55 protein-coding genes and 1 pseudogene (1 of these 56 only partly in view) are annotated in these 57267 nt (G+C 60.1%); 27 read left to right on the top strand and 29 right to left on the bottom strand.

The features are described 5' to 3' along the window. The first annotated feature begins 336 nt into the window (after positions 1 to 336). From QD461_RS25530 to QD461_RS25540, 3 genes are all read left to right on the top strand, one after another. Positions 337 to 1023 carry a TetR/AcrR family transcriptional regulator gene (locus QD461_RS25530; protein WP_184702395.1) on the top strand — a complete coding sequence of 229 codons (687 nt, stop codon included), beginning with the start codon at positions 337 to 339 and terminating at the stop codon, positions 1021 to 1023. A gap of 109 nt (positions 1024 to 1132) precedes the next feature. Then, positions 1133 to 1972 carry an AraC family transcriptional regulator gene (locus QD461_RS25535; RefSeq protein ID WP_414090152.1) on the top strand — a complete coding sequence of 280 codons (840 nt, stop codon included), beginning with the start codon at positions 1133 to 1135 and terminating at the stop codon, positions 1970 to 1972. A gap of 140 nt (positions 1973 to 2112) precedes the next feature. Continuing rightward, complete coding sequence (locus QD461_RS25540; RefSeq protein WP_414090154.1) at positions 2113 to 2856, top strand: TerC family protein; 744 nt, start codon at positions 2113 to 2115, stop codon at positions 2854 to 2856. Positions 2857 to 2957: 101 nt separating this feature from the next. On the opposite strand, the gene QD461_RS25545 is transcribed toward QD461_RS25540, so the two are convergent. Then, entirely contained in the window at positions 2958 to 3368 is a 411-nt protein-coding gene (locus QD461_RS25545; RefSeq protein WP_414090155.1) for a hypothetical protein, read from the bottom strand. Between the two features lie 361 nt (positions 3369 to 3729). On the opposite strand from QD461_RS25545, the gene gltX reads away from it, so the two are divergent. From gltX to QD461_RS25560, 3 genes are read left to right on the top strand one after another with little or no spacing between them, the layout of a single operon-like run. Then, a complete protein-coding gene (gltX, locus tag QD461_RS25550) occupies positions 3730 to 5187 on the top strand; it encodes a glutamate--tRNA ligase (RefSeq protein WP_414090156.1) in 1458 nt (485 codons plus the stop codon). A 14-nt stretch (positions 5188 to 5201) separates the two neighbouring features. Further along, positions 5202 to 6698 carry a lysine--tRNA ligase gene (gene lysS / locus QD461_RS25555; protein ID WP_414090157.1) on the top strand — a complete coding sequence of 499 codons (1497 nt, stop codon included), beginning with the start codon at positions 5202 to 5204 and terminating at the stop codon, positions 6696 to 6698. Between the two features lie 35 nt (positions 6699 to 6733). After that, positions 6734 to 7018 (top strand): hypothetical protein, encoded by a 285-nt coding sequence (locus QD461_RS25560; protein WP_414090158.1) that lies wholly within the window; start codon positions 6734 to 6736, stop codon positions 7016 to 7018. A gap of 41 nt (positions 7019 to 7059) precedes the next feature. On the opposite strand, the gene QD461_RS25565 is transcribed toward QD461_RS25560, so the two are convergent. After that, entirely contained in the window at positions 7060 to 7872 is an 813-nt protein-coding gene (locus tag QD461_RS25565; RefSeq protein WP_414090159.1) for a hypothetical protein, read from the bottom strand. 222 nt (positions 7873 to 8094) lie between these two features. Here QD461_RS25565 and QD461_RS25570 point away from each other — a divergent pair, with 222 nt between their 5' ends. From QD461_RS25570 to QD461_RS25605, 8 genes and pseudogenes are all read left to right on the top strand, one after another. Continuing rightward, entirely contained in the window at positions 8095 to 9003 is a 909-nt protein-coding gene (locus QD461_RS25570) for a LysR family transcriptional regulator (protein WP_184702379.1), read from the top strand. A 68-nt stretch (positions 9004 to 9071) separates the two neighbouring features. Next, positions 9072 to 9698 (top strand): 3'-5' exonuclease, encoded by a 627-nt coding sequence (locus tag QD461_RS25575; protein ID WP_414090160.1) that lies wholly within the window; start codon positions 9072 to 9074, stop codon positions 9696 to 9698. Between the two features lie 135 nt (positions 9699 to 9833). Continuing rightward, positions 9834 to 10994, top strand: coding sequence for an ABC transporter substrate-binding protein (locus tag QD461_RS25580; RefSeq protein ID WP_414090161.1), 1161 nt, complete (start codon positions 9834 to 9836; stop codon positions 10992 to 10994). Between the two features lie 144 nt (positions 10995 to 11138). After that, a pseudogene (locus QD461_RS25585) lies at positions 11139 to 12070 on the top strand (ABC transporter ATP-binding protein). Next, positions 12067 to 13041 (top strand): ABC transporter permease, encoded by a 975-nt coding sequence (locus tag QD461_RS25590; protein ID WP_414090163.1) that lies wholly within the window; start codon positions 12067 to 12069, stop codon positions 13039 to 13041. Before QD461_RS25585 ends, QD461_RS25590 begins: the two are co-directional and overlap by 4 nt. Further along, entirely contained in the window at positions 13031 to 13846 is an 816-nt protein-coding gene (locus tag QD461_RS25595) for an ABC transporter permease (protein ID WP_414090164.1), read from the top strand. The genes QD461_RS25590 and QD461_RS25595 overlap by 11 nt, the downstream gene beginning before the upstream one ends. A gap of 13 nt (positions 13847 to 13859) precedes the next feature. Next, positions 13860 to 15287, top strand: coding sequence for a gamma-aminobutyraldehyde dehydrogenase (locus QD461_RS25600; protein ID WP_414090166.1), 1428 nt, complete (start codon positions 13860 to 13862; stop codon positions 15285 to 15287). A 207-nt stretch (positions 15288 to 15494) separates the two neighbouring features. Further along, a complete protein-coding gene (locus tag QD461_RS25605) occupies positions 15495 to 15668 on the top strand; it encodes a DUF1328 domain-containing protein (protein ID WP_184702365.1) in 174 nt (57 codons plus the stop codon). Between the two features lie 33 nt (positions 15669 to 15701). On the opposite strand, the gene QD461_RS25610 is transcribed toward QD461_RS25605, so the two are convergent. The 11 genes from QD461_RS25610 to QD461_RS25660 all read right to left on the bottom strand — a co-directional run bounded on the left by QD461_RS25610 (position 15702) and on the right by QD461_RS25660 (position 26101). Beyond that, positions 15702 to 16376: a DUF1345 domain-containing protein gene (locus QD461_RS25610; protein WP_414090168.1), complete on the bottom strand. Its 675-nt coding sequence runs from the start codon at positions 16374 to 16376 to the stop codon at positions 15702 to 15704. A 108-nt stretch (positions 16377 to 16484) separates the two neighbouring features. Then, entirely contained in the window at positions 16485 to 17216 is a 732-nt protein-coding gene (locus QD461_RS25615) for an SDR family oxidoreductase (protein ID WP_414090169.1), read from the bottom strand. A gap of 105 nt (positions 17217 to 17321) precedes the next feature. Then, positions 17322 to 18452 carry an extracellular solute-binding protein gene (locus tag QD461_RS25620; RefSeq protein WP_414090170.1) on the bottom strand — a complete coding sequence of 377 codons (1131 nt, stop codon included), beginning with the start codon at positions 18450 to 18452 and terminating at the stop codon, positions 17322 to 17324. A gap of 14 nt (positions 18453 to 18466) precedes the next feature. After that, entirely contained in the window at positions 18467 to 18928 is a 462-nt protein-coding gene (locus QD461_RS25625) for a MaoC/PaaZ C-terminal domain-containing protein (RefSeq protein WP_414090171.1), read from the bottom strand. Between the two features lie 3 nt (positions 18929 to 18931). Further along, positions 18932 to 20005: a Gfo/Idh/MocA family protein gene (locus QD461_RS25630; RefSeq protein ID WP_414090172.1), complete on the bottom strand. Its 1074-nt coding sequence runs from the start codon at positions 20003 to 20005 to the stop codon at positions 18932 to 18934. A 294-nt stretch (positions 20006 to 20299) separates the two neighbouring features. Continuing rightward, complete coding sequence (locus QD461_RS25635) at positions 20300 to 20629, bottom strand: L-rhamnose mutarotase (RefSeq protein ID WP_414090173.1); 330 nt, start codon at positions 20627 to 20629, stop codon at positions 20300 to 20302. Positions 20630 to 20642: 13 nt separating this feature from the next. Continuing rightward, the gene (locus QD461_RS25640) at positions 20643 to 21755 is read right to left on the bottom strand and encodes a mandelate racemase/muconate lactonizing enzyme family protein (RefSeq protein WP_414090174.1); all 1113 of its coding nucleotides are present in this window, start codon (positions 21753 to 21755) and stop codon (positions 20643 to 20645) included. 10 nt (positions 21756 to 21765) lie between these two features. Beyond that, complete coding sequence (locus QD461_RS25645; RefSeq protein ID WP_414090175.1) at positions 21766 to 22863, bottom strand: ABC transporter ATP-binding protein; 1098 nt, start codon at positions 22861 to 22863, stop codon at positions 21766 to 21768. Between the two features lie 5 nt (positions 22864 to 22868). Continuing rightward, complete coding sequence (locus QD461_RS25650; protein WP_414090176.1) at positions 22869 to 23735, bottom strand: carbohydrate ABC transporter permease; 867 nt, start codon at positions 23733 to 23735, stop codon at positions 22869 to 22871. A gap of 2 nt (positions 23736 to 23737) precedes the next feature. Further along, positions 23738 to 24631 carry a carbohydrate ABC transporter permease gene (locus QD461_RS25655; protein ID WP_414090177.1) on the bottom strand — a complete coding sequence of 298 codons (894 nt, stop codon included), beginning with the start codon at positions 24629 to 24631 and terminating at the stop codon, positions 23738 to 23740. A 186-nt stretch (positions 24632 to 24817) separates the two neighbouring features. After that, positions 24818 to 26101: a sugar ABC transporter substrate-binding protein gene (locus QD461_RS25660; protein WP_414090236.1), complete on the bottom strand. Its 1284-nt coding sequence runs from the start codon at positions 26099 to 26101 to the stop codon at positions 24818 to 24820. A gap of 212 nt (positions 26102 to 26313) precedes the next feature. Here QD461_RS25660 and QD461_RS25665 point away from each other — a divergent pair, with 212 nt between their 5' ends. From QD461_RS25665 to QD461_RS25680, 4 genes are all read left to right on the top strand, one after another. After that, positions 26314 to 27105 carry an IclR family transcriptional regulator gene (locus QD461_RS25665; protein ID WP_184702341.1) on the top strand — a complete coding sequence of 264 codons (792 nt, stop codon included), beginning with the start codon at positions 26314 to 26316 and terminating at the stop codon, positions 27103 to 27105. Positions 27106 to 27170: 65 nt separating this feature from the next. Continuing rightward, positions 27171 to 28007 (top strand): amidohydrolase family protein, encoded by an 837-nt coding sequence (locus QD461_RS25670; RefSeq protein ID WP_414090178.1) that lies wholly within the window; start codon positions 27171 to 27173, stop codon positions 28005 to 28007. Positions 28008 to 28038: 31 nt separating this feature from the next. Beyond that, positions 28039 to 28584 (top strand): MaoC family dehydratase, encoded by a 546-nt coding sequence (locus tag QD461_RS25675; protein WP_414090180.1) that lies wholly within the window; start codon positions 28039 to 28041, stop codon positions 28582 to 28584. A gap of 1 nt (position 28585) precedes the next feature. Continuing rightward, a complete protein-coding gene (locus QD461_RS25680; RefSeq protein ID WP_414090181.1) occupies positions 28586 to 29743 on the top strand; it encodes a CaiB/BaiF CoA transferase family protein in 1158 nt (385 codons plus the stop codon). A gap of 100 nt (positions 29744 to 29843) precedes the next feature. On the opposite strand, the gene tal is transcribed toward QD461_RS25680, so the two are convergent. Beyond that, positions 29844 to 30809: a transaldolase gene (gene tal / locus QD461_RS25685; protein WP_184702333.1), complete on the bottom strand. Its 966-nt coding sequence runs from the start codon at positions 30807 to 30809 to the stop codon at positions 29844 to 29846. A 504-nt stretch (positions 30810 to 31313) separates the two neighbouring features. Here tal and QD461_RS25690 point away from each other — a divergent pair. Further along, entirely contained in the window at positions 31314 to 32303 is a 990-nt protein-coding gene (locus QD461_RS25690; protein ID WP_184702331.1) for a sugar-binding transcriptional regulator, read from the top strand. A gap of 101 nt (positions 32304 to 32404) precedes the next feature. Here the strand turns inward: QD461_RS25690 and QD461_RS25695 are convergent, their stop codons facing one another. Beyond that, the gene (locus tag QD461_RS25695; RefSeq protein ID WP_414090182.1) at positions 32405 to 33277 is read right to left on the bottom strand and encodes a methylated-DNA--[protein]-cysteine S-methyltransferase; all 873 of its coding nucleotides are present in this window, start codon (positions 33275 to 33277) and stop codon (positions 32405 to 32407) included. 112 nt (positions 33278 to 33389) lie between these two features. Further along, positions 33390 to 33893, bottom strand: a complete 504-nt coding sequence (locus QD461_RS25700; protein WP_414090237.1) for a DUF2244 domain-containing protein — start codon at positions 33891 to 33893, stop codon at positions 33390 to 33392. Between the two features lie 22 nt (positions 33894 to 33915). Between QD461_RS25700 and nth the strand changes: the two genes are divergently transcribed. Next, positions 33916 to 34695: an endonuclease III gene (gene nth / locus QD461_RS25705; protein WP_414090183.1), complete on the top strand. Its 780-nt coding sequence runs from the start codon at positions 33916 to 33918 to the stop codon at positions 34693 to 34695. On the opposite strand, the gene QD461_RS25710 is transcribed toward nth, so the two are convergent. Further along, positions 34692 to 35414, bottom strand: a complete 723-nt coding sequence (locus QD461_RS25710; RefSeq protein ID WP_414090184.1) for a sulfate transporter family protein — start codon at positions 35412 to 35414, stop codon at positions 34692 to 34694. The genes nth and QD461_RS25710 overlap by 4 nt on opposite strands. Before the next feature lie 254 nt (positions 35415 to 35668). Here QD461_RS25710 and QD461_RS25715 point away from each other — a divergent pair, with 254 nt between their 5' ends. Next, on the top strand, positions 35669 to 36520 hold the full coding sequence (locus tag QD461_RS25715) for a MurR/RpiR family transcriptional regulator (protein ID WP_414090238.1): 852 nt from the start codon (positions 35669 to 35671) through the stop codon (positions 36518 to 36520). An 18-nt stretch (positions 36521 to 36538) separates the two neighbouring features. Here the strand turns inward: QD461_RS25715 and QD461_RS25720 are convergent, their stop codons facing one another. The 9 genes from QD461_RS25720 to QD461_RS25760 form a co-directional block, all read right to left on the bottom strand. Continuing rightward, complete coding sequence (locus tag QD461_RS25720) at positions 36539 to 38122, bottom strand: FGGY-family carbohydrate kinase (protein WP_414090185.1); 1584 nt, start codon at positions 38120 to 38122, stop codon at positions 36539 to 36541. 20 nt (positions 38123 to 38142) lie between these two features. Then, positions 38143 to 38817, bottom strand: coding sequence for an HAD family hydrolase (locus QD461_RS25725; protein WP_184702322.1), 675 nt, complete (start codon positions 38815 to 38817; stop codon positions 38143 to 38145). 99 nt (positions 38818 to 38916) lie between these two features. After that, entirely contained in the window at positions 38917 to 40398 is a 1482-nt protein-coding gene (locus tag QD461_RS25730; RefSeq protein ID WP_414090186.1) for a mannitol dehydrogenase family protein, read from the bottom strand. 151 nt (positions 40399 to 40549) lie between these two features. Then, positions 40550 to 41548 (bottom strand): ABC transporter ATP-binding protein, encoded by a 999-nt coding sequence (locus tag QD461_RS25735; protein WP_414090187.1) that lies wholly within the window; start codon positions 41546 to 41548, stop codon positions 40550 to 40552. A gap of 11 nt (positions 41549 to 41559) precedes the next feature. Then, the gene (locus QD461_RS25740) at positions 41560 to 42402 is read right to left on the bottom strand and encodes a carbohydrate ABC transporter permease (RefSeq protein WP_184702316.1); all 843 of its coding nucleotides are present in this window, start codon (positions 42400 to 42402) and stop codon (positions 41560 to 41562) included. Between the two features lies 1 nt (position 42403). Then, positions 42404 to 43276, bottom strand: a complete 873-nt coding sequence (locus QD461_RS25745; protein ID WP_414090188.1) for a carbohydrate ABC transporter permease — start codon at positions 43274 to 43276, stop codon at positions 42404 to 42406. 147 nt (positions 43277 to 43423) lie between these two features. Beyond that, positions 43424 to 44740, bottom strand: coding sequence for an ABC transporter substrate-binding protein (locus QD461_RS25750; RefSeq protein ID WP_414090189.1), 1317 nt, complete (start codon positions 44738 to 44740; stop codon positions 43424 to 43426). A 145-nt stretch (positions 44741 to 44885) separates the two neighbouring features. Beyond that, entirely contained in the window at positions 44886 to 45839 is a 954-nt protein-coding gene (locus QD461_RS25755) for a sugar-binding transcriptional regulator (protein ID WP_184702310.1), read from the bottom strand. 42 nt (positions 45840 to 45881) lie between these two features. Then, positions 45882 to 46337: an RbsD/FucU family protein gene (locus QD461_RS25760; protein WP_184702308.1), complete on the bottom strand. Its 456-nt coding sequence runs from the start codon at positions 46335 to 46337 to the stop codon at positions 45882 to 45884. Between the two features lie 226 nt (positions 46338 to 46563). On the opposite strand from QD461_RS25760, the gene QD461_RS25765 reads away from it, so the two are divergent. The 6 genes from QD461_RS25765 (at position 46564) to QD461_RS25790 (ending at position 53010) form a co-directional block, all read left to right on the top strand. Continuing rightward, complete coding sequence (locus QD461_RS25765) at positions 46564 to 47223, top strand: response regulator transcription factor (RefSeq protein ID WP_414090190.1); 660 nt, start codon at positions 46564 to 46566, stop codon at positions 47221 to 47223. Further along, a complete protein-coding gene (locus QD461_RS25770; RefSeq protein ID WP_414090191.1) occupies positions 47220 to 48572 on the top strand; it encodes an ATP-binding protein in 1353 nt (450 codons plus the stop codon). Before QD461_RS25765 ends, QD461_RS25770 begins: the two co-directional genes overlap by 4 nt. Before the next feature lie 77 nt (positions 48573 to 48649). Then, positions 48650 to 49576, top strand: a complete 927-nt coding sequence (locus tag QD461_RS25775) for an ROK family protein (RefSeq protein ID WP_414090192.1) — start codon at positions 48650 to 48652, stop codon at positions 49574 to 49576. Beyond that, entirely contained in the window at positions 49566 to 50276 is a 711-nt protein-coding gene (locus QD461_RS25780) for a copper homeostasis protein CutC (RefSeq protein ID WP_414090239.1), read from the top strand. The genes QD461_RS25775 and QD461_RS25780 overlap by 11 nt, the downstream gene beginning before the upstream one ends. Before the next feature lie 238 nt (positions 50277 to 50514). Next, positions 50515 to 51432: a DUF6030 family protein gene (locus tag QD461_RS25785; protein ID WP_414090193.1), complete on the top strand. Its 918-nt coding sequence runs from the start codon at positions 50515 to 50517 to the stop codon at positions 51430 to 51432. 126 nt (positions 51433 to 51558) lie between these two features. Beyond that, positions 51559 to 53010, top strand: coding sequence for a DHA2 family efflux MFS transporter permease subunit (locus QD461_RS25790; RefSeq protein ID WP_414090194.1), 1452 nt, complete (start codon positions 51559 to 51561; stop codon positions 53008 to 53010). Between the two features lie 27 nt (positions 53011 to 53037). On the opposite strand, the gene QD461_RS25795 is transcribed toward QD461_RS25790, so the two are convergent. The 3 genes in view from QD461_RS25795 to QD461_RS25805 are tightly spaced (at most 18 nt apart) and all read right to left on the bottom strand, a layout consistent with a single transcriptional unit that may run on beyond the window. Beyond that, the gene (locus tag QD461_RS25795) at positions 53038 to 54585 is read right to left on the bottom strand and encodes a SpoVR family protein (protein WP_414090195.1); all 1548 of its coding nucleotides are present in this window, start codon (positions 54583 to 54585) and stop codon (positions 53038 to 53040) included. Further along, positions 54585 to 55856, bottom strand: a complete 1272-nt coding sequence (locus QD461_RS25800; RefSeq protein ID WP_184702294.1) for a YeaH/YhbH family protein — start codon at positions 55854 to 55856, stop codon at positions 54585 to 54587. The genes QD461_RS25795 and QD461_RS25800 overlap by 1 nt, the downstream gene beginning before the upstream one ends. Before the next feature lie 18 nt (positions 55857 to 55874). Further along, a protein-coding gene (locus tag QD461_RS25805) for a PrkA family serine protein kinase (protein ID WP_184702292.1) crosses the window boundary here: on the bottom strand, positions 55875 to 57267 show its 3' portion. Its footprint extends 554 nt past the window's final position; the window shows 1393 of its 1947 coding nt (coding positions 555-1947); the start codon falls outside the window, past its right edge; its stop codon occupies positions 55875 to 55877.

Raw genomic sequence — 57267 nt, forward strand, 5'->3', positions numbered from 1 at the left:
GGCCGGAGATGCCGGCGGCCGGAGATGCCGGCGCAGCCTGGGCGGGGGCGGGGTTGCCGCGCGTTTCGGCGACAGGAGCATCTGCGGATGCACCGGCCTCCCGAGCGTCCGCTTCGGCTTCAGCGGGCTCATTCACGATGCGCGCTACATTGTTTCCATGACTTGACGACATTGCCCTACCACCGAAAATCTTGGTAAAAATAATCGAACCGAACGGTTCAGTTCAATTGACATAGAGCGTTTTAGATTCCATATCAAGAGATATCGAACCGCGTGGTTCGATTTATTTGGCGAATCTGTTTAAGATTCAGAAAAAATGGATCGAAGAAGGAGACGATGAAACACGAATCGCAAAATGCCGTCGTATTGAACGCGCCCGCACCTGCATCCGGTGGACGGTGGGCCGCCGGCGAGGACCCAGCCAAACGCCATCAAATTCTCGAGGGCGCCAAACGCGTCTTTATGAAAATGGGCTTCGATGCGGCGAGTATGAACGACGTCACTCGTGAGGCCGGCGTTTCCAAGGGCACCTTGTACGTCTATTTCGCCAATAAGGAAGACCTGTTCGCCGCCATCGTAAATAGCGAACGCGCGCATTTCGTCGAAATCGTGCGTGCCGCTCTTGTCGATAACGCCGATATTTCGTCCAGCCTTCTTGAATTCGGCAAGGTTTTCGCGACGCACGTCACGTCCGACAAGACCATCAGCGCCATGCGGACGGTCGTTGGCGTGCGCGAGCGCATGCCGTCTCTCTGTCAACGCTTCTTCACCGGCCCAGATAATCTGCGCACCGTGCTCCGCGGCTTTCTGGAGCGCAAGGCCGACGCAGGCGCCGTGGAGATAGAGGATTACGATCTGGCCGCGCGCCAATTCCTTGAGATGGCCAGCGGTGGCTACTTCAAGCTGCGGCTGTTTGGCGACATGGAAGTCCCCCCTTCCCCGGACGAAATCGATTATGTCGTGCGCGGCGCCGTGCGGGTCTTCCTCGCAGCCTACGGCACCGAACGGCGGGATCGTACCTGACAGCGCACTCGGTTGCCGAAATGCGGAGCATCTCCCAACTCCGCAATGGCGATCAAGCATCGCGCCGGCCAGGCGCTTATGACTGGCCCGGCAACTAGGGGAGTTAAGCATGAGCGCGATCAGCAGAGCGATATGGTTCATCGAAAGCCATTTCACGTCCGACATTTCGCTCGATGAGATCGCCGCGACGGCGGGGCTTTCGCGCTATCATCTGTCGCGCGTCTTCGGCATGACGACGGGCCACTCGATCAGCGGCTATATCAGGGGCCGCCGTCTCAGCGGCGCGGCTTTGGCGCTGATCGACAACTCTTCCACCATTCTCCAGGTTGCCCTCGATGCCGGCTACGGCTCGCACGAGGCCTTCACCCGTGCCTTTCGCGAGCAATTCGGCATGACACCGGAAAGCCTGCGCAAACAGGGGCACGTTCGCAACCTCGCTCTACAGGAGCCGATCAGAATGGACGACACCCGCTTCCCCAAGCTCGAAGCCCCACGCTTCGAGACCTATCCCGCAATGCTGCTTGTCGGCTTTGCGGGAACCTACGCCCATGAAGCCACGCAGGCGATCCCTTCGCTGTGGCAGAAGTTCAATCAGCACTATGGCCACATCCCCGGCCAGGTGGGCAATGTCGCCTACGGCGTCTGCACGCCTGCGGATGAGGGCACCGAAGGCTTTCGCTATATGTCTGCCGTCGAAGCCAGCGAAGCCGACAATCTTCCCGAAGGCTTCACGACAACGAGGTTGCCGCAGCAACGCTATGCTGTCTTTACCCACCGCGGCCATATCTCAGGCATTACGGCCACGGTGCACCAGATCTTCGGCGAATGGCTTCCGCAATCGGGCCACGAGCATGGCGGAACGCCAGACATGATGGAACGCTATGATGATCGGTTCGATCCGCGCACCGGCACGGGCGTGACCGAAATCTGGATCCCACTGAAAGCATAAGCACTGCGCTGCCGCCACGAAAATGGCGGCGGCGCTTGTACCGAAGACGGCACTCCTTACATTACGGCCATTCTGGAAGGCTGAGGCTGGGGGTCAGCATCGGCCGCGCCGATAAAAAAGCTGGCAAGGGGAAATCGTCCATGGACATCGTTGGGCTTATACAGGATCCGAGCGCGTGGGTTGCGCTTGTCACACTGGTGGTTATGGAGGTCGTGCTCGGTATCGATAACCTCATCTTCATCTCGATCCTGACCAACAAGCTGCCCGTCGAACATCGCGACCGAGCTCGCAAGATCGGCATCGGCCTTGCGCTTGGCATGCGTCTCGCGCTGCTCGGGACCGTCGCCTGGATCGTCCAGCTGACGAACCCCGTCTTCGAGATCTTCGGCCAGGGCTTCTCGTGGAAGGATATGATCCTGATCGGCGGCGGCCTCTTTCTCGTCTGGAAAGCGACGAAGGAAATCCATCACAATGTCGACCCGCAGGAGCAGGGCGAGGATTTCATCGCCAAGTCCACAACGACGACATTCGCCGCGGCCATCGGTCAGATCCTGCTGCTCGACCTCGTCTTCTCGATCGACAGCATCATTACAGCCGTCGGCATGACGCCGCATCTGCCGATCATGTTCATTGCCGTGATCGCCGCCGTCACCGTCATGCTGGTCGCCGCAAACCCGCTCGCCAATTTCATCGAGAAAAACCCGAGCATCGTCATGCTGGCGCTCGCGTTCCTGCTGATGATCGGCACGACGCTGATCGCCGAAGGCATGGGTGTGCATGTTCCGAAGGGCTACATCTACGCCGCCATGGCCTTCTCCGCGCTCGTGGAGGTGCTCAACATGCTGGCGCGCAACCGGCGGAAAAAGATATCCGGCGGCCGTTGAGCGATAAAGCCGCACCCTGAAACGGGTGCGGCTTTGGAACGTTTTCGCGCATTCCGGACGGAAAACCGCTACGTATTTTTCCTGGAAATGCCCCTGTCCGATCAGTCCTGAACGTGGATGTCGACATATTCGCCGACATCGCCGCGTCCGTAGATATCGACTTTCACCCAGACATTGCCGCGAACGATGAGGTTGCCGGCGTCATTCGCGATATTGCCATTCGCCAGCATCTCTTCGAGCTTCGCGCGGTTCGTCGGCAGCGAAAAGAAGCTGTCCCCCTGATCGCCACGGTCGCGACGGCGATAGGCATGATAGTTCGCTCGGTCCTGTCGGATGATCTGCCAGGGGGCCGTCAGTCGCTCGCCCTTGGAATTGTAAAGGTCGTCGCTGCCGATATAGGCGCGATAGGATTCGATCAGCTTCGCCGAGCCGTCACGCGTAATGGTCGATTGTGCTGCAGCGACATCGAACATGGCGGCTGTCAACAAAAGGCTCAAAATCAATTTCTTCATTGCTTCCTCGCGGTGAACGATTGAAGACCTATTTCGCAACTACCTCGAAAATTGCAAATCAAATTCGTCAGCTTGTCCGCTTTTATTCCGGTAGCCTTAGGAAGCGTAAAGAGAACCTATGAAATTGTGAGAGCGGCTCAAATCGATGCGGCACGATGCCGGTCACCCCATCGCGGAAGCCTCACAACGCAGTTTCCCTTGACGCCATCACTTGAATATGGCCTAAGCCAGCCATATGGAAAACGCGGAATAGAAGCGGCAAGACGCCCTTTTCCGGCCGGTTTCCTGATCCAGACACACATCTTCGGCTGGACGGTGCTCGTCCCGAGCGCGGCCCGGCCCTTTATGACGGGCAAACAAGATGACCACTTCAGGCGTTCGCGTCCGCATCGCACCCTCCCCCACCGGCGAGCCGCATGTCGGCACGGCCTATATCGCGCTGTTCAACTATCTCTTCGCCAAGAAACACGGCGGCGAGTTCATCCTGCGCATCGAGGACACCGACGCAACCCGCTCCACTCCGGAATTCGAGACCAAGGTGCTGGACGCGCTGAAATGGTGTGGCCTCAAATGGTCCGAAGGCCCCGATATCGGTGGCCCCTACGGCCCCTACCGTCAGAGCGACCGCAAGGACATCTATAAGCCTTACGTCGAGAAGATCGTCGATGCCGGCCACGGTTTCCGCTGCTTCTGCACGCCGGAGCGCCTGGAAAAGATGCGCGAGGCGCAGCGCGCCGCCGGCCTGCCGCCGAAGTATGACGGGCACTGTTTGAACCTCTCGGCCGAGGAAGTCACCACGCGCGTTGCAGCCGGCGAGCCGCATGTTGTGCGCATGAAGATCCCGACCGAAGGTACCTGCAAATTCCATGACGGCGTTTACGGTGATGTCGAAATCCCGTGGGATGCCGTCGACATGCAGGTCCTCTTGAAGGCCGACGGCATGCCGACCTATCACATGGCCAATGTCGTCGACGACCATCTGATGAAAATCACCCATGTGGCGCGCGGCGAGGAATGGCTCGCCTCGGTGCCGAAGCACATCCTGATCTATCGCTATCTCGGCCTCGAGCCACCGGTGTTCATGCATCTGTCGCTGATGCGCAATGCCGACAAATCGAAACTGTCGAAACGCAAGAACCCGACCTCGATTTCCTATTACACCGCTCTCGGCTATATTCCCGAGGCGCTGATGAACTTCCTCGGCCTGTTCTTCATCCAGATCGCCGAGGGCGAAGAGCTCCTGACCATGGACGAGCTTGCCGAAAAGTTCGACCCGGAAAATCTCTCCAAGGCCGGAGCGATCTTCGACATCCAGAAGCTAGACTGGCTGAACGGCCGCTGGATCCGCGAGAAGCTCTCGGAAGAAGAATTCCAGCACCGCGTCCTGACCTGGGCGATGGAAAACGACCGCCTGAAGGAAGGCCTGAAGCTGTCGCAGTCGCGCATCACCAAGCTCGGTGAACTGCCCGACCTCGCCGGCTTCCTGTTCAAGTCCGACCTCAACCTCGATCCCTCGGCCTTCGCCAAGATCAAGTCGACGCCGGAAGAACTGCTTGACATCCTGAACACCGTGCAGCCGGACCTCGAAAAGATCCTGGAATGGAACGTCGAGACCATCGAAGCCGAGCTGCGCGCCATCGCCGACCGCATGGGCAAGAAGCTGAAGGTCATCGTAGCACCTCTCTTCGTCGCCATGTCAGGCTCCTCACGCTCGCTACCGCTATTCGACAGCATGGCCATTCTCGGCCGCTCCGTCGTGCGCCAGCGGCTGAAGCTTGCAGCCCAGACCGTTGCGACCCTCGTCGGCCCGAAGAATTGAACGGACTTAGAACCATGAACGACAAGACCGAAACATCCACCCTTTCCTCAGACGCAACGGAAGTCCGCCGTCAGAAGCTGCAGCTGCTGCGTGAGCAGATCGGCGACGTCTATCCCGCGCATTTCCACCGCACGCTGACGAATGCCGAACTGGCCACGAAGTACGAGGGCCTTGAGCCGGACACCGAAACGACCGATGTCGTCACCGTCGCCGGCCGCGTCTATTCCTCGCGCAATTCCGGCATGTTCATGGATATCCATGACGCCTCCGGCAAAATCCAGATCTTCAGCCACAAGGACGTGACGACCGAAGAGGCCCGTACCCTGCTGCCGATGATCGACATCGGCGACATCATCGGCGTGACCGGCGTCGTGCGTCGCACCAAGCGCGGCGAACTCACGATCAATGCCCAGCAGATCACGATGCTGACCAAGTCGCTGCTGCCGATGCCCGAGAAGTGGCACGGCCTGTCCGACATCGAGCTGCGCTACCGCAAGCGTCATCTCGACATCATGACCAACGAGGAATCCAAGCTCCGCTTCCAGCAGCGCAGCCGCATCGTTTCGGGCATCCGCCGCTTCATGGAAAATGACGGCTTCATGGAAGTCGAGACGCCGATGCTGCACTCGGTGTATGGCGGTGCCACCGCCGAGCCGTTCAAGACGCATCACAACACGCTGAAGCTCGACATGTTCCTGCGCATCGCGCCGGAACTGTTCCTGAAGCGCACGCTGGTTTCGGGCCTCACCGACAAGGTGTTCGAAATCAACCGCAACTTCCGCAACGAAGGCGTTTCCACCCGGCACAATCCTGAATTCACCATGATGGAGTGCTACTGGGCCTATGCCGACTACGAGGACATCATGGACCTCGTCGAGCGCCTGTTTTCGACGCTCGCCATGTCGATCCACGGCAGCACCGAATTTGCCTTCGGCGACAAGCAGATCTCCTTCAAGGGTCCGTTCCGCCGCGTGCCGATGCCTGACGCCGTCAAGGAAGCCACCGGTATCGACTTCCTGGCGATCAAGACCGACGAGGAAGCCCGCGCCGCCTCCAAGGCCGCCGGCTTTGCCGTCGAGAAGGACGCCACCTGGGGCGAATGCCTTGCCTTCATCTTCGAAGAGAAGGTCGAGGGCACGCTGATCCAGCCGGCACACGTCACGCATTTCCCGAAAGACATCTCGCCCTTCGCCAAGGAAGTGCCCGGCGAGCCGCGCCTCGTCGAGCGTTTCGAGACCTATTGCAATGCCTGGGAACTTGGCAACGCCTTCTCGGAACTCAACGATCCGGAAGAGCAGCGCGCCCGCATGGTCGAGCAGCTTCAGCAGGCGCATGCGCGCGGCGAAAAGGAAAAGCAGCTTGACGAGGAATTCCTCGACGCCATCGACCAGGGCATGCCTCCGGCAGGCGGTCTCGGTATCGGCGTCGATCGTCTCATCATGCTTTTGACCAACTCGCCGTCGATCCGTGACATCATCCTGTTCCCGGCACGCCGCAACAAAGCAGACTGAGACAAACTCGCTCCCCGAACATAAAGGTGCGCACCATGACGGATAACGAGACATCATCAGCAGATGCCGACCGCGAACAGCAGCGGCTAGCCGATCTGGCTGAGATGGGCGACATCGATCTGTCGCAATACGCACCGGGAACGTTCGGTTGCCACGAGGCAATGCATACGGCGTCGGTCATGCTCGACATGACCGACGACCAGTTGCTGTTACACCCGGCGATCCTCGCCAATCCCGAATTCTACCGTCTCGCCGGCGAAGTTCACGAGGCGCTCTTCGCGCTTTACCAGGCCATCGGCGAAAAACATCTGGCGGATTGAGGGCACTGGCCTTCCGCCCGGCGGCGAAAGGCCCACGCTAATCAGTTCGTAACTGGCGACCGCCGGTCCGCAGCGCCCGTCATCGTCGGATCCAGCTCCGCCGACGGGCTTTTTTCRTCCATGGTCGCATCGGCGCCAATGAATTCGCCATTCCGGTCATATCCGGGCCGCACATTGCCTGTCGATTTCGGCTCGGGGGGGGAAGGCGTGTTGTCCTGCTCCTTTGCCTGCTTCGCAGCCGCCTTCTCTTCCGCAGCGATCGCGGCCTTGAGCTTGTCCTTCTTGGCGTCGCCGGCACTGGCGTCTGCCGCCAGAGCGTTGTCGCAATCGCTAAGGTCCTTCAATCCGGCAATGGCGGTATCGATATCTCGTGGCAGCATGGTGATCTGCTCCCCGTAGAACAGGCCGGCCGTGCTGGCGCCGCCGTCGTAGTAGCGTGCCGTCACCGGAGTCTCCGTGCTGCCGTCGGCAAGCTTTTCCGGATGCGGCACATAGACGACATCGGCGCCTAGAGCGCGACCGCGAATATCGGAACGCAACGTTGGCCCGTTCTCGTCAAGAACAACAACCTGCACGAGATCCGGTTTCTGCTCCTGATAGACCGCCTTGGCGACACGCAACGCTGTCGTCACACGGGTCACGCCATCGGTCGGATTGGTGCGGATATATTTGCGCACCCAGAACCGATTGTCCTTGCGGATGGTAACGAGATTGATGTCGATACACTGCAGTCCGTTGGGGGAAGCAGATGCGAGGCCGAGGAGTCTGTCCTTGCCGAAATAGATCGCCAAAACGCCGGAGCAGCCTATGAGAAAGGCCACCCCGCCGATCATGACGACTAACTTCCGGGGCATCCGGAAAATATGCAGTAAGGCGCTCACGCCAACTGCTCCAGCATAGACCACTCCAAGGCGATAAAGATGATCAACCCTCACGTTAGGGATTTGGCGTTTCGGAATACTTAAAACGGAGGCAAAACTTACGTCCTTCGCCGCGACTTTACCAAAAAAGGTCCGAACGTTCACAGCTATGGCGAGCGCTTGCTTTCCCTGCCGCTGCCATGCTCTAACCTTTTCATGGCCTTCACCTTGAGACAGTTGCAATACTTCGTCGCCGTCGCGGAACAGGGTTCCGTGACCAGAGCGGCGCAGAATCTCTCTATCTCGCAATCCTCGGTCACCGAAGCGCTGAAAGAACTGGAGAGCGACCTTGGTGTGGAACTGTTCGAGCGCCACCCGCGCGGGCTCTCCATCACCCATAACGGCCACCAGTTCCTACGCCATGCAACGAAGATTCTCGCGACGGTTTCCGACGCGCGCACGAGCTTTTCCGGCAAACGGAACGAGTCCGGCGGTACGCTGAACATCGGCGTGACATCGCTTGTCGCCGGCTATGTGCTCTCCGATCTTCTGGCACGCTACCGCCGCGCCTGCCCCGGCGTCGAAGTCAGCGCCATCGAAGACAATGGCGGCTATCTGGAACATCTTCTGGTCGGTGGCGAACTCGATGTCGCCGTCATGGTTATTTCAAACCTTCGCGACCGTATGGCGCTGCAGGCCGAGATCCTAGAGACCTCGCCCTATCGCCTCTGGCTGCCGATGGGCCATCCCCTCGTCTCCGCTGACATCATCAGCGTCGCCGACATCAGCCGCGAACCGCTGATCATGCTGACCATCGACGAAATTGAGGAAAATACCGGCAAGCTTTTGACGGCACTAGGTGCCCGCCCTCACGTCGCCTTCCGCACGCGCTCGGTCGAGGCGGTCCGCAGCCTTGTCGCAACCGGAGCGGGTGTAGCGCTACTGCCTGACCTGGTCTATCGCCCTTGGTCTCTGGAAGGCGACCGCATCGAGAGCCGCGACGTCTCCGGCTCTCTCCCTGTGGTGCAGGTCGGTATGGTCTGGCGCAAGGGATCGAGCCTGCCGCAGGCCGCGCGCGACTTCGTCGGCGTCGCCGAAAGCATGCGTACGGGGCGGCAGCGGTAGCTGAGGCTACCATCTGGCGTCTCGCACCAAATACAATCTTAGATTTGTTAAATGGGAAGGAGCCAGACGTGAAGACCGCCATCATATTTGACTGCGAATTCCTTTGCCTCGAAGGGTCGCAACGCCGATTCTGGTGCGCCGCCGATGATCCCGATCCAGTCGTCGCCCAGGTCGGCGCCGTCAGGCTTGGCCTTGGAGGCAATTTCCCGATCCTAGATACTTACAAGGCCTATATTCGCCCGATCGACAGGTTCGGCGATCAATATCGACTCGATCCGTTCTTCACTGCCCTCACAGGCATTACCGAGGAGAACATCAGGTCGGAGGGAGTCTCGTTGTCGGATGCCCTCGCCGGCCTTGATCGCTTCTCAGACGGCGCCCGCTTCTGGTCGTGGGGCAAGGACGAGCTGAATATGATGGCAATCAGCTGCTATGTCGCCGGAATTCAGCCCCCCATTCCCGCACATCGTTTCGACAATGCCGTAAAGCTCCTGCTGGCAGCGGAAATGCCTATCGAAGAGCTGGCCAGAACGCCGAGCAACAAGCTTGCGGACTACTATGGCGTGCAGCATCCACCGCTCCGGGGTCATGATGCGCTCGATGACGCGCTTTCCATTTCCTACACGCTGCAACACCTGATGAAAGCCGGAGATCTGCAGCCGAGCGCCTTCGATCTCGAGCACATCGGCAGTTAGGAATCGGAATTTCCGATATCACCTTTCTGATAAATGAATTTGCGAATGCGGCGAAATCGCGCCACCTTTTCTCCCGGGAACAAGAAGCCAGACACTGGCTCCACAATATCAAGGCTCAAAAACCGGGAGAGTCCGATGAAGCATCTGCTGAAATCATGCACGGCTGCACTCGCATGCTTAAGTTTTGCCACGCAGGTCATTGCCGCCGAGCCGCTGAAAACACTCGGCAAGGGCGAAGGTGCCGTCAGCATCGTCGCATGGGCCGGCTATATCGAGCGCGGCGAAAGCGACAAGAATTACGACTGGGTCACGGGTTTCGAGAAGGAAACCGGCTGCAAGGTCAGCGTCAAGACCGCTGCGACATCCGATGAAATGGTCGCGCTGATGAATGAAGGCGGCTTCGATCTCGTCACCGCCTCGGGCGACGCATCGCTGCGCCTCGTGGCCGGCAAGCGCGTCCAGCCGATCAACACCGATCTGATCCCGAGCTGGAAGACCCTCGACGACCGGCTGAAGAGTGCCCCCTGGCACACGGTCAACGGCGTCCACTACGGCGTCCCCTATCTCTGGGGGCCAAACGTGCTGATGTACAACACCGATACCTTCAAGGGTCAGGCGCCGAAGAGCTGGAATGTCGTCTTCGAAGAAACGACGCTGCCTGATGGCAAGTCCAACAAGGGCCGCGTGCAGGCCTATGACGGTCCGATCTATATTGCCGACGCTGCCCTGTACCTCATGGCCCACAAGCCCGAACTCGGCATCAAGGACCCTTACGAGCTCAACGAAGATCAGTACAAGGCCGCTCTGGAACTGCTGCGCGGCCAGCGCAAGATCGTCAGCCGCTACTGGCATGACGCCATGATCCAGACGGATGACTTCAAGAACGAAGGCGTCGTCGCCTCCGGCTCCTGGCCGTTCCAGGTGAACCTCTTGCAGGCCGACAAGCAGAAGATCGCCTCCACCTTCCCGGACGAGGGAACGACGGGCTGGGCCGATACCACCATGCTGCATGCCGACAGCGAACATCCGAACTGCGCCTATATGTGGCTGGAACACTCGCTGCAGGCCAAGGTGCAGGGCGATGCCGCCGCCTGGTTCGGCGCCGTGCCTTCCGTTCCGGCAGCCTGCAAGGGCGATGAACTCCTGACCGACAGCGGTTGCGCCACCAACGGCTACGACCACTTCGACAAGATCAAGTTCTGGAAGACCCCCGTCGCCAAGTGCACCAGCCAGAGCGAATGCGTGCCCTATCATCGCTGGGTCTCCGACTATATCGGCGTGATCGGCGGCAGATAAAGCGCCGACACTGGCCTTCGCCGCTCCGAGTGTGGAGCGGCGACCCTGCCGGCACGCTGATGCGCCGGCTCCCATAGCAGACCAGATACTGATCCGGTCCGGCTGACATCGTTTCAAACACGTTGCATATCCCTGGAGAAATCAATGAACGCCGTTCGTTTCCAGCAGGTGTCGCGCCATTTCGGCCAGGTCCGCGCTGTGGACAGTGTCGATCTGGAGATCGCGCCCGGCGAATTCTTCGCCATGCTCGGCCCTTCCGGTTCCGGCAAGACCACCTGCCTCAGGTTGATCGCCGGCTTCGAGCAGCCCACGGGCGGCCATATCGAGATCTTCGGCGAGACTGCCGAAGGCGTGCCGCCCTATAGGCGCAACGTCAACACCGTCTTCCAGGATTATGCGCTGTTTCCGCATCTCAACATCCTCGACAACGTCGCCTATGGGCTGATGGTCAAGGGTGTCGGCAAGACCGAAAGAGTGCGTGCCGCCGAACAGGCGCTGGAATTGGTTAAACTGCCAGGCTATGCCGCCCGCCGCCCCGGCCAGCTCTCCGGCGGCCAGCGCCAGCGCGTGGCGCTCGCCCGCGCCCTCGTCAACAAGCCGAAAGTGCTGCTTCTCGACGAGCCGCTCGGCGCTCTCGACCTGAAACTGCGCGAGCAGATGCAAGAGGAGCTAAAGAGCCTGCAGCGGGCGCTCGGCATCACCTTCGTCTTCGTCACCCACGATCAGGGCGAGGCCCTGTCTATGGCCGACCGCGTTGCCGTCTTCAACGACGGCCGCATCGTGCAGCAGGGCACGCCGCACGATATCTATCAGCGGCCGAAAACCCGCTTCGTCGCCGATTTCGTCGGCTCCTCCAATGTCATTGCCCCCGAAACCATGTCGTCGCTCGGCGGCGAGCGGCGCTGGGCCAGCCTGCGCCCCGAAGCCATCCGGTTGACTGAGGAGAGCGGCGTGGCGGCGACCGCGCCCGCCTGCATGTGACCGTGCCCGCTGGGCAATCGGCTCCGGATACCGGCGCGTCCGTCCGCCTCGCATGGCTGCCGGCGGATGTGCACTACATGGATGACGCCGCATGAACGCCGCAGCCTTTCCCACTTCGGCGAAGCAAGCGCCGGCCTCGATCCTGCCGAGCCGAGGCGGCGTCTTCGGCCGGCTCTCCGATCTCTTCTGGCGCCGTCCGAAGCTGCTGCTGGTTCTGATGCTGACGCCGCCGCTGCTGTGGCTCGGCGTCATCTATATCGGCTCGCTGATCGCGCTGCTGCTGCAGAGCTTCTTCTCGATCGACGACTTCTCGGGGTTGGTGAACTACGAATTCACGCTCTCAACCTATGCACAGCTGTTGAATTCGACGAATTTCGACATCATCATGCGCACGGTTGTTATGGCCGCACTTGTTACCATCGCCTCGGCTCTGGTCGCCTTCCCCATCGCCTACTATGCCGCCCGTTATGCGCAGGGCAAATGGAAGGCCCTGTTCTATCTCGGCATCATGCTGCCGCTGTGGTCGAGCTACCTTGTAAAGGTCTATGCCTGGAAGCTGATCCTCGCCAAGGAAGGCATCCTCACCTGGATCTTCGCCAAGCTGCATCTCGGCTGGCTGCTCGACGGCGTGCTCAGCCTGCCCGTCATCGGCGGCAACTCGCTGTCGGTCAGCTATATCGGCACCTTCCTTGTCTTCGTCTATATCTGGCTGCCCTACATGATCCTGCCAACCCAGGCCGCTCTCGAGCGCGTGCCGGCGAATCTGCTGGAGGCCTCGTCGGACTTGGGCGCCACGCCGAACCAGACTTTCCGCACGGTGCTGTTGCCGCTCGCGCTGCCCGGCGTCGTCGCCGGCTCCATCTTCACCTTCTCGCTGACCTTGGGCGATTACATCATCCCGCAGATCGTCGGTTCCTCACGCCTCTTCATCGGCCAGGCTGTCTATGCACAGCAGGGCACGGCCGGCAACGTGCCGCTCGCCGCCGCCTTCTCGGTCGTGCCCATCGTCATCATGGCCGTCTATCTCTGGGTCGCCAAAAAGCAGGGAGCTTTCGATGCGCTCTGATCGTGGCCAACGCGCCTCTTTTCCGCTGAAAGCCGCAGCTGCCGGTGGCCTGCTCTTCCTGCACCTGCCGATCCTGCTGATCTTCGTCTATGCCTTCACGACGGAGGAGAAGAGCTACCAGTGGCCGCCGCCGGGCTTCACGCTGCAATGGTTCGGCATTGCCTGGAACCGGCCGGATATCTGGTCTTCGCTGGCACTCTCCGTCCAGGTGGCAACGATCGCAACCGCGATCGCACTGCTGCTCGGCACGCTCTGCGCCGCAGCCGTCAGTCAGACGAAATTCTTCGGCCGCGAGGCGATCTCGCTGCTGGTTATCCTGCCGATCGCGCTTCCCGGTATCATCACCGGCATCGCGCTGCGCTCCGCCTTCAGCTTGTTCGATATCCCGTTCTCGGTCTGGACGATCGTTCTCGGCCATGCGACCTTCTGTGTCGTCGTGGTCTATAACAATGCCGTCGCCCGTTTCCGTCGTACCTCCGGCTCGCTCATCGAAGCGTCGATGGATCTTGGCGCCGATGGCTTCCAGACCTTCCGCCATGTCGTCCTGCCCAATATCGGCACGGCGCTGCTTGCCGGGGGCATGCTCGCCTTCGCGCTGTCCTTTGACGAGGTCATCGTCACCACCTTCACTGGTGGCCAGCAGATGACCTTGCCGATCTGGATGCTTGAGGAACTCATTCGCCCGCGCCAACGACCCGTTACCAACGTCGTCGCCATGGTCGTGGTGCTTGTCACCTTCCTGCCGATCCTGGCAGCCTACTATCTTACCCGCGACGGCGATCAAATCGCCGGCGGCGGCAAATAAAAGGGAGAGAATAATGGATACCCAGATGCTGATCGGCTCCCGCTTCGAAGCCGGCACCGAAACGGAGGAACGCGTTCTTAACCCGAAGACCGGCGAGGCCGTGCTCAGTCTGCCGGAGGCTTCCCTCGGCCAAATCGATGCCGCCGTCGACGCCGCGGAAAAAGCCTTCAAGAGCTGGTCGCAGACCACGCCTAGCCAGCGCTCGGCCTATCTCCTTAAGATCGCCGATGCCATCGAGCGGGATGCCCAAGGCTTCGCGGCGCTTGAGGCGCTGAATTGCGGCAAGCCGATCAACGCCGTGCTCAACGACGAAATCCCAGCGATCGTCGACTGCTACCGCTTCTTTGCAGGCGCGGTGCGCAACCTGCACGGCCCGGTCGCCGGCGAGTATCTGCCCGGACACACCTCGATGATCCGCCGCGATCCGATCGGCATCGTCGGCTCCATCGCGCCCTGGAACTATCCGCTGATGATGATGGCCTGGAAGCTCGCGCCGGCGATTGCCGGCGGCAATACCGTGGTCTTCAAGCCCTCCGAGCAGACGCCATTGACGGCGCTGAAGATGGCAAAGCTGTTGGCGGATATTCTGCCGGAAGGCGTCGTCAACGTCATCCTCGGCCGCGGCGAGAGCGTCGGAAATGCTTTGATCAACCACCTGAAGATCAGCATGGTCTCCATCACCGGCGACGTTGCCACCGGCAAGAAGGTTTTGCAGGCCGCTGCCAAGACCGTGAAGCGCACGCATCTCGAACTCGGCGGCAAGGCTCCCGTCATCGTCTTCGACGATGCCGATATCGACGCCGTCGTGTCAGGCATCCGCACCTTCGGCTACTACAATGCCGGCCAAGATTGCACCGCCGCTTGCCGCATCTATGCCGACGCCAAGGTCTACGACAATTTCGTTGCCGATTTGACGTCCGCCGTCTCCAGCATCAAGTTCAACCTTGCCGACGATACCGAGAACGAAATCGGCCCGCTGATCTCCAAGCGCCAGCGCGACCGCGTCGAAAGCTTCGTCACCCGCGCCGCCGAACACAAGCACATGGAAGTCACCACTGGCGGCAAGATCTCCGGCGAACGCGGCTTCTTCTATGCGCCGACTGTGGTTGCCGGCGCCACGCAGGACGACGAGATCGTCCGACGCGAAGTCTTCGGCCCCGTCGTCTCGGTCACACGCTTCACCAACCCCGACGACGCCGTCGCCTGGGCTAACGACAGCGACTACGGCCTCGCCTCCTCGGTCTGGACCAAGGACATCAGCCGCGGCATGCAGACGGCCGCCCGCCTGCAATATGGCTGCACCTGGATCAACACCCACTTCATGCTGGTCAACGAAATGCCGCATGGCGGCATGAAGCAATCCGGCTACGGCAAGGATATGTCAGTCTACGCGATCGAAGACTACACCGCGGTTCGGCATGTGATGATCAATCACGGGTGATGTGAGGGTGGGGCGTAAACCGGCCTTCTTGAGTTTGAGGTGCCGCTATACCCCCTCTGTCGCGACAGCGACTGAGGGGGGTGTCGCGCTTTCTGCAAGTTCCTAACCACCCACCCAAAACCGACGCCTCACCATAACCAAAACGCCCCGGGAACAATTCACCCTCCTTCCGCGTCTTCAAGAAGTACAACGCAGAGGAGACTGCTAATGCTGAAATGGGCTCTCATTTTCTTTGTGATTTCGCTGGTCAGCGGCTTTTTCGGCTTTTCGGGCGTATCCGCAGCAACAGCAACTATTGCACGCGTTTTGTTCGCCATCTTCCTGATCATCTTCCTGGTGTTCCTGATCCTGGCCGTCATGGCCGGCAACGCCGCCCTTTGACGAGATCAGCCACCGGTCGCTATCGGGGCGGGCCTAGATCAGGCTCGCCCCAACGTTTATGGCGAGAGCCAGGATCGTTGTGTTGAACAGGAACGACAGGATGGCATGGAGAAGCGCCAGCTTACGCATCGAAACCGTGGAAATGCCGATATCGGCGGTCTGAGCCGCCACGCCGATGGTGAAGGAAAAATAGAGGAAGTCCCAATAAATCGGCTCCTCCACCGGCTCGGCGAATTTCAGCCCCTGCCCCTTGCCCGGAGCGCTGTAGAACCGATGCGCATAGTGAATGGTAAACAGCGTGTGCAGGAACGCCCAAGAGATCAGGATCGTCACGATCGCCATCATCACGCGGAAGAACGCGACTTCGGGTGAAGCATCCTTGACCCCGAGCAGGTCAAGCACGATGCCGCCGATACTCGCAATAGCGGCCGCAATCGACAGGAACAGCAGAAACCCGTCTGAAAAATCCAGATCGGCGGATCGTTTGCGGATGCGCTGCGCATCGGCAGTCAGCATCCGATAGAGGCTGTAGACGATGAAGACGGTGGCCGTCGTATCCCAGGCAATCAACAGATTGCCGACATTGAAATCACGCGACGTCAGAAGCAGGAAGACGGCGATGCCGGCAAGCACCGAGATTACAATCACATGATGCTTACGCCACAAGACCCGCCATCTCGAACGATGCAAGTGTCCCTGCGCATCCATGCCGCTCTCCCGATCGTAAATCGTCTTACAGGACGTCGATTCGCCGATGAGAGTGTCAAATAAAAGAAGACCCCGCAATACGGGGCCTTCAAGTGGTGAACCGATAGCTCAGCCTGTCCAGCCCCCGTCGATGACGTGGATCTGGCCAGTCGTGAAGCCCGCCTCGTCGCCGGCGAGATAGGTTACCAGCGCAGCGATCTCCTCGGCGGTCGCGATGCGGCCCATCGGCTGGCGGGCGATAAAATCCTTCATCGCCTTGTCATAGTCGCCGGTTGCCCGTAGCCGCTCGTGCAGCGAGGGGCTGTCGACGGTGCCGGGGCAAATGGCGTTGGCGCGGATACCCTTGGCAACGAAATCTGCGGCGATCGATTTGGTGAGCCCGATGACGGCGGCTTTGGAAGCGCAGTAGGCGAAGCGATAGGGCACACCCTTCACGCTGGAGGCGACCGAGGCCATATTGACGATCGAACCCTTGCCCTTCTCCAACATGCCCGGCAGGAAGGTGCGGCACGTCACATACATCGCCTTGGCATTGAGGTTGAAGGAGAAATCCCAGTCCTTCTCCTCGCAGTCGAGGATCGTGCCGGCATGGACGAAACCGGCGCAATTGAAGAGCACGTCGATCGGGCCGATCTCTTCGGCGTATGCCTTGACGGCTGCACTGTCGAGCACGTTCAACACATGCTTCGTGGCGCCATCAAGCGTGGAGAGCGTCTGCTCGTTGATATCGGTGGCGTAGACATGCGCGCCAAGCGAGATGAAGCGCTCCGCCGATGCCCGGCCGATGCCCTGCCCCGCCGCCGTGATGACGACCTTCTTGCCTTCCAACCCGTGACCCATGATTTTGATCCTTTCTTCGGGAACTATGATCCCATCCATCCCGGCCGCATGGCCACTACCGTGGGCAAGATCAAGCAATAACAATCAGTTGGCGCTGCCTCGCGCTTATGCTTCGAACGACTGCGCGAAGCGGCGGTTCAGCCTGTCGATGAGGACTGTATGCCGCTCGCCGCTTCGCAGTCCATCGCTAATCATCTCGGATGCGTCGCTTTGAAATGCCATGTAGCCGTCATGCCGCGGCCGTACATAGGCACCCTCCAAGGTGGCGCGCGTGTTGCGGTAAAAGTCGAGCGCCGATGCGTTGACCGCATCGCTGACCCAGGCGTTGGCATGGCCCGGCTGACCGTTTCCATTTGCATAGATGCCGGCTTGCACGGGCCCGCCGGCGATCCAGCGGGCAAAGGCCTTTGCCTCTTCAGGAGCCCGCGTACGTGCCGAGACGGCAATGCCCGTACCGCCCAGCGCTGAGCCGTTCGGGGTGCGGCCATCGATGACAGGCATATCCGCAAAGGCTATCCGCGCCTGCCTGAAGCCTTCAAAGGAATAATTCACGTAGCCATAGATGAAGGGCGACGCGACATAGGGGCTGTCGGGCTTGCCCATCAGATCGAGCACAGCGATCGGATCCATCTCGTAGCAACTGACATCCATGCCGGCGACGAGCCGCGCTATCCAGTCAAGCACCGCTTCACCATCGGCCTTGGCGATAAAATCCGGGCGTTCGATGCTGCAGGGCGTGCCGAGATGGGCAGCCAGCGTGATGAAGGTCATCAGCGAGTGCGGCGGCCGCATCGGCAGGATCGCCCGGCCCTCCTTGGCGAGCATCACGAACTCAGAGAGATCCTTGACCTGCGCGCTCAGTTGATCCGGCCGATAGGCTTGCACCTGCGTCGCCGCATCAAGCGGAAAGGCCCACTGGCGCCCCTGCCAATTGTAGCTCGGATAGGAGCGTCCGACCGTGCCCGCCTCGATCGCCACAAGTTCATCGGCATGAGCAGCATCATCAAGCGGCAGCAGGCAGTTCTCGCGCGTGATCTGGCCGACATGCGGGTGGTCGATGACGATGAGGTCGTATTGGGCGGCAAGCTCTTCCACCGGAAAGGTCTCGAAATCCTGCAACGACCGCTTCTCCCAGCTGATCTCGACGCCGGTCTTGTCCTGCCACACCTTCGAGCAGGCGACCATCGGATCGTAGCCGCGCGGATGCGACCAGGTCATTCCCCTAAGTTTCGTCATGGGGAGCTTCACCATCATGCCTTCCCCACGCCAGTCTTGCGCTCGACGACCAGGATATGATCGGCGACAAGCACGACTTCATCGCGCTGGTTCAGCACCTCGCAGCGCTCGACAACACGGCCGGACGCCGGACGCTTCGGATCGTCTTCCTTCGCCGAAATGGTAACGCGCGTGCGGATCGTGTCGCCGATATGTACCGGTCGGACGAAGCGCAGCCGGTCGTAGCCATAGGAAAAGGCGACGGGATTGATCAACGAAGCCGTGAGGCCGACGCCGATCGCAAAGATCATCGTGCCATGCGCGATGCGCTGGCCGCCGGGCAAGGTCTTGGCGAATTCAGCGTCCATATGGTGCGGAAAGAAATCGCCGGTATGGCCGGCATGAACGACGAAATCGGTCTCGGTAATCGTCCGTCCGGTGGTCACCCTGACATGGCCGAGTTCGTAGTCTTCGAAATAGATGGTTTGTTCTGCCATTCCTTACGCCTTCGGAAGTTCTGCAATCGGCGTCGCCGGTGCGGCGCTCGACTGATAAGCGGCTTCGACGAGGGCCATGGTCTGCCAGGCATCCTCAACGGAGCCGATCAACTCCTGATCCTCGCCGGATGCGAAGCGTTGCAGGTTGGCCATGCGGTTGACAAAGGCATCCGGGAACCAGGCGCCTTCCAGCTTGACCCGGACCCAATCGCTGCCGCCTTCGGGGCGGATCCACAGCTCGTCCGGCTCGCCACGCGGATAGTCGAGATTAACGCCGAGCTTGATATAGGCGGCGCCCGTGGTGCCGGAGATGCGGAACTCGCAGGCCTGGAACTTGCGCCCGAAATCATGGTCGTGATTGACCGACAGCACGCAGCGCACCTTGTCGCCATAATCGAGGATCGCCGCCGTCCGGGTCTGGGCGACTTCGTGATTGGGGTGCCCGATGGTCTTCGCATGGACGCCAAGCGGATTGCCGAGCAGACCACGAGTGAAATCGAGATAGTGGATCGAGTGCATGGCGATCTCGATCCGCGGCAACCCCTTCAGGAAGGGCCAGAGCCCCCAAGGTGTCGCGAGCGCCAGCCAGGCGTCGAAATCGACCACCTCGCCGAGATAGCCCTTCTCTACGGCATCGTAGAGCGCCAGCATCATCGGCGCGAAACGAAGCTGGAAATTGACCGCTGCCTTGATGTTGCGCTCGCGGCAGACCCGCAGGATGTCAGTGGCACCGGTGAGATCGCTGCCCATCGGCTTCTGGATCAGCGCGAAGGAGCCGCACGGCAGCTTCGCCAAGATTGGCGCATGCGCGGCCGGCGGTGTCGCGAGATCGAAGATCGCGCCGTCGACAGCCAATGCCTCGGCCTCGGTAGCAAAGGCTCGAATGCCCCATTGCGCCGTCAGCGCCGCTGCCTTTTCGGCATTCGGATCGTAGAGACCGGCAACCGGGAAGCCAGCTTGCTTGTAGGCCGGAAGATGTGCGTCGCCGACGATGCTGCCGGCACCGAAGATCACGATCGGGCGGGGATTTGATGGCTTGGGCCACCATTGGCGAAGGGATGTGGGATCGAAGGTCATGACACCTTCCCCTTGAGGGGGAGGGTCGGACCAAGGGTCCGGGGTGGGGTGATCCCTCCTTGCGTGAAAACGGCAGCGCTATGCGCTGAGGTGGCCAGCCCCACCCGCACATTCCGCGACGTGCCCCTCATCCGGCCTGTCGGCCACCTTCTCCCCGTTTTGACGGGGAGAAGGTGATGGGCGCACCCTCCGACAGCTCTCAACTTAAGAGGAAACGTGAGGACGCAACAAACGAGGTCGTCCTCTCTCCCCGCCTGCGGGGAGAGGGCTGGGGCGAGGGGCTGTTCTTGGAGATTAGTCAAGATGAAACACCTCCTCCATCATGGCCCACCACTCACCCTCCTTGCGGGTCTCGAGCGGCTTCTGGCAGGGAATGCAAACCGACCACCATTCCTGGTTTTTCGGGCTTGCCGCCATCTTGCGCATATCGGCCTCGAAATCAGAGCCGACATATTCCCAGTAACCGAAGAGCAGGTTTTCCGGCTCCTTCAGGAAGATCGAATAGTTGGTGATGTTGCACTCCGAGATCAGCGCCAAGATCTCGGGCCAGACGGCTGCGTGCAGTGCCTTGTATTCCGCGATCTTGGCCGGCTCCAGGCCGATCACCATACCCATCCGTTGCATGGCCAGTTCCTCCTCAGCCGTGGATTTCCCGGGTGAATTCGCCGATCGAGCGCGCCTTCACCGCATCCCAATCCCACTCGATGCCAATACCCGGTTCGGAAGGCGCGAGCGCCTTGCCGTGGACGATCTCCATGCCCTTGGTGGTGAGGTCGTCGAGCTGTGGGATATATTCGACATATTTGCCGTTCGGCACTGCGCAAGTGAGGCTGACATGCAGCTCCATCAGGAAATGCGGGCAAACCGGAATATCGAAGGCCTCGGCCGCATGCGCCACCTTTAGCCAAGGCGTGATGCCGCCGATGCGGGCAACGTCCACCTGCACGATCGAGCAGGCGCCCTTCTGCATGTATTCGCGGAAATGCCGGATCGAATACATGGATTCACCGACCGCAATCGGTGTCGGCGTCGATCGCGTCAACCGGATGTGCCCGTCGAGATCGTCGGCCGGCAGCGGCTCCTCGATCCAGGCAAGATCCAGCTCCTTCAATCGTGCCGCGCGGCGGATCGCCTCGTCGACAGTAAAGCCCTGGTTGCAATCGGTCATGATCTCGAAGCCGGAGCCAAGCGCCAGACGCATCGCGGCCAGCCGGTCGTAGTCTTCAGAACCATGCGGCTTTCCGATCTTCACCTTCGAGCCGGAAAAGCCCTTGGCCTTTGCCTGTAAGGCGTCCTCGACCAAGGCTTCCTTGTCGATATGCAGCCAGCCGCCCTCCGTCGTGTAGAGCGGGCAACGATCCTTGGCCCCACCGGCAAGCTTCCAGAGCGGCAGGTTCTGCTTCTTCGCTCTCAGGTCCCACAATGCCGTGTCGACGGCGGCGAGCGCCAATGCGGTGATCGGCCCGATGGTCGTCGCATGGGTGGCGAATTCGAGTTTATGCCAGATCGCTTCGATGCGATCTGCGTCCTCACCGATCAGAAGCGGCACCAGATGATCGGAGAGCAACCGCATGACGGACGAGCCGCCGGTGCCGATGGTGTAGCTATAGCCGGTGCCAACGGCGCCTTCGCTATCGGTGATGGTGACGATCGGCGTTTCCTGGCTAACGAAGCTTTGGATCGCATCCGTCCGCTTCACCTTTGGCGGCAGGTCGACCATGCGCAATTCAATTTTTTCGATGCGTGCCATGGGGGATTCCTTAGATTGCCAGGCTCTTGCCGGTTTCAACGGAGAAGAGGTGGGCCTGACTCAGATCGAAGCTCATCTTCAGCCGTTCACCGCTCTTCAGAGAGCGCGGATTGAGCATGCGCGACACCCATTCGCGCCCCGCGAACTCGACGAAGACAAGCGTTTCGTTGCCGAGCGGTTCGGTGATGGCGACAGGCAATGTCAGTTCATAGACGGCGGATTCCGCGCCGGAATGCAGGCCATGGCCGGTCGGGAAGATATCGTCAGGCCTGAGACCGAAGGCGACCTTTTCGCCTTCCTTGACTTTACCAGCAAACTGGCTGGGCAGCGGCAGGCGATCGCCATTGTTGAAGGCGAGTTCGCCGCCCTTCAGCGTCGCCTCTTCGATGTTCATCGGCGGCGAGCCGATAAAGCCGGCGACGAAGCGTGTGGCCGGCCGCTTGAATACCTCGTCCGGCGTGCCGACCTGCTCAATATGGCCATCGCGCATGATGACGATGCGGTCGGCCAGCGTCATGGCCTCCACCTGATCGTGCGTGACGTAGACCACCGTCGACTGCACCTTGGCATGCAGCTTCTTGATCTCGGTTCGCATCTGCGTGCGCAGCTTGGCATCTAGGTTCGACAGCGGCTCGTCGAAAAGGAAGACTTCCGGCTGGCGCACGATGGCGCGGCCCATGGCGACGCGCTGGCGCTGGCCGCCGGAAAGCTGCGCCGGGCGGCGATCCATGAGGGCTTCAAGGCTGAGGATGGCGGCGGCCTCGTTGACACGCTTGTCGATCTCTGCCTGCGGCTGCTTGGCGATCTTCAGCGAGAAGCCCATGTTCTCGCGCACAGTCATATGCGGGTAGAGCGCATAGGACTGGAACACCATCGAGATGTTGCGGTCGCGCGGTGGCAGGTCGTTCACGACGGTGTCGCCGATCTCGATCGTGCCGCCGGAAACCTCTTCCAGGCCGGCGATCATGCGCAGCGTCGTCGACTTGCCACAGCCCGAGGGACCGACGAGTGCAATGAACTCCTTGTCCGCGATATCGAGATCGATGCCGTGGACGATTTCCAGCGCGCCGTAGCGCTTGACGAGTTTTTTGAGGGAAACCTGAGCCATGGAGATTAACCTTTGACCGCACCGAATGTCAGACCCGACACCAGATGCTTCTGAATGATGAAAGTGAGAGCGAGCGCCGGAACGATCATGACGACAGCCAGTGCGCACATGCCGCGCCAGTCGATGGTGAACTCGGACGTATAGTCGAGCAATCCCACAGGCAGCGTCTTCGAATCGACCGAGCGCGTCAGCTGCGAGGCCAGTGCATATTCGTTCCAGCAAGTGAGGAAGGCGAATATGCCGGCGGATGCAATGCCGGGGCCTGCAAGCGGGAACTCCACCTGCCAGAAAGCCTGCCAGCGCGTGCAGCCATCGATCTGTGCCGCCTCGGCAAGGTCCTTCGGCACCTGCCTGAAGAAGCCGTCGATCAGCCAGATGGTGAAGGGCACGTTCAGCGCGACATAGGTGAGGATGAGGCCGAAATGCGTGTCTATGATCCCGAGCCGCGCATAGACCATGAACAGCGGCAGCGAAAGGGCAACACCAGGTACGGAGCGCGTCAGCATGAGCCCCAGGAACACCGTCGACTTGCCGCGGAAACGGAAGCGCGCAAAGGCATAGCCGCCGGACATGCCGATAATAAGTGCAATGGCAGTCGAGGTGATCGAGATGATCAGTGAATTGCGGAAATAATCCCAGACGGGAATGCCGCCCTGCCCGACGCCGCTGAACATCGAACGATAGGCTTCGAGCGAAAGCTCCTGAGGAATCCAAATCGGCGGCTTCGCCATGATCTCCACGGTCGGACGAAGCGAGCTGACGATGATCCAGAGACCCGGCAGGCAGATGATGAGCATCGCGATGAAAAGGCCGATGAGATAGGCGACCTTCCAGAGGCGGCGTTGCAGGCGTTGTTGAGCGTTGCGATCCATGATTACCACTCCGCTCCGATCTGGGTGCGGGCAAGCGCCAGCTTACGGAAGAAATAGACTGTGAAGGCGATCGAGAGAATGATCGAGACATAGGCCATAGCGTTGGCAAGCCCCATCTGCGCATCGGCATAGGCGGTGCGCCCGACCAGCGTCCAGATCAGCTCCGTGCGCCGAGCCGGACCGCCATCGGTCATGATCTTGACGATGTCATAGGCGCGGGCGACGTCGAGCGAACGGATGGTCATGGCGATGAAGGCGAAGGGCATCAGGAACGGCCAGGTGACGTACCGGAAGGTCTGCCAGCTGGTGCAGCCATCGACCTTGGCCGCCTCGACCGGCTCCTGCGGCATGGCGAGCAAGCCGGCAAGGATGAGGATGGCGAACACCGATGTGGACGACCAGACTTCGGCAACAACGATGGAGAGCAGCGCCAGATTGCCGTCGATGAGCCACGGTATTGCATCATTGGTAATGCCCAGCGACTGCAGCGCATTGTTGATGATGCCGACATTGTCGTTGAACATGAATTTGAACTGGAAGCCGACGAGAACCGGCGAAAACATCATCGGAAACATCATCAGCGTGCGCAGCACGCGCTTGCCGTGGGTCGCCTTGTTGACCAGGATCGCCAATCCCAAACCAAGCAGCATTTCCAGATTGAGCGCGATCGTCAAAAGCACCACGGTGCGCACGAAAGCCGCCAGAAACACCGGATCCGTCAGGATGCGGATGTAGTTGCGCAGACCGATGAAGGTGAAGAGCGTGGCCGGCCTTGTCAGGCGAAATGGCGTGAAGCTCGAATAAAACGAGAGAAGCAGCGGAAACAGAACGACCGCGACAAGGACGATAATCGCCGGAAGAAGAAGCAGGACCGGTGGAGATATTCTTTTGAACATGGTTTGCACCTGTCGGCATTCCTCGGCAGCGTGGCCCGGACTGCATGGAATGGATTGCTTGGGACGAGACCCGGCACAAGGCCGGCGGCACGGACCAGTCCCCTGCGGCACCGACCAAAAGCCATTCTCAGAGTTAGATTGCGGAAGTCCCGCGCATTTCGGGGCGCGGGACTTCGATTGCATCGCTTAGAGCGCGCCGGCGTCCTTCAGGACATCGGTCGCCTTCTGGGCGGCAGCGTCGAGCGCCTGCTTGGAGGTCTTGTCGCCGAGGATGGCGGCCTGGAGCTCAGGATAGACGACGTTGGAAATCTCGATCCATTGCGGCGTGCGCGGAACCGGGAAAGCGTATTTCATCGATTCCTGGAAGGTGCTCAGCACTTCCTTCTTGTAGGGGTCGGAAGCAGCCTGCTGGATATCCCAGTCCCAAACCGCCTTGCGGGTCGGCAGGGTGCCGTTCGCAGCTTCGAGCTTCTGCGAGTCGTCGTTGGTCAGGAACCAGATGAGGGAAGCGGCCGCATCCTTGTGGGCGCAAGCCTCGGTTACCGAGAAGCCGTGGTGACCGGACCAGCCAGTGTGCTTGCCGGACGAGCCGACCGGCTGGACGACGACGCCGACATTGCCCGCGACCTTCGAGGACTTCGGATCGTTGAAATAGGTCGCCCAGCCCGGCCAGTCGAGATCGAGCGCGATGGAGCCGGACGCAAAGCCAGCGCCGAGGTCGTCCCATAGGTAGTTGGTCGTACCGGCCGGAACGGCCTTGGCCTTGTACATGTTGACGAACCAGTCGAGCGCACGCACGCCGGCTTCGGAGTTGAAGGCGGGCTTGCCGTCCTTGTCGAGATAGTCGCCACCTTCAGCCACCAGCATTTCAAAGAAGCGGCCATTGATCGCCTCTTCCTTGCCCGGGAACTGCGTGCCGAAGAAGTTCGGCGGGTTGGAGAAGAAGATCGACTGGTCGGACACTTCCTTCCAGGTCTTCGGCGGCGCCAGATCATAGCCATATTTCGCCTTAAAGGCCGTCTTCTTGGCTTCGTCGTTGTAGAGGCTCTTCTGATAATAGAGCGCCGAAACGTCGAACTGGGCACGCGGCAACATGATCAGGCGGCCGTCGATGGTCGAAGCCTGAATGGTGGAATCGACGAAGTGAGCGATCTCTTCCTTCGGCAGCAGCTTGCCGAGGTCGGTGTAGAGGTCGGGATACTGAGGCGCGAAGGACGAGTGGTTCGAGCCGACGCACCAGGAGATGCTGCCCGATGCCATGTCGGACTTGATTTCCTTGTCGAGCTCGAAGTGGTTCTTCTTGGAAAGGATATTGACCTTGGCGCCCGTTGCCTTCTCCCACTCGGCAATGCGCGCATAAAGCGGCTCATACTGCTGACCGCCGATGAGCTTGGCGTCGATCGTCACGCCCGGAAACTTACCCGGCAGATCCCCGGCAAAGACCGAGGTACTCGCAAGCAATGCCATCATGCCGGCAGCAAGACCGGCCCTCCAATTCCTCATCGAAATTCCTCCCAATAAGATCGGACCTCTTGTCCAATCGCCCTCTCGACCCAAATATGGATCAATAATTTATAAGTAAACATCTTATTCATTGGCCGTCAAGCCGAGATCGCACCCTTGAAAAGCCTGTTCATTCATATATGAATGATGAATCATGTTTCTTCGCATGGGGAATGCTGATGAGTGTAGAAGACGACAGTGATCGCTATCGCGCGCCGGCCCTGGACAAGGGGCTGGACATATTGGAACTGCTGGCGACGATCGACGGTGGTCTCACGCAGGCGGAAATCGCCAAGGCGCTCAACAAGAGCCCTAACGAATTCTATCGCATGCTCGATCGCCTCGTGCGGCGCGGCTACGTGCAGCGGCAGGACGGCGACCGCTTCTATCTGACGCTGAAGCTCTTCGGACTAGCGCATTATCATGCGCCGGTGCGTCGCCTCGTTTCCTTTGCAACACCGCTGATGCGCGAGTTCTCCAACCGCGCCGAGCAGGCCTGTCATCTGGCGATTTACGATCGTGGTTCGGTCGCCGTCATCGCCCAGCAGGATTCGCCGACCTATTGGGGCATATCCATCCGCGTCGGGGCGCAGATCAATCTGTACAATACCGGTTCCGGCCATATCCTCCTGGCATTCCGCGATGAAAAGCAGCGCCAGATGATGATCAACGAGCAAAGGCGCCAGGAGCAAGACCCGGAAGAGCCGCCGGCCGACCTCGAAGAGAAGCTGCTGGCCATCCGCGACAAGGGCTTCGAGACAATGAACAGCCTTCAGACCAGCGGTGTATACAATATCTCTGCTCCCGTGCTCGCGATGGACGGCAACGCATTGGCGGCCCTCACCTGCCCCTATATTGAACCTGTGAACCCGAAGGCGCCGACGCGCGAACAGGTGGTCGAATATGTACGGGAAGCGGCAAAGCAGATCTCCGAAACCGTGGCCGGCACCGTGGACAAGGCCGAGCTGTAATTTTTATTTGAATAAAATATTCTTCTGTGAGTATATGTTGAGCAAGCAGGTATGGGAGGAACGCCATGCTTTTCGACAGCCATTTGCACATCGTCGACCGGAAACGCCTCGTCTATCCCTGGCTGACTGAAGCAGGCGCGCTCAACCGCGACAGCCTCTACGAAGACTATGCGCGCGAAGCCAAGCGGCTTGGAATCACCGACACGCTTCACATGGAAGTCGATGTCGCCGAAGACAATATCGAGCGGGAGACGGATTACGTCAAAGAGCTGAGTCGCCAGCCCGGCAGCCTTCTGCGCGGCGCCATCGCCGCCTGCCGACCTGAAAGCACAAGCTTTCCAGCCTATCTCGAACGCTTGCTCGCAGACCCCTTCGTCAAGGGCTTTCGCCGGGTGCTGCATGTGGTGCCTGATGACGTCTCCGAGGGCGCACTTTTTCGCGAAAATCTGAATCGGCTCAGCAATACGCAGCTCACCTTCGATCTCTGCGTTCTGCCGCATCAGATAGCCAAGGCGATTGCGCTGATCGACCTCAATCCCGATGTCCGCTTCATCCTCGATCATTGCGGCGTACCGGCGGTGAAGGATGGGCTTAGCGAAAGCTGGTCTTCCGGCATCAAGGAAGTTGCAAAACGACCGAATGTCATCGTGAAGATCTCAGGCGTCGTTGCCTATGCCGATCCGGACAACTGGTCGCCGGAAACGCTGCGTCCCTTCGTCGAACATTGCATCGCAAGCTTCGGCTGGGATCGCGTCATCTGGGGCAGCGATTGGCCAGTCTGCACGCTCGGCGGCAATCTCTCTACCTGGGTCGCCGCCACTCATGCCCTGATGCAAGGCGTAAGCGCTGACGAACGCAACGGGCTCTATCACCTCAATGCCAAGCGCCTCTGGTCTCTCTGAGGCCGGCGGCTTTCCACCGAAAGTGAATGCCATGACCGCCACCGTCGGCGTATCCAGCACCCATCCGAAAACCATGCCGGCCGATCACGCCGAGATCCCCGTCTGGAATTCGGAAAACTGGTTCTATGAGGATTTCGAGGTCGGCCACAAGATCCGCTCGCTGCGCCGCACGATCTCCGAGGGCGAATCGCAGCAGTTCAACGCGCTGGTGCTCGACATGCACCCCTACGTCAGTGACCAGATCTTCGCCGAGACCGAAGGCCTGTTCGGCAAGCGGCTCGTCGCCGGCGCCTTCGTCTTTTCCGCGGGCCTGGGACTTGTCGCTACCAACTGCGTCAATGCCTTTTCCTATGGCTACGACAAGCTGCGCTTCATCAAGCCCACCTTCATCAGCGACACAATCTACACCATCCGTACCAATCTCGATAAGCAGCCGAAATATGCCGATCTCGGCCTGATCCGCTCATCTTATGAAGTCTTCAAGGGCGACGGCGAGCTGGTGCTCTATTGCGAGCATATCCAGACCGTGCGCTACAAGAGCGGCCGGCCTGCGGACGCGCCGCTGCTGAAAGCCTAATATGAACAACAACGAAGAAGAAGGCCTGCTCTCCGGCATCATCGTGCTGGATATGAGCCAGTTTCTTGCCGGCCCGATGGCGGCGCTGCGGCTAGCCGATCTCGGTGCGCGCGTCATCAAGATCGAGCGGCCCGACGGCGGCGACCTCTGCCGCCGGCTCTATCTTAGCGACACGGAAATCGGCGGCGACTCCACGCTCTTTCACGCCATCAACCGCGGCAAGGAAAGCTTTGCCATCAACATGAAGGACGAGAGCGATCTGCAGGAATTGCGCGCCCTCATCGCCAAGGCCGACGTCATCATCCAGAACTTCCGCCCCGGCGTCATCGAAAGGCTTGGCCTCGACTACGCCTCCGTGGCCGCAATCAATCCTCGCATCGTCTATGGCAGCATCACCGGCTATGGCCCGGACAATGAATGGCGCCACTTCCCCGGGCAGGATCTGTTGGCACAAGCCCGCTCCGGCGTCATGTGGTTGAACGGCGAGGCCGATGACGGCCCCGTGCCCTTCGGCCTCGCCGTCGCAGACATGCTGGCCGGCAATCTACTCGTTCAAGCCATTCTCGCGGGGCTGGTGCGACGCGGCGCGACCGGGCGCGGCGTGCATGTGGAAACAAGCCTGCTGGAGGCACTGGTGGATTTCCAGTTCGAAGTGCTGACCACACATCTGAACGATGGCGGCCGTCTGCCGAAGAAATCCGCCGTGCGCAATGCACACGCCTATCTCGCCGCCCCCTACGGCGTCTATCGCTGCGCCGACAGCTGGCTGGCGCTCGCCATGATGCCGCTGGAAAAACTCGCGCCGCTGCTCGATCTGCCAGCGCTCGCCGACTACACGCCTGACGACACCTTTCAGCGCCGCGACGAGATCAAGACCATGATAGCAAACCGCCTGCAGGAGAAGACGGTTCGGGAGTGGCTCGCCCTCCTGGAGCCCGCCGACATATGGGCGGCGGAAGTGCTCGACTGGCCGCAACTGCTGCAAAGCGCGGCCTTCCGCCAACTCGATATGCTGCAGACTGTGAGCCGCGATGACAGAACGTCTGTACGAACGACAGCGAGCCCGATCCGGGTCAATGGCATTCGGGCCAAGAACGATCTTGCCGCGCCGAAGATCGGTGGTCATTCGGACAAGATCAGGGCGGAATTTCTTCGGTAGCTCATCGTGCGGCGCGCTCGATGCCGCGACCTGTCAGCGACATAAAAAAGGGCGCCGCATCCCTGCGGCACCCCTCTCAACATAGCAAACTTACATCACCTCAAGCCGCAGCGAGCTGCAGCTCCTTGCTGACCATGGCGCGCAGCGTGCCAAGATCCTTGGCGAAAGCGCGGATGCCTTCCGAGAGCTTCTCGGTTGCCATCGCGTCTTCGTTCATCATCCACCGGAAGGTCTTCTCGTCGACGGCGATCTTTTCGACCGAACCCTTGTGCTCCGGCGAAAGCTTGCGCTCCAGCTTGCCCTGATCTGCAGCGAGTTCGTCGAGCAGGTTCGGGCTGATGGTCAGACGGTCGCAGCCGGCCAGCGCTTCGATTTCGCCGGTGTTGCGGAAGGAAGCGCCCATGACGATCGTCTTGATGTCGTTGGCCTTGTAGTAGTGGTAGATGTCGCGCACCGAGATAACGCCCGGATCTTCTTCTGCGGTGTAGTCCTTGCCAGTCGACTTCTTGTACCAATCAAGGATGCGGCCGACGAAGGGCGAGATCAGGAATGCCTTGGCGTCGGCGCAGGCGATGGCCTGAGCCTTGCTGAAGAGCAGCGTCAGATTGCAGTCGATGCCTTCCTTCTGCAGCACTTCGGCGGCGCGGATGCCTTCCCAGGTAGAGGCGAGCTTGATGAGGATACGATCCCGCTCGATGCCGCGCTCCTTGTAGGAAGCGATGATAGCGCGGGCCTTGGCAAGCGATGCTTCCGTGTTGAAGGACAGGTCGGCGTCGACTTCGGTCGAGACGCGGCCGGGAACGAGGCCGGAGAGCGCTGCACCGACGGAAATGGCCAGACGGTCGGCAACGGCATGGACGACGGCTTCCGACGTGCCGCCCTGCTTCTTGCCCCAGGCAACGGCTTCCTTGATCGCATCGGCGAACATGGGCGTGCCGAGCGCCTTCAGCACGATTGTCGGGTTGGTGGTGCAATCCACCGGCTTCAGGCGTGCGACGGCCTCGATATCGCCGGTGTCGGCCACGACCGTGGTCATGGCGCGGAGTTGGTCAAGCTTGGAAGTCATAGCAGGTATCCTTGTTGAATGAGGCCCATGGGGAAGCGGAGATTTGGGGCGGCGTGTCTCGTCCGGTCGGCGGACGGCTTGAAGGCATCAGGCAGAATACGCCCTTCCTTCTCCTATGTATCGGTAACGGGGTAAAAAGCGCGAAAGTTCCATTTCCGGTGAACGGCCGAGCGGTGAAGAAACAACCCTCCGGAAACAGGCTTTTCACCGGCACGGGGCGCCCTATGTGAACCCCTGCCCGGCCTGGCATCTGCTCGGAGCAACACTCGCACATTGTCCTCCTCGATTGGACAAGACCGAATTTCTCAGCACCGACTATCAGCAATCTCGCAATGAAAAGTCAAGGACATTTGCGCAATTCAATTGACATAAGTTTCATGTCATAGAATATCGGCGACAGAAGAGCCGACCTCGCCTGCTCCCGTCATCTAACATCGCCCCATTTCATTCTCCGGGGTGATCATGACCCTAAAAGGCGCATGCGACAATCTTGCCGGAGGACCTGTGGCCAAACTGAGACGCGGGACGCACACCGCCTATTCGGAAACCTCGTCGCTGAGGCTTCGTGCCGCGTGGCTCTACTACAATCAGGGCCTGACGCAGAAGGACGTTGCAGAACAGCTCGGCATCAGCCGCACCACGGTCATTCGTCTGCTGGATGAGGCCATGCGCCGCAGCGAGGTGCAGATCTGGATCACAGAGGGCATCGACGACTGCGTCGAACTGGCAATCAAACTCGAACGCACCTATGGGCTTGATGAGGCCATCGTCGTTCCCGAGCCCGCCGGCAGCGATGTCAATGCGCAGGCGAAAAGCGTCGGCCTGGCGCTCGGCCAGTTTCTGACGGAAGCCATTCCCGATAATTATACAATCGGGGTCGGCTGGGGCCGGACGATGACGGCCTCGCTGGCCAGCTTCCGTCCGACCCGCCGTGACAATTGCAAGGTGGTCTCGCTGCTCGGCGGCATCGTCGCCGTCCACCAGACCAATCCGATCGACTATACATGGCGCCTGGCAAGCCAGCTCGGCGCGGAATGCTATATGTTCCTGGCGCCGCTGCTCGTCGACTCCGTCGAAACCAAGCGCAATCTCATCGAGAAGTGCGGCCTTGAGGCTATTTACAGGCTAGCCGAAAATCTGGACCTCGCCATCGTCAGCTGCGGCGACATCGGCCCGCAATCGACCTCATTGTCGGAAGGCTTTATCTCGAAACGCGAGTTGGAAGAGCTGATCGAAATGGGCTGCGTCTGCGACACCATGTTCAACTTCCTCGACGCCGAGGGCAATTCCGTCGACCACCCGATCAACAAGCGGGTCATGTCCGTCGATCTCGATACGCTGAAAAAAGCAAAGCACATCGTGATCTCCTCCGGCGGCGCACACCGGGCTCAGGCGATCAACGCCACGATCAAGCGCATCGGCTGCAACACGCTGATCACTGATGAAAGTGCCGCCAAGGCGCTGCTGCAAATGGCGATGGCGAAGGCGGCTTAAGCAGCCGAATTTGAGTTTACGGAGGGTGACGCCCCTCTGCCCTCACGGGACGGAGGGGTATCGCAAGCGCGGCGAAGTCAGAGCCACTGAAAACTCATCCCTCAAGCATCCCCCGATTCCCATCCCAGCATCGCCCGCTTGCGCGTCAGCCCCCAATGATAACCAGTGAGCTGACCGTTCTTGCCGAGCGCACGATGGCACGGCACGACGAAGGAAATCGGGTTGCGGCCGACGGCTGCACCCACCGCCCGCATCGCGGTCGGCTGGCCGATATCCCTGGCGATGTCGGAATAGGTGACGGCCCGACCCATCGGGATCTTCAACAGGCTTTCCCAAACGCGAAGCTGGAAATCCGAGCCGATCAGCACCACGCGCAGCGGCTGGTCGCTCGACCAGTTCGAGCGTTCGAAGATGCGCGCCGCGTAAGGCGCGGTCGCATGCGGATCCTCGATGAACTCGGCATTGGGCCAGCGGCAGGTCATATCGGCGAGACAAGCCTTTTCATTGCCGGAATCGCTGAAGGCCAAACCGGCGAGACCGCGATCCGTGACCATAATCAGGGCGAGGCCGAAGGGCGAGATGTGAAACGAATAGCGCATCACAAGGCCGTTGCCCCTCGCCTTCCATTCGCCGGGAGACATCGCCTCGTGCGTCACGAAAAGATCGTGCAACCGGCTCGGACCGGAAAGACCAACCTCGAAGGAGGTCTCCAGAAGCGGCATATCCTCCTTGCGCAGAAGCCGCTTGGCATGATCGAGCGTAACGGCCTGAAGGAAAGCCTTGGGCGACAATCCGGCCCAGCGCGTGAATGTCTTCTGCAACTGGGTCGGCGATTGGCCGAGCCGATCGGCAAGCATCTCCAGCGACGGCTGGTCGCGATATTCCTCGGTGATGAGCTCGATAACCTCCCGCACGGTCTCGTAGTCGTGACCTTCCGGGGTGATGTCTTTCGTCAGCTGTGCAATCGCATTCATGATCTTTCTCCTTGGAAAGGAGAAAACCACGGCAAGAGGGCTAAAACCACCCGTTTCTTGCGCAGGCGCGGCAACTGCGAAAATGTGATGTCGCTGATTTCTCCGAGCCTGCTCATATCCGTTGCGTCACGGTTGCCAGCGCCCGCTTGAACGCCTGGGCGAAGCTCTCTCGATCCTCGGGATTGAGGAAGGAACCGACATCGGTGTCATGGCTTCTATCGCGGACATGCATCGACACGACCCCGATCTCGCGGTGACGGCGAATGAGAAAACGCGTCCAGAACGGATTGAAATCATGCTCCACCATCCGCCCGGTCGGCGAGAACTTGCGGATGGAAACATTGGTGCGCGATACCGTCACTTCTTCGCGTACGCGGCCGGACCGATAGTTCAGCCAGAACGCCCCGAAGAGCAGGATGAAATCGGCGCCGAAGAAGATGCCGACCGGCCAGGCGCCGCGCGTGACGAAGAGGATGGTGTAGAAGAGGCAGAAGGCTCCGGCCACGGCCAGCATGATCTTGAACCCCTTCCGCCCAAGCGAGCGATGGGGAAACAATTCGGCGGCGAAAACCGGCCTGTTGCCGTCTGCCGCGGTATCGGCGTTGCGTTCCGTCATAGGACTTGAGTATAGGTCGTTCATGGCAAATCCCAAGATCAAATCCAGCGCCCAAACCGTGAAAAAGTCAAATGCGACCGCAGGCCGCAAGCCGGCAGCAAAGAGCCTATATTCCAAGGCAGACCTGGAAGAGATCTTCCGCCGCTTTTCCATCCAACGGCCAGAACCGAAGGGCGAGCTTGAGCACGTCAATCCCTTCACACTCGTCGTCGCCGTAGCGCTTTCGGCGCAGGCGACCGACGCCGGTGTCAACAAGGCGACTCGCGCCCTCTTCGCCGTTGCCGATACGCCGGAGAAGATGCTCGATCTAGGCGAGGAGCGCATCCGCGAGTACATCAAGACGATCGGCCTCTACCGCAACAAGGCAAAGAATGTCGTGGCGCTTTCGGAAAAACTGATCACCGATTTCGGCGGCGAGGTGCCGCGGACCCGCGAAGAACTCGTGACCCTGCCGGGTGTCGGCCGCAAGACCGCGAACGTCGTGCTGTCCATGGCTTTCGGTCAGGCGACGATGGCCGTCGATACGCATATATTCCGCATTGCCAACCGGCTACTGCTGGCCCCCGGCAAAACGCCCGACGAAGTCGAGCAGCGGCTGATGAAGATCGTCCCCGATGAATACCTCTACCATGCGCACCACTGGCTGATCCTGCACGGGCGCTACTGCTGCAAGGCGCGCAAGCCGGAATGCGAGCGCTGCGTCATCGCCGACATCTGTCGCTCGCCGGAAAAGACCTGGGACATACCCGCGCCGCTGGTCGAACTGCCGGCGCAGATCGTCGGGGCGAACACCTCAAGCTAGGAGGCTTGGGCCTGCAACCCGCTCTCCCGCCGCGAAATCAGCTTGTGCAGATGCACCATCATCCCGGCGGCAAAGAGTGGCGTCAGAAGATTGAGCAGCGGAATGGCGAGGAAGGCAGCAATCACCAAACCAGCCAGAAAGACCGTAAGGGCGTATTTGACCCGAAACTCCCGCGCTTCATCCGGCGAGCGGAAGCGCATGGCAGCGAATTCGAAGAATTCCCGCCCGAGCAGATAGCCGTTCACCAGGAAGAAGGCGATCAGATTGACGCCCGGTATGAACAGCAGGAACAGCGCCACGATATTGCCGACGATGACGACGCCGAGAAACCGCAAGGAGCTTTTCATGGCTGCAGCGATCGGCATCGCCGTTCCCGGCGCATCGGAGGGATAGTCGCGCTTTTCCACCACGTCAGCGACATCGTCGAGAAACAGGCCGGCAATCAGCGCCGTGACCGGCGATATCAGCAGCGCCATCGCCAATGCCAATGCAATACCCGCGAAAATGGCGAGGAAGAGCGTAAGCCAGCCCGTCCAGTCTGCCGTGGCCGGCATGAAACTTTGCAGCCAGGGCAAGACGAAGGAATTGAATGCGCCACGCAGGGCGAACCAGACTATGGCGAGCGCCAGCAATGTCAGGCCGAGAACTTTCCAGAAAACACTACGCGTTTCGGGCGCAAAAAGATTTTCAAAAGCAAGGCGGGCTGCAAGGACGATCATGCGGTCGAGCTCTCGTGGCGGATAATCCGACACCTAGGGAGCGATCGCGTCGATATCAATATCCCCAAAAGATATGCGAGTATGCTCAATTAAAAAATTGCGTGATTGTAATAAAGTTCAGCCTAATATATTTTATAAGCCTTGCTGCTAACAACAACCAAAACAACAACGGCGGCCTTGTGAGTTTTGTGTACCCGATTGTTCCACCAATTGGTGCACTCGAACATCAGAAGGACCGTCAGGGGGGCGCAAATTTGGAAGACCTTGGCCAGAAACTCAGAGAATATATTAAGGTTGGCACGCCGGCCGAGCGGCGTATTGCAAAGTATTTCTCAGAACATCTGAACGAACTGCCGTTCGAAACCGCCTCCTCCGTCGCCGACAGGTTGGAGTTGAGCCCCATGACGGTGGGACGCTTCCTGCGCTCCCTCGGCTATCATGGCCTGGACGGCATCAAGGTGCACCTGAAGGAAAATGCACCTCCGGTTGGGTTGCAATTGCCTAATATCCTCGAACGGCTTCAGAAGGACGCCGGCGAGAGCCGCCCTTTGGCGGCACAGATCGTCGAACAGGTCGAGATACTGCAGCATATCTACAATCTCGCCAATCAACCGCAATGGCACGAAGCGGTCTCGACTATCCTGTCTTCCGCCAACGTGTTCATCACCGCCCATCCCGGCCTTGCAGGGCTCGGGCATCACTTCTGCGACCGGCTGACGCTCGCGCGCGATCACGTCCTCTTCCTCGATGGCGCCAATGGCAGCTATATACAGATGTTTGGCGCACAATCGGAAAACAACCTCACCATCATCATCGATTCACCGCGCTTCGTCGCCTCCCGGTTGCTGGCGCGCACGGCCCGCCGCGCCGGACACAAGGTTCTGCTGGCAACCGGTCAGTTTACCGAATGGGCGCATGAATTCGCCAACATCACGCTGTCTTTGCCACCGCAACGCGCCAACAGCAACGATAGCCTTTCGGGGATGATGGCATTGCTCGAGCTGATCTCATTGGCCGTCACGCAGGCCGCCGGCGAGGCAGCCAAGAACAGGACTCGCCGGATCGAAGAACTGCAGGCGATGTTCGCTCCCGCACCGCTGCGCTAGCTGCGACAAGGCAAACGCCTATTCCATGGCGTCCAGTTCGGCACGATGCCGATACATGGCCAGAAAGCGCCGATAATCACGATCGTAGAGCGCCTTCCTGCCCGCATCCGGCAGCCGTTCAAGACCACCGGGATACATCGCAGCCCCAGCAACACCCAGGTTTTCGTGGATGCCGCAGGCGACGGAAGCGGCAATCGCCGTGCCGAGAAGCACCGTCTCGTTCATCTTCGGCATCACGACCTTGCAGCCGGTCACATCGGAATAAAGCTCCATCAGCACAGAATTCTTCACGTGGCCGCCGGCAACATGCAGCGTATCGAGCACGTAGCCATAGTCCCGCATCCGCTCCAGGATGTGGCGGATGCCGAGCGCAATACCGACACTGGTGCGCCAATAGAGCCGGCAGAGACCATCGAAGGAGGAGTCCAGCGTCATGCCGCTGATAACGCCCAGAGCGTGCGGATCGGCGAGCGGCGAGCGGTTGCCGTGAAAATCGGGCAGCACATGGATGCGCCCGCCAAGAGCATCACCCTCGACAAGCCTGAGTTCCGCAATGCGCCGGACGATACTGTCGTGCAGCACCGCCGTCGGCGGGCCGCCGGCCGCATGCATGCTGACGATATGGTCGAGGAGCGCACCCGTGGCCGACTGTCCGGCTTCGGCAAGCCACATGCCCGGGAAGACGGCTTCATAGTAAGGTCCCCACATGCCGGTGCTGCGCTTGCGTTCGCACGCAAAGGAAACGACGCAGCTCGATGTTCCTGCGATCAGCGCCAGCTGATGCTCCAGCGCGGCGACATCACCGGCATGGCCGGCAAGCGCGCCAAGCGCGCCGGCATAGGCATCGATCATGCCGGCGCCGACATGACAGGCGGGGTCGAGGCCAAGCGCTGCTGCTGCTTCAGCCGTCAGCGTTCCGATGCTTTTGCCGACGGCGACGCTCTCTTCAGGCAGGCTGCCGCGCTCGCGCAGATCGCCAAGGCCTATCACGTTGAGAAAATCGGCCTGCCAGCCCTGCTCTCGGTGCGCGAGATAGTTCCATTTCGCCACCAGCGTCGAGCGCGATCGAGCAACAGAGCCGGTCGCCTTCCATGTCATGAAATCGGCAAGATCGAAGAAATAGCCCGCCTCGGCCCAGCTTTCCGGCAGGTTCTCCTTCAGCCACATCAGCTTCGGCATTTCCATTTCCGGCGACATGAACTCGCCGGAATATTCGAGAACCGCATGCTTGGTCGCCGTACAGTAATCAGCCTCGGCAAGCGCCCGATGATCGAGCCAGACGATGGTATCGAACCGGCTCTCTCCGCCGGTGGAAACCGTCAACTGCCTCCCTTCCTTGTCACGCACGACCAGCGAGCAGGTGGCATCGAAACCGATCGCGCCGATGACGGAGGTATCGACGCCCGCAGTCTTCACCGCACTGCGAACGGCGGTGCAAACGGCGGCCCATATATCTTCGGAATCATGCTCGGCGTGGTTCTCACGCGGGCGATGCATCAGGATCGGATGTTCGCTTTTTGCCAGCAGTGAGCCGCTCGCCGTGAAGACACCGGCGCGCGCGCTGCCTGTGCCGATATCGACCGCAACCACGTGATCACGCATGCAAAAGAGGTCCCGACCACTTATCTCGTGTTGCGGACAAGTTGTAACAATTCCGGCATCGCGTCAAACACGACTTCCGGCGAAAGCTGTTCCAGCTCCGCCCGATAGCTCGGCGAATGTGCATGGGAACCGCCGGTGAAGGCGAAAACCGTCATGCCAGCCGCCCGAGCCGCCGTGATGCCGGCCGGGCTGTCTTCCACGACGATGCAATCTTTCGGCGGCACACCCATTTTTTCGGCGGCATAGAGGAACAGATCCGGCGCCGGCTTGCCGCGCTTAACCATGCTGGCGCTGAAAATATTCGGCTCCAGCCTGTCCAGAAGGCCGGTGACGCCAAGCGAAAGACGGATGCGCTCCAGCTGACTTGAGGACGCGACGCAGCGTGGAAGCGGCAGTGCGTCCAGCGTCGCGGCAATGCCGTCCGTCGGCTTCAATTCATGCTTGAAGCGCTCATAGAGATTATTGCGCACCCCATCCAGAAAGGCCTGATCGATGAAGACATCAAACTCCGTCTGCATCGTGTCGACGAGCGTCGCCAGGCTCTTGCCGAGGAAGCGGCTGTAGACATCCTCTTCGGTCATATCCACGCCGATATCGTGCATCGCCTGGATGAGCACACTGACTGACAGCGGTTCGCTGTCCACAAGTACGCCGTCGCAATCGAAGATTACGAGCCCCTTCTCCGCATCGGTCATCGTAGGTCCAACCTGAATTCTGTTGCCGTCTCGCCCATACGATACACAGGCGTAATAATGGAAAACGGCCGGAACAGGAGAATTCCGACCGTTTGAAAATTATTCCGCGAGTTTGTTATCCAAGTATAGCTGCAGGGTGACGCGGGTACCCTTTTCCCACAGCGTTTTCAGTGCATGCGCGAAGCGCTTGCGGAAGAGATCGGACTTGGCGACGTCGCCAAAAATATCGTCGAAGACAAGAAAGGCGTTCGGATCGTCCTTCGCCTTGAGCGCCGCCTCATGCAGCCGATCGGCGCTGGCGTCGTTAAAGACGATGTCCTTGCCGCTGTCGCTCTTGCCGGCGAAATAGCGGCACCAGAGTGCGGAGACGAGCGCGAGGCCGACAATATCCTCACCGCGGCGGAGACGATCGGCCGTGGACGGCAGAATGAATTTCGGTTGGCGGTTCGAGCCGTCCTGCGCCAGGCGCGGGATGGTGTCGGCGATCTTCGGATTGGCGAAGCGCCGTTCGATCAGCTTGAAGTAATCGGCAAGCGCGGTGTTCGGCACCGGCGGGATGACGGGGATGATCTCATCGTTTTCGAGTTTGGCAAGGAAGGCGCGGATCAGCGGCTCCTCCATGGCCTCATGCACGAAATGGATATCCATCAGCGCTGCCGGATAGGCGATCGCCGCGTGGCCGCCGTTGAGAATGCGGATCTTCATGTGCTCATAGGGCGTTACGTCGGGCACGAAAGTCACGCCGACCTTTTCAAGCGCCGGGCGTCCCGCCGGGAAATTGTCTTCCAGCACCCACTGCTTGAATTCTTCGCAATAGACGGGCCAATTATCTTCGATATCGAAGGCTTGCTTCAAAAGATCGATCTCGCGTGCACCCGTTGCCGGTGTGATGCGGTCGACCATGCCATTCGGGAAAGCAACATTTGCGGCAATCCAATCCGCAAAGGCCGGGTCGGAAAGCCGGGCCGTGCCAACGACGGCAGCTTTGGTGACACCGCCATTGTGGGGAATGTTGTCGCAGGACATGACCGTGAAGGGCTGCAGGCCGGCGGCGCGCCGCGCCTTGAGGCCGGCGACGATCAGGCCGAACACGGTCTTCGGCGCGTCCGGGTTCTGCCCGTCCGCAACGATCGCCGGATGAGCTGGATTGAACTTGCCCGAGGCGTCGATGAAGTAGCCGCCCTCGGTGATCGTCATCGAGACGATACGGATCGTCGGATCGGCGAGCTTGACGATAATGGCCTTGGCGTCGCCGACCGGCAGGATATCGATCATCGGCGCTGTCACACGCGCAGCCGTACGATTGTTGTCCTGTTCGACGACGGTGGTCAGAAAGTCCTGCGCGGCGAGCTTTTCACGCATCGCCGCGTCCGAAGGCAACACGCCGGCGCCAATGATCGCCCAGTCATGCGCCTCGCCGGCATTGAAGAGATCGTCGAGATAAACGGCCTGATGGGCACGATGGAAATTACCGACACCGAAATGCACGATACCAGCTGAAAGCGACTTCGGATCGTAAGTAGGAATGGCCGCCTTTGCAGCCGCCTGCTGGAGAGTTGCGAGCGCTAATTTGCACGTCATGTCTCTAGTCCTTCTGAAAGGTCTCTGGCTCCGGGCGGCTTGGGAAGGTCGCGCCGGCTGGTATGCTTGCCCGCTCGCGGAGATGTATGAATGCGAAACGGGAGAAATGCACCGGCCGCGCGCCTTGATCGCGCACGGCCTTGGATCTGCCTCAGATCGAAAGCCCTTCGGCGTTGAACCGGTGAATATGCGCCTTGTCTGGCGTCAGATAGACGGTATCACCGGCCCGGGCCGGGAAGTCGCCTGAACCACGCGCCGTCACCGTGCCGATCCCGTCGACGTCGATGTGCAGGAAGGTGTCGGAGCCGAGATGTTCTGCAACCAGCACCTTGCCCTGCCAGTCGCCGGAGGTGGTCGACAGCAGCACATGCTCCGGCCGCACGCCGATCGTGTCGGCGCCGAGCGTCTGAGCTAAGGCACCCTTGACGAAGTTCATCTTCGGCGAGCCGATGAAGCCCGCGACGAAGAGATTGCGCGGGCTGCGATAGAGTTCCAGCGGCGAGCCGACCTGCTCGATATTGCCGCGATTGAGCACGACGATCTTGTCGGCCATGGTCATGGCTTCGACCTGATCGTGCGTCACATAGATCATCGTCGTCTTCAGCTGCTGGTGCAGCTCGCTGATCTCGAGGCGCATGTTGACGCGCAGTGCCGCATCCAGGTTCGACAAGGGCTCATCGAAGAGGAAGGCCGCCGGCTGGCGCACGATGGCGCGGCCGATGGCAACGCGCTGGCGCTGGCCGCCGGAAAGCTGGCGCGGCTTGCGCTCCAGATAATCCGTGAGATTCAGGACGCGCGCGGCGTCCGCCACCTTCTTGTCGATCTCCGCCTGCGGCAGGTTCGCCATCTTCAGCGGAAAGGCGATGTTCTTGCGAACGCTCATATGCGGATAGAGCGCGTAGGACTGGAACACCATGGCGAGACCGCGGTCGGACGGCTTTAGATTGGTGCCGTCCTTGCCGTCGATCATGATCTGGCCGCCGGAGACGTCTTCGAGGCCGGCGATCAGGCGCAGCAGCGTGGACTTGCCACAGCCTGACGGGCCGACGAACACCACGAACTCGCCATTGTCGATCTCGAGGTCGATGGAAGGGATGACCTTGGCTTCGCCGAAGACCTTGGAAACTTGTCTGAGAACAATGCTACCCATGCTTGTCTTCCTTATTTAACCGCGCCGAAGGTCAGGCCGCGAACGAGTTGTTTCTGGCTGAACCAGCCGAGGATCAGGATCGGAGCGATCGCCATGGTCGATGCCGCCGAAAGCTTGGCATAGAACAGACCCTCCGGGCTGGAATAGGAGGCGATGAAGGTACTCAGCGGTGCGGCGTCGACCGCCGACAGGTTGAGCGTCCAGAACGCCTCGTTCCAGGCGAGGATGATGTTGAGCAACATCGTCGAGGCAAGGCCGGGGATCGCCATCGGCGTCAGGACATAGATGATCTCCTTGGCAAGCGTCGCGCCGTCCATTCGGGCCGCTTCGAGGATCTCACCGGGGATTTCCTTGAAGTAGGTATAGAGCATCCAGACGATAATCGGCAGGTTGATGAGCATCAGCACGACGACCATGCCGACACGGCTGGCGAACTGATTGTTCAAAAGGCCGAAACCCTGAAACAGCAGATAGATCGGAATGAAGGCGCCGACCGGCGGCATCATCTTGGTGGACAGCATCCACATCAAGACATCCTTCGTGCGCTTGGTCGGCGAAAAGGCCATGGCCCAGGCGGCCGGCACAGCAACGAGCAGACCAAGGATCGTGGAACCGAAGGCGATGATGACCGAGTTGCCGAAATGGAGGAAATAATCCGAGCGCGACTGCACCTCGAAATAATTCTGCAGCGTCCAGTGGAAGAAGAGGAACTGCGGCGGCGAGGCGATGGCATCGCCTTCCGTCTTGAAGCTCGTCAGGATCGTCCACAGGATCGGGAAGAAGATGAGGATTGCCACGATCCAGGCGGCGATCGATACGACGATCTTGCGTTGCGTGGTGATTTTGCGTGCCATCTCAAGCCTCCAAATTCTTGCCGACTGCGCGCATCAGGAAGATCGCGACGATATTGGCGAGGATGACAGCGATGATGCCGCCTGCCGATGCACCGCCGACGTCCTGCGACAGAACGATCTGCGAATAGACGAGATAAGTCAGGTTCGTCGTCGCCGTGCCCGGACCGCCATTGGTGGTAACGAGGATTTCGGCGAAGGCTGAGAGCAGGAAGATCGTCTCGATCAGGATCACGACGGTAATGGCGCGGGCCAGATGCGGCAGGATGATATAGATGAACTTCGAAACCGGCCCGGCGCCGTCCATCTCAGCCGCTTCCTTCTGTTCCTCGTCGAGCGACTGCAGGGCCGTCAGCAGGATGAGGGTGGCGAAAGGCAGCCATTGCCAGGCGACAATGATGATGATCGACAGGAGCGGGACCGTCTCCAGCCAGGTCAGCGGATCGAGCCCGAAGAGCCGGAAGAGATGTGCCAGAAGCCCGTTCACCGGGTTCATGAACATATGCTTCCAGATTAGGGCAGCGACCGTCGGCATCACGAAGAAGGGCGCAAGCACCAGCATCCGCACGATGCCCTGGCCGAAGATCGGCTGATCAAGAAGGAGCGCCAGCGCAATGCCGCCGATGACGGTGATCAGCAATGCACCGCCGACGAGCAGCAACGTCACGAACAAAGAGCTGATGAAGGCGGGATCGGTGACGAAGTATTCGTAGTTGAGAAACCCGAGAAAATCATGTGTGCCGGGGTTCAGCAAATTGTAGTTCAGCGTCGAGAAATAGATCGTCATCACGAGAGGGACGATCATCCACGCAAAGAGGAGCAGAACCGAAGGCGCCATCATGACGCGGGCAGTAGAACGGGTGTGCAACGTTGCCATGGCAAGTACCGACCTATCTTTGAACAGGAGGAGTTGGCCGCGGACCGGCTGAAACGAAAAGGGCCGCCAAGGGCAATTCGGGCGCTCGGCGGCCTAGGGGAAAGCAGCACTCGAGAGGTGTGCCGCTCTCCGTAGTTTCAAAGGCCCTTACTTCGGGTAACCGGCCTTCTTCATTTCGCGTTCCGTCAGCTGCTGTGCAGCCTTCAGAGCCTGATCGACCGAGATCTGACCGGCAAGAGCGGCCGAGAACTGCTGGCCAACAGCCGTGCCGATACCCTGGAATTCGGGGATAGCAACGAACTGGACGCCGACATAGGGAACAGGCTTCACGGTCGGGTGCGTCGGATCAGCCGAGTTGATCGAGTCGAGCGTCATCTTGGCGAAGGGCGCTGCCTTCTGGTAGTCCGCATTCGCGTAGAGCGAAGTGCGGGTGCCGGGAGGTGCGTTCAGCCAGCCTTCCTTCTGAGCGACGAGGTTGGTGTAGTCCTTGCCGGTTGCCCAGGAGATGAACTTCTCTGCGGCTTCCGTCTTCTTCGACGAAGCGGGGATAGCGAGGTTCCATGCCCAGAGCCAGTTGCCACGCTTACCGAGGCCCTTGTCCGGAGCCAGAGCGAAGCCAACCTTGTCGGCAACCTTGGATTCCTTCGGATCGGAGACGAAAGAAGCAGCAACCGTTGCGTCGATCCACATTCCGCACTTGCCGGACTGGAACAGAGCCAGGTTTTCGTTGAAGCCGTTGGAGGAAGCACCCGGAGGGCCTGCGTCCTTCATCAACTTGACATAGAAGTCGAGCGTCGCCTTCCATTCCGGCTGATCGAACTGTGCCTTCCATTTATCATCGAACCAGCGAGCGCCGAACGAGTTCGACATCGCCGTCAGGAACGCCATGTTCTCGCCCCAGCCTGCCTTGCCGCGAAGGCAGATGCCGTAGACTTCATGGTCCTTGTCGGTGATCTTGCGGGCCGCATCGGCAACGAAGTCCCAGGTCGGCGCATCCGGCATCTTCAGGCCGGCCTTGTCGAACAGGTCCTTGCGGTACATCACCATCGAGCTTTCGCCGTAGAACGGTGCCGCGTAGAGCTTGCCGTCAGTGGTTAGACCGCTGCGAATGGCCGGGAGAAGGTCATTCACGTCGTAGTCCTTGTCGGCGGAAAGCTTGTCGAGCGATGCGAGCCAGCCGAGTTTGCTCCAGATCGGCACTTCGTAGGTGCCGATAGTCAGTACGTCGTACTGGCCGGCCTTGGTAGCGATGTCGGTCGTAACCTTCTGGCGCAATACGTTTTCTTCAAGCGTAACCCATTGCAGATCTATACCGGGGTTCTTGGCTTTGAAGTCGTCCGTAAGCTTCTGCATACGAACCATGTCGCCGTTGTTGACTGTCGCAATCGTCAGGGTTTCAGCGGACGCCAAGCCGGCAAACACCAGCGCCGAGCAGGCGCTCAGCAGTAAAGTTTTCAATTTCATATCTTCCTCCCAGAAGACTAAAATGAGCATTCGCTTTGCTCGTGAGCAATTACTCACTCATTGCGACAAAATGTCAATGCGAATTCGTTGCTGCATTGCCGAGCAAGCAACCTATCGTTTTGTTTTTATGGATTAAATTTTTTGCTCAATTCCTGAGCAAAAACTCAGCAACTGCCTCGTCGGTGATCAAACCATTGATTTGGCGGCCGGTGACCGCTGCCTTGATCGCCTCGAACTTGCGTTTTCCTTTGGCGATTCCGATGACGGAAGACGTATCGCGCGACGGGATCGGCGCGCTTGCCACGCGCTCGTTGACGTCGTCTGGTATGAGCTTGCCCTCGCCATCGAAGACCCAGCCGCAGATCTCGCCGGCAGCACCGCGCTGCATCAACGCAAGCATCTCGTCTCTCTCGAGAAAGCCGTCGAGACAGAGCGGCGCTTCGATGCCCATTTCACCGATACCGACAAAGGTCACGTCAGCCTGGGCGCTGATATCGAGCGTCGAGCGGACCAGTGCTTGCGCATGCAGCAGTTCGCGTTCTTCCGCCGAAGACACCAGCACGGGCAGCGGCATCGGGAAATGCCGCGCCTTGACGACATCGGCCATGCTGAAGATGACGTTGTAGTAGGCAGCCGAACCGTCCGGACCGATATTGCCGGTCAGCGACACCACGCGGTGCTGCAGACATTCGATCGCCGGCAGCTGGTCGACCGCGGCCTTCAGCGTGCGGCCCGTGCCGATCGCCACCACGATCGGATCGCTGCGCTTCAGCCAGCGTTCGATTTCGGCGGCACCCGCCTGGGCAATGCCGACCGTCGAGGATGCCCCGTCGGGATCGCTCGGCACAACTTCGACATGCTTGAGATCGAATTTCCGTTTCAGCGCCGCAGCATATTCCAGGCAGGCAGCGATCGGATGATCCAGCCGAACCTTGATTAGCCGCTCGGCAACGGCCAGCGACACCAGCCGCTGCGCCGACTGGCGAGAGATTCCCATTGCAGCCGCGATCTCGTCCTGCGTGCGCCCGGCGACATAATAGAGCCAACCGGCGCGCGCCGCATCATCGAGCCGCCCTTGGGAATCCAGCTTCTTCGCCATTGCATTCCTTTATCGAAACAGCGCGTCCGTCCGACGATCGGATTATTCAGTTTCCGGTGGGATGACACCCTTGGTCAAGGTGAAACAGCCGTAGAAACGGCGCTCGCCGGTCTGGATGATGCAAAAAGCATCCTTGGCACGCTCGTAGAAAGCGAAGCGTTCGACCGGCGACAGCGGCCAGTGCTTGCCTTCGGCCTTGTCGATCACCGCCTGCACCTCGCGCTGCACCTGCGGCAGCTCGTCCGGCGCACCAACGACTTCCATACGCGTCGCCGCGTCATCGATGAAAGTATCGAGAGGCATCAGCGACAGAATGGCGGAAACGGCGTCAGCCGCCGGCACATTGTCGATGCGCAGCAGCTCACCGAGGACCGTCTGGCTCGCAATCGCTTCGGCCGGAAAATTCGTGTCGACCACGACGAGCATATCGCCATGTCCCATCGATTTCAGCGCATAAAGCACATCCGCATTCAACAGCGGCGAAATTCCCTTCAGCATGACCGAACAACCTCCAATGGCTTGTTGCGGCAATCTCCTGGCCGCTTCGTTCCGGAGGCAAAGAAGTAACCACGGCGTTCCTGTCTGTCCATAGGCGCCGGGCGCGTTTTCCGCGAAGGCGTGCCGCCTTGAAACGCATATCTCCACATGGCCTATTTTGGCCGTTATTGACCCGATAGGTTCGTCGGCATTAACTGACGCGCAGTCAACGGTTGAGAGGATAGCGGTGCGGATTCTTCTTGTGGAAGACGATGATACGATCGGCAGCGCTGTTCGCGATCATATCGCGGCAGGGACCCATGCCGTGGATTGGGTAAAAAACCTGGCCCACGCCGACGAAGTGACCAGCGCCGTCAACTATGGCCTGGTGTTGCTGGATCTGCAGCTTCCGGACGGCAGCGGCATCGAGTTTCTCAAGCGCCTGCGCCGCAAGCCCGACGAGACTCCGGTCATCATCCTCACCGCCCGCGATCAAATCTCGGATCGTATCGAGGGGCTGAACAGCGGCGCCGACGATTACCTCGTAAAACCCTTCAATCTCGGCGAGCTCACCGCTCGCATTCTGGCGGTGGCCCGCCGATACACGGGCAGCCCGCAGCCGACTATTCGCTTTGCCGACCTTGAGATCGATCAGCCGCAGCGGCTGGTTCGGCTCGAGGGCAAGAACATTATCCTGACGGGCCGCGAATGGGCCGTTCTGGATCTGCTCGTCGCACGACCGGGCGCCATCGTATCGAAAGACAAGATCGAGGAGGCGCTCTATGCCTTCGGCTCCGAAATCGAGAGCAACACGGTCGAAGTCTATGTCAGCCGACTGAGAAAGAAGATCGGCAGGGATCGAATCCGGACGGCCAGAGGCGTGGGCTACAGCCTGGGTGATCGATGACGGATCGCAAGGAGCCGAGCCGCGCGAGCATCACCTGGCGTCTGATCGCCGCGCTCACCGGCACCGTCGTGCTTTTCTGGCTGGTCGCGGTCGGCATCGGCGTCTATGTCGTCAACAAGGAACTCTCCGAGACCTTCGACGGCGCGCTGCAGGAAACCGCGGAGCGATTGCTCCCCTTGGTGCTCGACGATCTGGCCAATCGCGATCATTCGGCCGATCCTCAGAGTCTCGAACAGCTCAATAAGGGGCTGAATCGCGAATATCTCACCTATCAGGTGCTCGACGCCGACGGCAAGGTGATCCTGCACTCGCACGACGCCCCGCCTACCGCCTACGAAGTGCCGCTGGAAATCGGCTTCCACAACACGCCGCGATACCGGATCTATACGGAATCGTCGGCCGACGGCACGATCTTCCTGCATGTCGCCGACGCCTTCAAGAACCGGCGGGAGGCATCCCGCGAAAGCGGCGTCGCCCTGCTCTGGCCGCTGCTGGCGCTTATCCCAGCCAGCATCATCGCCATTGGCCTCGTCGTCGGCCGTTCACTGCGCCCGATCGATCGCCTGCGATCGCAAATCGCCACCAAGGACGGCGGCAATATGATGCCACTGGACAGCGAAACCCTACCGCTCGAGCTTCAACCGATCGCTCGTTCCGTCAATCTGCTGCTCGATCGCCTGCGGCTGGCCCTCGAAGCGGAGCGGGAATTCTCCGCCAACAGCGCTCATGAGCTGCGCACGCCGATTGCCGGCGCCCTGGCGCAGACCCAGCGCCTGCTTGCCGAGCTGCCGCCCGGGCCACAGGCCGAACGCGCCGCCCGCATCGAAACGTCGCTCTCCAATCTCGGCCGTCTGGCTGAAAAACTGCTGCAGCTCTCCCGCGCCCAGGCGGGCATCGGTACCGGTGAAAAACCGATCGACCTGGTCGACATCATCGAAACCCTGATCGGCGACTACGATCGCGACACTGGCACCGCCGGCCGCGTTTTGTTGGAAGACGACACCAAAGAGAGACTGATCCGCAACATCGATATCGATGCCTTCGCCATTGTCATACGTAACCTGATCGAAAACGCTTTGATTCACGGACCGGTAGATGACGAGGTGACCGTTCGCGTCGATGACCATACCGTCCGCGTGGTTAACGGCGGCGCCATGCTTTCGCAGGAGGAGCTTGCTGGCCTGAAAAAGCGCTTCTGGCGCGGAAAGACAAAGGCCGCCGGCTCGGGTCTCGGCCTTTCCATCGTCGAGCGCATCGTCAATCAGATCGGCGGCCGCGTCGATCTCCTGTCGCCCGCCACGGGAAGATCGGACGGCTTCGAAGCAAGGATCACCCTGCCGCGCGGTTGATGGCCGCAAGGAATAGCCTTGCAAAGACCGGCAAAGGGTGCGAGCAAGTGCCGCATGTTTCCTCCAGGTCTGTATTCATGATCGTTTCGTTCGACATCGGCGGTAGCGCCATCAAAGGCGGAATCGCCCGCTCCGTGACCGACATCCTGCCGCTCACGCGGCGGCCTACCCCAAAGGATAATTTCGCGGAATTCGTAGCAGCCCTGCGCCACGTGATCGCTGAAGCGGGAGAGAAGCCGGCCTGCCTCTCCTTCTCCATCGCCGGCGTGGTGGATCCCGATACGCAAGCGCTGACCTGCGCCAACATACCCTGCATCCACGGCCGGCACCTCGCCGCCGATCTGGAAAGGGAGCTGGGCTATACGGTGCTGATCGCCAACGATGCCGATTGCTTCGCCATGGCCGAGGCCATGTCGGGTGCGGGCCGCGGCCATCGCATCATCTTCGGCGCCATCCTCGGCACCGGTGTCGGCGGCGGGCTGGTGGCCGATGGTCGCCTCGTCAATGCCGCCGGCGGCTTTGCGGGCGAATGGGGCCACGGCCCCATTATTGCATCCTTTGCCGGCAATCCGCCCGTCGCAATTCCGGCCTATCCCTGTGGCTGCGGCCAGAAGGGCTGTGTCGACACCGTCGGCGGCGCACGGGGCATCGAGCGCCTGCACAAGACGCTGCACGGCGTCGAACTCTCCAGCGAAGAGATCATCGGCCATTGGCTGAAGAGCGATCAGCAGGCGCAGCGCACCATCGACGTCATGATCGATCTGGTTGCCTCGCCGCTTGCCCTGACGATCAATATAACCGGCGCCACCATCGTTCCGGTCGGTGGGGGACTTTCCAACGTCGAACCGCTCCTAGCACGGCTGGATGAGGCGGTGCGCGATCGCACCCTGCGCAAATTCGGCCGGCCGGTCGTGGTTCCCAGCCAGTGCAAGCTGGAACCGGGACTGATCGGCGCCGCCCTGCTGGGACTGCAATATGTCGGAGAACACGACCATGCTGCTTGAGGTCTGCGTTGACGATATTTCCGGCCTCAAGACCGCCATTGCCGGCGGAGCAGATCGCATCGAGCTGTGCAGCGCGCTCTCCATTGGAGGCCTCACCCCGAGCGCCGGGCTGATCGCCGCGGCGGCAGAGCTGCCCGTTCCCTCCTATGCCATGATCCGCCCCCGCGCCGGCAGCTTCATCTATTCGGCCGATGAACTCGACATCATGAAACGCGATATCGACGCATGCCGCGACGCCGGCCTGCCGGGCGTGGTATTCGGCGCCTCGCTGCCCGATGGGCGGCTGGACCTCGACACGCTCTCCGCGCTGGTGGAGCATTCAGGCACTCTCGGTAAGACATTGCATCGCGCATTCGATCTCGTTCCGGACGTTGCAGAAGCGATCGAAATGGCCGTCTCGCTCGGGTTCGAGCGCATCCTCACATCGGGCGGTGCGAAGACGGGAGCAGAAGGAGTCGTCGTGCTGGAGCAGGCGATTACCCTCGCGGCCGGCCGCATCTCCATCATGCCCGGTGCCGGCGTCTCGCTAGCGACGATCGGCCAGCTGTGGCCGCGACTGCCAATCAGTGAGATCCACTCCTCCGGCGCCGTCACGGTGACGGAGAGCAACGAGCGCCTGGTTGATCTCGGATTCTCGACACCATGGGCTCGCCACACCGATGCAGCGACAGTGAAAGCGCTGAAGGCTCACTTCGCTTAGACGGTTCTGCTCTTCACAGAGCCTCCGAACCGCTGCATCCTCTATTTGGCGCGGCTGCGGACGCAAGACTGCTGCGCACTTTTCCTGGTTTTGCTCTGGGCAACATCATGAATTGACAATGAAACATTAGAATGATCAATCGTTCATAAACGCATATGCTGTAGGCGTGGACAAGCTGTGCAACATTTGATCGTTGTAACAAGGTAGGTTTCCTCGGGAGTAGCTGTAGATCTCAATCATGTCGGTGGCGCCACCTCGCAAGAAAAGCTGGGCTGTGTTCTGGATTGCGGCTGTTGTCATCGGCTCGATCATTCTTGCGACCGCATTGCTTGCCAATGACATGCGTAACCTGAGAACGCTGGACCGCCGCTATCACCTCAACCTGTTCCCGGCGCAGGACCAGCAGCCGGCATCTGCACCGCCGCAAAATGTAGAAAGCAAAGGGCCGCCCACCGCGGCGGCAACCGCCAATACGACGGCCGGGAATGCCGCAGCCCCACCGACCGACAGTCTTGCTCGCGGCGCCAGGACGCGTGCGAAACCGACGGCCGCCAAGATATCCCCTGCCAGCAAGGCATCCCCCGCCAGGATCACGCATCTGTTCGATGAACCCGTCGACGCACTGCGGAGCGCCTTTGTGCGCAGCTGGAGAATATCCGGGCAGAAGCTTTGCGCCGATCTGGTGACGTTCGGCCTGTCGGTCGGCGAATGGCGGTCGAGCGAGCTGGGGGGCGGCACGTCCGAATGCAGCTACGCCGTCCAGAAGGGCGCCTACGGTGATCCCAAGGCAGCGTCCTTCTTCATCATTGCCCGCGGCAAACCGAACGGCGACCTTGATACCATTCGCATCAAGGTCATCATGCCTGACAATGCCGACGGCAAGGCCATCGCCAGCACCTTCGTCGACACCGTGGTGCTGCTGCTGAACGAAACACGCTGGCTGGACTTTCAAACGGCGCTGGACGCGGTCGGCTCGCTGCAGGACGTGACGCTGCAGGCCTTCGGCGCCAAGCTCAGCTTCTTCAAGGAATTCCAGAGCAACAACAGCTTCAATCTTCAGTTGGAGCTGCGACGAACCTTGCCGGAGCAGATCCGGACGGCCATCGTTTTCGACAGGGCGCGCTGGACGCTGCATTCTCCGGGCCAAACCAACTAGATCCGGGGCACGGAACACTCCCCAGCGAGCCTTTCTGGTTCGGTTTTTGTTGCACCGCGTCATGGATAATGATCCTATGATTAGGAAACGCCTGCCCCCTCAGGCGATGGAAAGCCATTACATTCCATGGATTCGACAGACCCCAATCCGCAAGGCCAGACTTTCGCCGTCGAACGCAATCCCCGTCTGCGCTACATCATCCCAGCCGTCGTTGCGGTGGCTTTCCTAATGGAGCAGCTCGATTCGACTATTCTCATCACCGCTGTCCCGGATATCGCCAAGAGCCTCGGCACGACGCCGGTGCGCATGAATCTGGCGGTGACGACCTATATTCTGACACTGGCAATGTTCATTCCGGTCAGTGGCTGGTTCGCAGACCGTTTCGGCGCACGTCGCATCTTCGCCCTATCGCTTTTCATCTTCACGCTCGGCTCGATCCTGTGCGGGTTGGCAACCAGCCTGCCGATGCTGATCGCCACGCGCGCGCTGCAGGGCTTTGGTGGCGCGATGATGACGCCGGTAGGGCGTCTCATTCTCATTCGCAGCTTTCCGCGCAGCCAGCTTGTGACGGCCATGACCTACATGACTCTCCCCGCCGTTATGGGACCGGTGATCGGGCCGGTCCTGGGCGGCTTCCTGACCACTTATCTCTCCTGGCGATGGATCTTCTGGGTGAACCTGCCCTTCGGCCTGATCGGCATGGCCATGGCGCTGCGTTATGTCGAAGACACCGGGCGCGACGAGAGCATCAGGTTCGATTTCCCCGGCTTCGTCATGGTCGGCCTCGGCTGCGTCCTGCTGCAATACGGCATCGAGAATATCGGCCGCCCGACTATTCCAGTCTGGGCCATTATCCTCACTCTCGCCGCCGCCGGCCTGCTGCTGGTCGGCTTCATCCGCTATGCGCGGACGGCGGAAGCGCCGGCCGTTGATCTCACACTGTTCAGGCTGCGCACCTTCCGCATCGGCACCCTTGCCGGCGGCATCTGTCGCGTCGGGCTGAACGGCGTTCCCTTCCTGCTGCCGCTGATGCTGCAGGTCGGCTTCGGTCTGAGCCCGATCGTCTCAGGCACCCTGACCTTCGTCAGCGCTCTGAGTGCGCTTGCCGTGCGGCCGGTCTCGGCAAAGCTGCTGAAGCTCTACGGTTTCGACCGCATGTTGACATGGAGTGCCATATTCGGCGCCGTCGTCGTTGCCGGTTTCGCGCTGATCACGCCGGACACGCCGCATTGGTTCATCATCATCTACGTCTTTATCTTCGGCCTGGCACGAGCCGGACAATTCATGACGTCTAACACCCTCTCCTATTCCGACACCCCGGCCTCCCAGCTGAGCCGCGCCACCAGCCTTGGCGGTGTACTACAGCAACTAAGTGTCAGCTTCGGCATCTCCGTCGCCGCCATGCTGCTCGATCTGGTCACGCTGGATGGATCGCCGCTGACGCCGGAGAAGTTCCATACGGCATTTCTGCTGATGGCAATCATTCCTCTGCTCGGCATACCCGGCTTCCTCAAACTTCAGCCCGAGGATGGCGTGCAGGTGAGCGGTCACCAGCGTCGGCCGAGAAAGCCGTCTTAAGGCGGAAGACTCTGAAATAGCGGGCATTTACGCCGCAAGCGCGGAAGTGCGGGGATGGACCAGATGATCGCGAAGCACCGTGCCGGAGCGGTCGACCTCCTGCATCAGCACATCGTAGCTCCAGAGGTCGGCCAGATGCTGCAACACGCGCTTGGCGTCCATATCGTCAAGCAGCGCCCCATTCAGTACGGTGTGCCTGAGCAGCAGCTTTCTGTCGCCCGCTAGGTCGACGTCAACGATCTCGATATGCGGATCGATCCAGCCGACATCGTACTGCCGCGCCAGTTCTCGGCGGATGCGCCGATAACCGCGCTCGTCATGAATCGCGGCGACCCTCAGCCCCTCTTCCTCTTCCGGATCGTCGGTTAGCTGGAACATCCGCATCTTGCGCATCAGATGCGGGCTCAGAAATTGCGATACGAAACTCTCATCGCGATAGTTGGCCCAGAGATCGCGCAGCACCGCCATGGCGTCGCCGGTACCGGCAATCTCCGGAAACCACTGACGATCCTCATCCTTCGGCCGTGTCACAATGCGCTCGATGTCCTGCATCATGGCAAAGCCGATCGCATAGGGGTTGAGGCCGGAATAGCGCTGGTCGTTGAAGGTCGGCTGGAAAACCACGTTGGTATGCGATTTCAGGAATTCCAGGAAATCGCCGTCGCTGATGCCGCCAAGCTCATGCAGCCGCGTCATGATGCGATAGTGCACATAGGTCGCTGTGCCCTCGTTCATCACCTTGGTCTGGCTCTGCGGGTAGAAATATTGGGCGACATGCCGCACGATGCGAATGATCTCGCGCTGCCAGGGCTTCAGCCGCGGCGCCATTTTCTCGAGAAAATATAAGATGTTCTCTTGCGGCAGACCGGCCAGCGAGCGCCGGCGCTCCAGATCGAGATCAGGTGCCTTCTTGCCCGACCCCGCCGGAAGCGTGCGCCAGAGGTCATTGAAAATCTTCTCGTCATATTCGCGCCGTTCACGCTCACGCTTCTCCTCGTCGCGCAGATCCGGCGTCTTCTTGCCGGCATAGCGGTGAACGCCATGCGACATCAGCGCGTGCGCCGCATCCAGCGTTCGCTCGACGGCAGCGTGGCCATATCGCTCCTCGCAGCGTGCGATATAGCTCTTGGCGAAATTGAGGTAGTCGAGAATGCCTTCCGCATCCGTCCAGAGCTTGAAGAGATAGTTGTTCTTGAAGAAATGGTTATGGCCGAAGGCAGCATGGGCGATCACCAGCGCCTGCATCGTCGCCGTGTTCTCTTCCATCAGATAGGAAATGCAGGGTGAGCTGTTGATGACGATCTCATAGGCAAGGCCGCGCAGCCCCTTGCGGTAAAAGGCCTCGTGATGAGCGAAATGCTTGCCGAAGGACCAGTGCTTGTAAAATAGCGGCATGCCGATCGAGGAATAGACGTCGAGCATCTGCTCGGCGGTGATGATCTCGATCTGGTTGGGATAGACGTCGAGGCCTAGCTCCTCGACGGCAATCTTCTGGCAGGCATCGTGGATTCGCTGGATGGTGGTGAAATCCCAGTCCGCACCTTCGAAAAGCCGTTCCATCGATGCCTTTGCCATTATCCGCTCCTTGTTTCCGCAGTCCGGCGCTGGAAGAGATCGTGGAAGACCGGATAGATCTGGCTGCGATCGTTCACGCGCCGCATCGAGAGTACCGGCCAGGCCACCTGCAGCCGCTCATAGAGCGACCAGATCGCCGAGCCCGAGGAAATCGCGACACCCCGCGATTCACCCACTTCCAGATAGGCGAAATATTGGCAGACTGGCAGGATCTCGCCAGTCAGTAGCGCCGCCGTGGTGGCATTGTCCGAATAGGCATTGTCGCCATCCGATGCCTGGGCGGCATAGATGTTCCAGTCCGATGCCGGGAAGCGATCATGCACGATCCGACGCATGGCTTCGAGCGCACTCGAAACCTGCGTGCCGCCGGTCGCCGGGCTGCGGAAGAAGGTCTCCTCGTCCACTTCCTCGGCAACATCCGTGTGTCGGATAAACACGATCTCCACCCGACGATATTGCCGGGTGAGGAAGATATAGAGCAGCATATAGAACCGCTTGGCGAGGTCCTTCATATGCTCCGACATAGAGCCGGAAACGTCCATGAGGCAGAACATCACTGCCTGCGCTACCGGCTTCGGCTCATTCTCGAACCGCCGATAGCGAATATCGATCGGATCGATGTAGGGGATACGCCGGACCTTGGATTCGAGCAGCTTGATCTCTGCCTCAAGCTCCGCCCGACGCGTCTCGTCCTTGCACTCCTCCGCCTCCTCGATGAGCTTGGCGACCGTTTCCGGCTTCGGCCGATGCAGGGCGACGCGCCGCATCATCGCCAGCCGCATGGTGCGGTTGATGGCAAGATTGGCGGGAGACCCTGTCACGGAATAACCGGAACGCACGGGGTTGATCTGATCCGCCGACATCAACCGCCGCTTGGCAAGGTCAGGCAGTTCGAGATCGTCGAGGAAGAGATCGAGGAATTCATCGCGTGTCAGGATAAAACGGAAAGCATCCTCGCCGGTACCGTCGCCGCCTGCCTGCGGCCTGCCGCCGCCGCCCTCGGGACGCGGGAGAATGTCCCCCTCGAGGAAGTCCTTATTGCCGGGAAGAATATGCTCCTTCAGCCCCTCAGGGCCGCGATGGAACCGAGGCTCCTCGGTCCCATCCAGTGGAATGCTGATTTCGCCACCTTTCAGAATGTCCTGAATGTCGCGTTTTTGAGAGGATTCAAAGACCGCTCTCTGCACCAGCGCTTTTGCTCTTCGCAAAAATCGTTGACGATTTTCTAGACTTTTTCCGCCTGGGTTCAGGCGTCTGTCAACAATGTGCATTCCTTCTTCCTTGGTGGCTCATCCCGCCTGTTTTACACGCATGTACCATTCCACAAGCCGCCGAACCTGCCGCTCGGTATAACCCCGCGCGACCATTCGCTCGACGAATTCGCCATGTTTCTTTTCGGACTCGCCGTCCTTCTTCGACCCGAAAGAGATAACGGGCAAAAGATCCTCCACCTGAGAGAACATCCGTTTTTCGATAACTTCGCGGATCTTCTCGTAGCTCGTCCAAGAGGGGTTCTTGCCGCCGTGACTCGCCCTTGCCCTTAGGCAGAACTTGACGATCTCGTTGCGGAAGTCCTTCGGATTGGCGATGCCGGCCGGCTTCTCGATCTTGGTCAGTTCCTGGTTCAAAAGCTCGCGGTCCAGGAGCTGGCCAGTGTCGGGATCCTTGAAATCGACATCCTCGATCCAGGCGTCGGCATAGTCGACGTAGCGATCGAAGAGGTTCTGGCCGTAATCGGAATAGGATTCCAGATAAGCCTTCTGGATCTCGTGCCCGATGAACTCTGCATAGCGCGGCGCCAGCTCGCTCTTGATGAACTCGATGTAGAGCTTCTCGGTTTCGAGCGGCAGCTGCTCCCTGCGGATCGACTGCTCCAGCATATACATCAGGTGCACCGGATCGGCGCCGATCTCGGTCGTATCGTAGTTGAAAGTCGCCGCCAGCACCTTGAAGGCGAAACGGGTGGAAGCCCCGTCCATGCCCTCGTCGACGCCGGCCGTATCGCGATATTCTTGCACGCTACGCGCTCTCGGATCGGTCTCCTTCAGGCTTTCGCCGTCATAAACGCGGAGCTTGGAAAAGGCCGTCGAATTCTCGTGCTTGGAGAGTCGCGTCAGAACCGTGAAGCGGGCGAGCGTCTCCAGGGTCGACGGCGCGCAGGGCGCGTCGCTGAGCTCGGATTCCTCGATCAGCTTCTCGTAGATCTTCTGCTCTTCGGTGACCCGCAGACAATAAGGTACCTTGACAACGCAGATACGGTCGATGAAGGCCTCATTGTTCTTGTTGGCCTTGAAGGTCTGCCATTCCGACTCGTTGGAGTGAGCCAGAATGATGCCGGAGAAGGGAATGGCGCCAATATTCTCGGTGCCGATGTAGTTGCCTTCCTGCGTTGCCGTCAGCAGCGGATGCAGCATCTTGATCGGCGCCTTGAACATCTCGACGAATTCGAGAATGCCCTGGTTGGCGCGGTTCAAGGCACCCGAATAGCTGTAGGCATCCGGGTCGTTCTGCGCCAGGCTTTCGAGCTTGCGGATATCCACCTTGCCGACCAGCGAGGAGATGTCCTGGTTGTTCTCGTCACCCGGCTCCGTCTTGGCGACGGCAATTTGCCGCAGCCTGGAGGGCTGAATCCGGACGACGCGGAAACGAGAGATGTCTCCTTCGAACTCCTCCAGTCGCTTC

Source organism: Rhizobium sp. BR 314 (assembly GCF_047445805.1).
Lineage (GTDB): Bacteria > Pseudomonadota > Alphaproteobacteria > Rhizobiales > Rhizobiaceae > Rhizobium > Rhizobium lusitanum_B.

Bases quoted from the DNA above. Each gene is read 5' to 3' on its own strand.
- QD461_RS25600 (WP_414090166.1), top strand. From the start codon at position 13,860: ATGGATACCCAGATGCTGATCGGCTCCCGCTTCGAAGCCGGCACCGAA.
- QD461_RS25570 (WP_184702379.1), top strand. From the start codon at position 8,095: ATGGCCTTCACCTTGAGACAGTTGCAATACTTCGTCGCCGTCGCGGAA.
- QD461_RS25540 (WP_414090154.1), top strand. From the start codon at position 2,113: ATGGACATCGTTGGGCTTATACAGGATCCGAGCGCGTGGGTTGCGCTT.
- QD461_RS25750 (WP_414090189.1), bottom strand. From the start codon at position 44,740: ATGAAATTGAAAACTTTACTGCTGAGCGCCTGCTCGGCGCTGGTGTTT.
- QD461_RS25725 (WP_184702322.1), bottom strand. From the start codon at position 38,817: ATGACCGATGCGGAGAAGGGGCTCGTAATCTTCGATTGCGACGGCGTA.
- QD461_RS25700 (WP_414090237.1), bottom strand. From the start codon at position 33,893: ATGACGGAACGCAACGCCGATACCGCGGCAGACGGCAACAGGCCGGTT.
- QD461_RS25675 (WP_414090180.1), top strand. From the start codon at position 28,039: ATGACCGCCACCGTCGGCGTATCCAGCACCCATCCGAAAACCATGCCG.
- QD461_RS25630 (WP_414090172.1), bottom strand. From the start codon at position 20,005: ATGACCTTCGATCCCACATCCCTTCGCCAATGGTGGCCCAAGCCATCA.
- QD461_RS25785 (WP_414090193.1), top strand. From the start codon at position 50,515: ATGTCGGTGGCGCCACCTCGCAAGAAAAGCTGGGCTGTGTTCTGGATT.
- QD461_RS25755 (WP_184702310.1), bottom strand. From the start codon at position 45,839: ATGGCGAAGAAGCTGGATTCCCAAGGGCGGCTCGATGATGCGGCGCGC.
- tal (WP_184702333.1), bottom strand. From the start codon at position 30,809: ATGACTTCCAAGCTTGACCAACTCCGCGCCATGACCACGGTCGTGGCC.
- QD461_RS25655 (WP_414090177.1), bottom strand. From the start codon at position 24,631: ATGTTCAAAAGAATATCTCCACCGGTCCTGCTTCTTCTTCCGGCGATT.
- QD461_RS25710 (WP_414090184.1), bottom strand. From the start codon at position 35,414: ATGATCGTCCTTGCAGCCCGCCTTGCTTTTGAAAATCTTTTTGCGCCC.
- QD461_RS25645 (WP_414090175.1), bottom strand. From the start codon at position 22,863: ATGGCTCAGGTTTCCCTCAAAAAACTCGTCAAGCGCTACGGCGCGCTG.
- QD461_RS25640 (WP_414090174.1), bottom strand. From the start codon at position 21,755: ATGGCACGCATCGAAAAAATTGAATTGCGCATGGTCGACCTGCCGCCA.
- QD461_RS25660 (WP_414090236.1), bottom strand. From the start codon at position 26,101: ATGATGGCATTGCTTGCGAGTACCTCGGTCTTTGCCGGGGATCTGCCG.
- QD461_RS25650 (WP_414090176.1), bottom strand. From the start codon at position 23,735: ATGGATCGCAACGCTCAACAACGCCTGCAACGCCGCCTCTGGAAGGTC.
- QD461_RS25560 (WP_414090158.1), top strand. From the start codon at position 6,734: ATGACGGATAACGAGACATCATCAGCAGATGCCGACCGCGAACAGCAG.
- QD461_RS25770 (WP_414090191.1), top strand. From the start codon at position 47,220: ATGACGGATCGCAAGGAGCCGAGCCGCGCGAGCATCACCTGGCGTCTG.
- QD461_RS25615 (WP_414090169.1), bottom strand. From the start codon at position 17,216: ATGGGTCACGGGTTGGAAGGCAAGAAGGTCGTCATCACGGCGGCGGGG.
- QD461_RS25735 (WP_414090187.1), bottom strand. From the start codon at position 41,548: ATGGGTAGCATTGTTCTCAGACAAGTTTCCAAGGTCTTCGGCGAAGCC.
- QD461_RS25720 (WP_414090185.1), bottom strand. From the start codon at position 38,122: ATGCGTGATCACGTGGTTGCGGTCGATATCGGCACAGGCAGCGCGCGC.
- QD461_RS25545 (WP_414090155.1), bottom strand. From the start codon at position 3,368: ATGAAGAAATTGATTTTGAGCCTTTTGTTGACAGCCGCCATGTTCGAT.
- gltX (WP_414090156.1), top strand. From the start codon at position 3,730: ATGACCACTTCAGGCGTTCGCGTCCGCATCGCACCCTCCCCCACCGGC.
- QD461_RS25535 (WP_414090152.1), top strand. From the start codon at position 1,133: ATGAGCGCGATCAGCAGAGCGATATGGTTCATCGAAAGCCATTTCACG.
- QD461_RS25665 (WP_184702341.1), top strand. From the start codon at position 26,314: ATGAGTGTAGAAGACGACAGTGATCGCTATCGCGCGCCGGCCCTGGAC.
- QD461_RS25530 (WP_184702395.1), top strand. From the start codon at position 337: ATGAAACACGAATCGCAAAATGCCGTCGTATTGAACGCGCCCGCACCT.
- QD461_RS25695 (WP_414090182.1), bottom strand. From the start codon at position 33,277: ATGAATGCGATTGCACAGCTGACGAAAGACATCACCCCGGAAGGTCAC.
- QD461_RS25800 (WP_184702294.1), bottom strand. From the start codon at position 55,856: ATGCACATTGTTGACAGACGCCTGAACCCAGGCGGAAAAAGTCTAGAA.
- QD461_RS25580 (WP_414090161.1), top strand. From the start codon at position 9,834: ATGAAGCATCTGCTGAAATCATGCACGGCTGCACTCGCATGCTTAAGT.
- QD461_RS25620 (WP_414090170.1), bottom strand. From the start codon at position 18,452: ATGACGAAACTTAGGGGAATGACCTGGTCGCATCCGCGCGGCTACGAT.
- QD461_RS25605 (WP_184702365.1), top strand. From the start codon at position 15,495: ATGCTGAAATGGGCTCTCATTTTCTTTGTGATTTCGCTGGTCAGCGGC.
- QD461_RS25670 (WP_414090178.1), top strand. From the start codon at position 27,171: ATGCTTTTCGACAGCCATTTGCACATCGTCGACCGGAAACGCCTCGTC.
- QD461_RS25775 (WP_414090192.1), top strand. From the start codon at position 48,650: ATGATCGTTTCGTTCGACATCGGCGGTAGCGCCATCAAAGGCGGAATC.
- nth (WP_414090183.1), top strand. From the start codon at position 33,916: ATGGCAAATCCCAAGATCAAATCCAGCGCCCAAACCGTGAAAAAGTCA.
- QD461_RS25790 (WP_414090194.1), top strand. From the start codon at position 51,559: ATGGATTCGACAGACCCCAATCCGCAAGGCCAGACTTTCGCCGTCGAA.
- QD461_RS25610 (WP_414090168.1), bottom strand. From the start codon at position 16,376: ATGGATGCGCAGGGACACTTGCATCGTTCGAGATGGCGGGTCTTGTGG.
- QD461_RS25730 (WP_414090186.1), bottom strand. From the start codon at position 40,398: ATGACGTGCAAATTAGCGCTCGCAACTCTCCAGCAGGCGGCTGCAAAG.
- QD461_RS25740 (WP_184702316.1), bottom strand. From the start codon at position 42,402: ATGGCACGCAAAATCACCACGCAACGCAAGATCGTCGTATCGATCGCC.
- QD461_RS25590 (WP_414090163.1), top strand. From the start codon at position 12,067: ATGAACGCCGCAGCCTTTCCCACTTCGGCGAAGCAAGCGCCGGCCTCG.
- QD461_RS25635 (WP_414090173.1), bottom strand. From the start codon at position 20,629: ATGCAACGGATGGGTATGGTGATCGGCCTGGAGCCGGCCAAGATCGCG.
- QD461_RS25795 (WP_414090195.1), bottom strand. From the start codon at position 54,585: ATGGCAAAGGCATCGATGGAACGGCTTTTCGAAGGTGCGGACTGGGAT.
- QD461_RS25595 (WP_414090164.1), top strand. From the start codon at position 13,031: ATGCGCTCTGATCGTGGCCAACGCGCCTCTTTTCCGCTGAAAGCCGCA.
- QD461_RS25760 (WP_184702308.1), bottom strand. From the start codon at position 46,337: ATGCTGAAGGGAATTTCGCCGCTGTTGAATGCGGATGTGCTTTATGCG.
- QD461_RS25625 (WP_414090171.1), bottom strand. From the start codon at position 18,928: ATGGCAGAACAAACCATCTATTTCGAAGACTACGAACTCGGCCATGTC.
- lysS (WP_414090157.1), top strand. From the start codon at position 5,202: ATGAACGACAAGACCGAAACATCCACCCTTTCCTCAGACGCAACGGAA.
- QD461_RS25680 (WP_414090181.1), top strand. From the start codon at position 28,586: ATGAACAACAACGAAGAAGAAGGCCTGCTCTCCGGCATCATCGTGCTG.
- QD461_RS25780 (WP_414090239.1), top strand. From the start codon at position 49,566: ATGCTGCTTGAGGTCTGCGTTGACGATATTTCCGGCCTCAAGACCGCC.
- QD461_RS25745 (WP_414090188.1), bottom strand. From the start codon at position 43,276: ATGGCAACGTTGCACACCCGTTCTACTGCCCGCGTCATGATGGCGCCT.